The sequence below is a fragment of the Rhodococcus sp. NCIMB 12038 genome (assembly GCF_002165735.1).
Classification (GTDB): Bacteria; Actinomycetota; Actinomycetes; order Mycobacteriales; family Mycobacteriaceae; genus Rhodococcus_F.
The window spans coordinates 1-57,671 of the sequence record NZ_NHML01000001.1; the positions used below are offsets into that span (position 1 = coordinate 1).

The 57,671-nt window shown below is 68.1% G+C and carries 32 protein-coding genes (1 of these 32 running past the window's edge); 17 read left to right on the forward strand and 15 right to left on the reverse strand.

All coding sequences use genetic code 11. The annotated features are described in order from the left end of the window. The coding region (locus CA951_RS00005) for a non-ribosomal peptide synthase/polyketide synthase (protein ID WP_143542955.1) at positions 1-21,588 on the forward strand (21,588 nt) is incomplete at its 5' end. Positions 21,589-21,620: 32 nt separating this feature from the next. On the opposite strand, the gene CA951_RS00010 is transcribed toward CA951_RS00005, so the two are convergent. Then, positions 21,621-22,298 (reverse strand): FadR/GntR family transcriptional regulator, encoded by a 678-nt coding sequence (locus tag CA951_RS00010; protein ID WP_087554901.1) that lies wholly within the window; start codon positions 22,296-22,298, stop codon positions 21,621-21,623. A gap of 68 nt (positions 22,299-22,366) precedes the next feature. On the opposite strand from CA951_RS00010, the gene CA951_RS00015 reads away from it, so the two are divergent. Both CA951_RS00015 and CA951_RS00020 read left to right on the forward strand, forming a co-directional pair. Further along, positions 22,367-23,689, forward strand: a complete 1,323-nt coding sequence (locus CA951_RS00015; RefSeq protein WP_087554902.1) for an MFS transporter — start codon at positions 22,367-22,369, stop codon at positions 23,687-23,689. 15 nt (positions 23,690-23,704) lie between these two features. After that, complete coding sequence (locus CA951_RS00020) at positions 23,705-24,481, forward strand: Mut7-C RNAse domain-containing protein (protein ID WP_087554903.1); 777 nt, start codon at positions 23,705-23,707, stop codon at positions 24,479-24,481. Here CA951_RS00020 and CA951_RS00025 read toward each other — a convergent pair. From CA951_RS00025 to CA951_RS00035, 3 genes are all read right to left on the reverse strand, one after another. Beyond that, on the reverse strand, positions 24,469-24,645 hold the full coding sequence (locus CA951_RS00025) for a hypothetical protein (protein ID WP_179220060.1): 177 nt from the start codon (positions 24,643-24,645) through the stop codon (positions 24,469-24,471). The genes CA951_RS00020 and CA951_RS00025 overlap by 13 nt on opposite strands. 88 nt (positions 24,646-24,733) lie before the next feature. Further along, the gene (locus CA951_RS00030) at positions 24,734-25,339 is read right to left on the reverse strand and encodes a YqgE/AlgH family protein (RefSeq protein WP_087554905.1); all 606 of its coding nucleotides are present in this window, start codon (positions 25,337-25,339) and stop codon (positions 24,734-24,736) included. Between the two features lie 67 nt (positions 25,340-25,406). Beyond that, positions 25,407-26,102: a TetR/AcrR family transcriptional regulator gene (locus CA951_RS00035; RefSeq protein ID WP_087554906.1), complete on the reverse strand. Its 696-nt coding sequence runs from the start codon at positions 26,100-26,102 to the stop codon at positions 25,407-25,409. A gap of 145 nt (positions 26,103-26,247) precedes the next feature. Between CA951_RS00035 and CA951_RS00040 the strand changes: the two genes are divergently transcribed. Then, positions 26,248-27,189, forward strand: a complete 942-nt coding sequence (locus tag CA951_RS00040; protein WP_087554907.1) for an NAD-dependent epimerase/dehydratase family protein — start codon at positions 26,248-26,250, stop codon at positions 27,187-27,189. 10 nt (positions 27,190-27,199) lie between these two features. After that, positions 27,200-28,498 (forward strand): MFS transporter, encoded by a 1,299-nt coding sequence (locus CA951_RS00045; RefSeq protein WP_087554908.1) that lies wholly within the window; start codon positions 27,200-27,202, stop codon positions 28,496-28,498. 7 nt (positions 28,499-28,505) lie between these two features. Here CA951_RS00045 and CA951_RS00050 read toward each other — a convergent pair whose 3' ends face one another. Then, entirely contained in the window at positions 28,506-28,916 is a 411-nt protein-coding gene (locus CA951_RS00050; protein WP_087554909.1) for a PaaI family thioesterase, read from the reverse strand. Continuing rightward, positions 28,913-29,428 carry a hypothetical protein gene (locus CA951_RS00055; protein WP_256973150.1) on the reverse strand — a complete coding sequence of 172 codons (516 nt, stop codon included), beginning with the start codon at positions 29,426-29,428 and terminating at the stop codon, positions 28,913-28,915. Before CA951_RS00055 ends, CA951_RS00050 begins: the two co-directional genes overlap by 4 nt. A 224-nt stretch (positions 29,429-29,652) precedes the next feature. Between CA951_RS00055 and CA951_RS00060 the strand changes: the two genes are divergently transcribed. After that, a complete protein-coding gene (locus CA951_RS00060; RefSeq protein WP_087555307.1) occupies positions 29,653-31,185 on the forward strand; it encodes a DUF4185 domain-containing protein in 1,533 nt (510 codons plus the stop codon). Between the two features lie 21 nt (positions 31,186-31,206). Here the strand turns inward: CA951_RS00060 and CA951_RS00065 are convergent, their stop codons facing one another. The 4 genes from CA951_RS00065 to CA951_RS00080 are packed head-to-tail and all read right to left on the reverse strand — an operon-like array spanning position 31,207 to position 34,302. Beyond that, entirely contained in the window at positions 31,207-32,286 is a 1,080-nt protein-coding gene (locus tag CA951_RS00065; RefSeq protein WP_087554910.1) for a sulfate/molybdate ABC transporter ATP-binding protein, read from the reverse strand. Further along, positions 32,283-33,089, reverse strand: a complete 807-nt coding sequence (locus CA951_RS00070) for an ABC transporter permease (RefSeq protein WP_087554911.1) — start codon at positions 33,087-33,089, stop codon at positions 32,283-32,285. Before CA951_RS00070 ends, CA951_RS00065 begins: the two co-directional genes overlap by 4 nt. Then, a complete protein-coding gene (modA, locus tag CA951_RS00075; RefSeq protein WP_087554912.1) occupies positions 33,086-33,901 on the reverse strand; it encodes a molybdate ABC transporter substrate-binding protein in 816 nt (271 codons plus the stop codon). The genes CA951_RS00070 and modA overlap by 4 nt, the downstream gene beginning before the upstream one ends. Then, entirely contained in the window at positions 33,898-34,302 is a 405-nt protein-coding gene (locus tag CA951_RS00080; RefSeq protein ID WP_072942706.1) for a molybdopterin-binding protein, read from the reverse strand. Before CA951_RS00080 ends, modA begins: the two co-directional genes overlap by 4 nt. Before the next feature lie 238 nt (positions 34,303-34,540). Here CA951_RS00080 and CA951_RS00085 point away from each other — a divergent pair, with 238 nt between their 5' ends. Further along, entirely contained in the window at positions 34,541-35,683 is a 1,143-nt protein-coding gene (locus CA951_RS00085) for a DUF3089 domain-containing protein (RefSeq protein ID WP_256973151.1), read from the forward strand. A gap of 18 nt (positions 35,684-35,701) precedes the next feature. On the opposite strand, the gene CA951_RS00090 is transcribed toward CA951_RS00085, so the two are convergent. After that, entirely contained in the window at positions 35,702-39,838 is a 4,137-nt protein-coding gene (locus CA951_RS00090; protein WP_087554914.1) for a bifunctional nitrate reductase/sulfite reductase flavoprotein subunit alpha, read from the reverse strand. A 234-nt stretch (positions 39,839-40,072) separates the two neighbouring features. Continuing rightward, positions 40,073-41,524 (reverse strand): CCA tRNA nucleotidyltransferase, encoded by a 1,452-nt coding sequence (locus tag CA951_RS00095; protein ID WP_087554915.1) that lies wholly within the window; start codon positions 41,522-41,524, stop codon positions 40,073-40,075. Between the two features lie 149 nt (positions 41,525-41,673). Here CA951_RS00095 and CA951_RS00100 point away from each other — a divergent pair, with 149 nt between their 5' ends. From CA951_RS00100 to CA951_RS00120, 5 genes are all read left to right on the forward strand, one after another. Further along, a complete protein-coding gene (locus tag CA951_RS00100; protein WP_143542956.1) occupies positions 41,674-42,249 on the forward strand; it encodes an NUDIX hydrolase in 576 nt (191 codons plus the stop codon). 2 nt (positions 42,250-42,251) lie between these two features. Then, positions 42,252-44,648, forward strand: coding sequence for a DUF6049 family protein (locus CA951_RS00105; RefSeq protein WP_087554917.1), 2,397 nt, complete (start codon positions 42,252-42,254; stop codon positions 44,646-44,648). Between the two features lie 113 nt (positions 44,649-44,761). Next, complete coding sequence (murJ, locus tag CA951_RS00110; RefSeq protein ID WP_087554918.1) at positions 44,762-48,673, forward strand: murein biosynthesis integral membrane protein MurJ; 3,912 nt, start codon at positions 44,762-44,764, stop codon at positions 48,671-48,673. A 47-nt stretch (positions 48,674-48,720) separates the two neighbouring features. After that, entirely contained in the window at positions 48,721-49,302 is a 582-nt protein-coding gene (sigM, locus tag CA951_RS00115; protein WP_005263510.1) for an RNA polymerase sigma factor SigM, read from the forward strand. A gap of 90 nt (positions 49,303-49,392) precedes the next feature. Further along, complete coding sequence (locus tag CA951_RS00120) at positions 49,393-50,142, forward strand: hypothetical protein (protein WP_087554919.1); 750 nt, start codon at positions 49,393-49,395, stop codon at positions 50,140-50,142. Positions 50,143-50,145: 3 nt separating this feature from the next. On the opposite strand, the gene CA951_RS00125 is transcribed toward CA951_RS00120, so the two are convergent. Next, on the reverse strand, positions 50,146-50,715 hold the full coding sequence (locus tag CA951_RS00125) for a TetR/AcrR family transcriptional regulator (RefSeq protein WP_087554920.1): 570 nt from the start codon (positions 50,713-50,715) through the stop codon (positions 50,146-50,148). Between the two features lie 89 nt (positions 50,716-50,804). Here CA951_RS00125 and CA951_RS00130 point away from each other — a divergent pair, with 89 nt between their 5' ends. The 5 genes from CA951_RS00130 to CA951_RS00150 all read left to right on the forward strand — a co-directional run bounded on the left by CA951_RS00130 (position 50,805) and on the right by CA951_RS00150 (position 55,819). After that, a complete protein-coding gene (locus CA951_RS00130) occupies positions 50,805-51,776 on the forward strand; it encodes an NAD-dependent epimerase/dehydratase family protein (RefSeq protein ID WP_087554921.1) in 972 nt (323 codons plus the stop codon). A 29-nt stretch (positions 51,777-51,805) separates the two neighbouring features. Then, positions 51,806-52,993 (forward strand): 4,4'-dithiodibutanoate disulfide reductase, encoded by a 1,188-nt coding sequence (nox, locus tag CA951_RS00135; RefSeq protein ID WP_087554922.1) that lies wholly within the window; start codon positions 51,806-51,808, stop codon positions 52,991-52,993. Positions 52,994-53,104: 111 nt separating this feature from the next. Continuing rightward, positions 53,105-54,088 (forward strand): thioredoxin-disulfide reductase, encoded by a 984-nt coding sequence (gene trxB / locus CA951_RS00140; RefSeq protein ID WP_087554923.1) that lies wholly within the window; start codon positions 53,105-53,107, stop codon positions 54,086-54,088. 44 nt (positions 54,089-54,132) lie between these two features. After that, a complete protein-coding gene (gene trxA, locus CA951_RS00145) occupies positions 54,133-54,456 on the forward strand; it encodes a thioredoxin (protein WP_087554924.1) in 324 nt (107 codons plus the stop codon). A gap of 163 nt (positions 54,457-54,619) precedes the next feature. Next, positions 54,620-55,819, forward strand: a complete 1,200-nt coding sequence (locus CA951_RS00150) for an N-acetylmuramoyl-L-alanine amidase (RefSeq protein WP_087554925.1) — start codon at positions 54,620-54,622, stop codon at positions 55,817-55,819. 16 nt (positions 55,820-55,835) lie between these two features. Here CA951_RS00150 and CA951_RS00155 read toward each other — a convergent pair whose 3' ends face one another. Together CA951_RS00155 and CA951_RS00160 are read right to left on the reverse strand one after the other, a co-directional pair. Then, entirely contained in the window at positions 55,836-56,534 is a 699-nt protein-coding gene (locus CA951_RS00155; RefSeq protein ID WP_087554926.1) for a hypothetical protein, read from the reverse strand. 156 nt (positions 56,535-56,690) lie between these two features. Next, positions 56,691-57,671: the 3' portion of a ParB/RepB/Spo0J family partition protein gene (locus CA951_RS00160; protein WP_087554927.1), read on the reverse strand. The gene runs 114 nt beyond the window's last position; only the last 981 of its 1,095 coding nucleotides appear in the window; the start codon falls outside the window, past its right edge — the gene reads right to left on this strand; its stop codon occupies positions 56,691-56,693.

Sequence of the window (57,671 nt, forward strand, 5' to 3'; positions counted from 1 at the left end):
ACCCACACCTTCACCGACCTCCTCCACCACGTCCGCGACACCGACATCGCCGCCTTCGCCCACGCCGACCTCCCCTTCGAACGACTCGTCGAACTCCTCAACCCACCCCGCTCCACAGCCCACGCACCCCTCACCCAGGTGATGCTCGCGTTTCAGAACACCGGACCCGCCGCTCTCGAACTGCCCTCCCTCACGACCGAACGCGTCGACGCGGGACTGGAACAGGCCAAGTTCGACCTGACGCTGATGCTGGACGAGTCGGGAGACGCGGGCATCGCCGGCCACCTCGTCTACGCGACCGATCTCTTCGACGAACCGACTGCGCGCGCCTTCGCCTGCCGATACCGACGCCTGCTCGACGCCGTCGTGCGTGAACCGTCGGTGGCCGTGGGGGAGATCGATGTTCTCGACGGTGCGGATCGGGCACTGGTTCCCGGCCGGGGTCCGCAGGGGGAGCCGCCGGAGCTGCTTCCGGACCTCCTGACCACGGCAGCGGGCATCGATCCGTCGGCTCCGGCCCTGTCCTGCGACAACAAGGACATGTCGTACCGGGAACTCGACGAACACTCGAACCGGCTGGCCCGGCACCTGATCGGGCTCGGTGCGGGTCCCGAGTCGCGGGTCGTCCTCACACTCGGCCGCTCGATCGACCTGTGGGTCGCAGTGTGGGCGGTAGCGAAATCCGGCGCCGCCTTCGTTCCCCTCGACCCCGGCACACCCCCGGACCGCATGAGCTACCTGCTCGGCGATTCTCACGCATCCGTGGGAATCACCGTGTCGGAACACCACACGACGCTGCCGAACGATGTGCCGTGGATCATCCTCGACGACAACGACTTCACCCACACACTTCGACGCCGCTCGGCCACGCCGGTCGGACAGTCCGATCGGACCGCCCCGCTGAGGGTCGACAACCCCGCGTACATGATCTACACATCCGGGTCGACGGGCACCCCGAAAGGTGTCGTCGTCACGCACAGAGGTCTGGGGAACTTCGCTGCCGAACAACGGGACCGATACACACTGACCGCCGATTCCCGGGTTCTCCAGGTGGCAAAGCCCAGCTTCGACGCCATGGTCCTCGAACTTCTGATGGTGGCCGCGGCCGGCGGTCTGCTGATCGTGTCGCCTCCGGACGTGTTCGCCGGGGACGAACTCGCCTCGCTCGTCACCGACCGAAACGTGACCCACGCCTTTCTCACACCGGGTGTGCTGTCCACACTGTCCCCGCACCGCCTCGGATCGCTCAAGGTTCTCGTCGCCGGGGGCGAAGCGGTCCCCGCCGAAGTGGTCGGCCGTTGGGCACCGGGCCGGCGGCTCTACAACGGATACGGTCCCACCGAAACCGCGATCATGGCCGCGATCAGCACCCCGATGAGCCCCGGGAATCGTGTGACGATCGGGGGTCCGATCCGGGGCATGGACGCCGTCATACTCGACACCCGACTCCACCCCGTCCCCATCGGCGTCGAAGGCGAACTCTACCTCGCCGGAATACAACTCGCCCGCGGATACCACAACCGCACCCCACTGACCGCCACCCGATTCATCGCCAACCCCTACAGCACCACCGGACAACGCCTCTACCGCACCGGCGACCTCGCCCGCTGGACCCCCACCGGCGAACTCGAATTCCTCGGCCGCACCGACTACCAAATCAAAATCCGCGGACTCCGCATCGAACTCGGCGAAATCGAAACCGTCCTNNCCACCCACCCCACCGTCCACACCGCCATCGCCACCACCGTCACCGGACCCACCGGCACCCCCCACATCGCCGCCTACCTCACCCCCGCCACCACCGAACCAATCGACACCACCACCATCACCACCCACGCCGCCCGCCACCTCCCCCACTACATGGTCCCCACCACCATCACCCTCCTCGACGAACTACCCCTCACCCCCAACGGCAAAATCGACCGAAACGCCCTCCCCACACCCACCCTCCCCACCACCGACTACCACCCACCCACCACACCCACCGAACACACCATCACCGAAATCTTCACCCACACACTCGGAATCGACCACATCAGCACCACCGACAACTTCTTCGACCTCGGCGGCAACTCCCTCACCGCCACCCAGCTGGCCGCGCGGGTCGGGGCGGCGCTGGGCGTGGACGTCGGAGTTCGCGACGTATTCTCGGCGCCCTCGGCGGGTGAACTCGGCATTCTGCTCGACGGGCGGGACGGCCACGGCCGAATCCCACTGGTTCCCAGGCGGGGCTCGCAGCCGGTGCCGTTGTCGCTCGCTCAGCAGCGGATGTGGTTCATCAACCAGTACGACACCACCTCACCCGCCTACAACATCCCACTCGCCGTCCGCCTCCGCGGCCCCCTCGACGTCACCGCACTCACCGACGCCCTCACCGACGTCGTCACCCGGCACGAAACTCTGCGCACCCACTACCCCGACTCCGACGACGGCCCACACCAGGTCGTGCACGAACCGTCCCCCCTCGAACTGGCCGCCACCGTCGTCGACGAGAACGAATTGCTGCACCGTCTCCACGATGTGGTCTCGCGCGGGTTCGACGTCGCGACCGAGGTCCCGGTCGACACCGCACTGTTCCGGATCTCGCCGTCCGAACACGTGCTTGCGCTGGTGTTACACCACATCTGCGCCGACGGATCCTCGCTGATGCCGCTCGCACACGACCTGATGACCGCCTACGAGGCCCGGTTGTCGGGCAGGGCTCCCACCTGGACACCGCTTCCGGTGCAATACGGCGACTACACCCTCTGGCAACGACACACACTCGGCACCGAAGACGACCCCGACTCCACCATCTCCCAACAAATCCGCTACTGGACCCACACCCTCACCAACCTCCCCGAAATCCTCGAACTCCCCACCGACCACCCCCGACCCCCACAACAAACCCTCCACGGCGCCGCCATCGACTTCACCATCGACACCCACACCCACCACGCACTCACCCAACTCGCACACCACCAACACACCACCGTCTTCATGGTCTGCCACACCGCCCTGACCATCCTCCTCGCCCGACTCACCAACACCACCGACATCACCATCGGCACCCCCATCGCCGGACGCACCCACCCCCACCTCGACAACCTCATCGGCATGTTCGTCGGCACCCTCGTCCTCCGCACCACCGTCACCCCCACCCACACCTTCACCGACCTCCTCCACCACGTCCGCGACACCGACATCGCCGCCTTCGCCCACGCCGACCTCCCCTTCGAACGACTCGTCGAACTCCTCAACCCACCCCGCTCCACAGCCCACGCACCCCTCACCCAGGTGGGATTCTCCTTCCAGAACATCGCGCTGCCGGACTTTCGGTTGCCCGGAATATCCGTCACCGCCGAAGATCTGACGCCGAAGACAGCGAAGTACGATCTCCATCTGAGCCTGATCGACCACTACGACGACAACGGTGATCCCGCCGGCCTCACCGCCGAGTTGGCCTATTCGACAGACCTGTTCGAGGAATCGACCGTGAAAGAGTTCGCGGATCGCTTCCTGATGATCCTCGACGCCGTCACCCGGAATCCGGCGGTGGTGGCCGGGGGCATCGACCTACTGCCCGCCTCGGAACGCGAACTCCTGGTGACGCGTCGAAATGCGACCGGCACGCAGTGGCCGGACGCGACTCTTCCCGACTTGTTCTCCGCGCAGGCCGCTTCCACGCCGCACGCCGTCGCCATCGTCAGCGGTGACGACCGACTGACCTACCGCGAGTTCTCCGAGCGGGTCAATCGCCTGGGACGTCACCTCATCACTCTCGGTGTCGGGCCGGAATCGGTGGTGGCATTGTCATCGAAGCGCTCCACCGACCTGATGGTCGGCATCTATGCGGTGCTGGCCGCCGGTGGCGCGTACCTTCCGGTGGACCCGGACCATCCGATGGAACGCACGAGGTCGGTGCTCGCGAGCGCGCGGCCGGTGGCGCTCCTGAGTTTCGACAAAGTCGCCCTGCCGGGAGCGGAGCACCTGCCGGTGTGGTCGATCGAGTCGTTCGATCCGACCGGCTACGACCCGAGACCGATCACGGACTCGGATCGTGTGGCACCCCTGCGGTCTTCGCATCTCGCGTACCTCATCTACACATCCGGGTCGACCGGTACACCCAAGGGGGTCGCCGTACCCCACGCAGCGGTGGTCAACCAGATGCGGTGGAAACAAGCCCGCTACGGCCTCGACACCGAAGATGCGATGCTGCAGAAGACACCGGCGACGTTCGACCTGTCCGTGTGGGAACTGTTCTGGCCCTTGACGGTGGGCGCGCGTCTGGTCCTGGCCGCCCCGGGTGGGCACCGCGACCCGCAGTACCTCGCGCGCGTGATGCGCGAGGAGCGGATCACGACGGCCGATTTCGTGCCGTCCCTGCTCGCCGCCTTCCTCGACACGGCGCAATCGGCGGATCTGGGTTCCCTTCGGCAGGTGATGTGCATCGGCGAGCCGTTCCCGGCCCACACGGCAGCACGTCTGCGCCGGGTCAGCGACGCCGCAATACACAACCTCTACGGGCCCACTGAGGCCGCGGTCAGTGTGACCTCGTATTCGTGGTCCGGACTCGACGACGGCACCGTCCCGATCGGGACACCGGAGTCGAATATGGCGTGTTACGTATGTGATTCGAGGCTGAACCCGGTCCCTGCCGGCGTCGCCGGCGAACTGTATCTGTCCGGTGTGCAGCTCGCCCGCGGTTACCACGGCAGAGCCACTCTGACCGCGGAGAGGTTCGTTGCGGATCCGTTCGGCGATCCGGGACGGAGAATGTACCGAACCGGCGACGTGGTGCGGTGGGCGACCGGCAACGGCAGCAGCGGGAACCTCGAGTTCCTCGGCCGCGCGGACGATCAGCTCAAGGTGCGCGGCCTGCGGATCGAACCCGGCGAGATCGAGGCCGTCCTGCTGTCGCATCCCTCGGTGCAGCGTGCCGTCGTACTCCTGCAGGATCGCTCGGGCACCTCGGAGACGGCAGGACACGTCGACGCCGCCCTGGTGGCGTATGTGGTCCTCGAGCCCGCGATTGCCGACCACGCCGGGGCTCCGGACTTCACGGATCTCCGCGCGGATATTCGACGTTTCGTCGCGGGCCGGGTGCCGGAGTACATGGTGCCGGTCGCGGTTCTCGTCGTCGAACGATTCCCGTTGACCGCCAACGGAAAGCTGGACGGCGGTCGGCTGCCGATCCCGGACCTGTCGGGAGCGCACCCGTACCGCTCCCCGAGAACGGCCGGCGAACGAGCACTCGTGGAGTTGTTCACGGAGGTACTCGGCGTCGACGGCATCGGAATCGATGACGGGTTCTTCGAACTCGGCGGCCATTCGCTGCTCGCCACCCGGCTGGTGAACCGGATCCGATCGACGCTCGCAGTCGAGGTACCGATCCGCGCGATCTTCGAGTTCCCGGCGATCGTGGATCTCGCTACCCAACTCTCCGGCGCTGAACCGGTCCGGCCGCCCCTGGTCCCACAGAATCGCGCGGATCGGGTGCCGCTGTCGTACGCGCAGCGCCGACTGTGGTTCCTGCACCGCTTCGAGGGCCCGTCGGCAACGTACAACATCGCACTGGCGGTGCGCCTGTCCGGTGCGATCGATTGCGAGGCTCTCGTCGCGGCGTTGCACGACGTCGTGATCCGTCACGAGAGTCTGCGGACGATCTTCGCCCAGGTCGATGGCGTTCCTGTCCAGCACGTGCTCGGCGTCGACGAGTACGAACTCGGCGTCGATATCGTGAGTGCCGGTGCGGACGAAATAACACGGGGTCTCGCCGACGTGTCCGGTCGCCGATTCGATCTCACACACGAGATTCCGGTGCACGCCAGGATATTCCAGCGCGCCGGTGACGAATACGTTCTGGCGCTGGTCATCCATCACATCGCCGGCGACGGTGGATCCCTGGCGCCGCTGGCCCGCGACGTGTTGCAGGCGTACTCGGCACGCCGGGACGGCCGCGCACCCGAATGGGAACCCCTGCCGGTTCAGTACGCCGACTACACGCTCTGGCAACGGACTCTGCTCGGCGACGAGAACGACGCCGACAGCCTGATGGGCCGCCAGTTCCGCTATTGGCGCGAGGCGCTGTCCGGACTGCCGGAGTGCCTCGAGTTGCCGACGGACCGTCCGCGTCCCCCGGTGGCCAGTTATCGGGGCGACACGGTGCCGTTCACCATCGAAGCGCCTCTGCGGCGCAGCGTCGAGCAACTGGCGCGCAGCCGGGGTGCAACCGTCTCGATGGTGCTCCAGGCTGCGCTGGCGGTGCTGCTACGCAAACTCGGCTGCGGCACGGATATTCCGCTCGGATCGCCGATCGCGGGTCGTACCGATGAAGCGCTCGCCGACCTCGTCGGGTACCTGGCCAACACGTGGGTCCTGCGGGTCGACCTCTCCGGAAACCTCACTGTCACCGGCCTGATCGATGCTGTGCGTGAGAGAGCATTGGCCGCGTACGCAAATCAGGACGCGCCGTTCGAGCAGCTGGTCGAGATGATGAACCCGGCCCGGTCGACGGGGTACCACCCGCTGTTCCAGGTCTGCATCGCCCTTCAGAACAACGCGCTGCCGACGGTCGACATCCCCGGTGTGACGGTCACTCCGGAACCCGCTCCCACCGGAACGGCGAAGTTCGACCTGTTCGTCAACCTGTCCGACCTGCCCGGGGAGGCACCGCACGACAGCGGGTTCAGCGGCTTCATCGAGTACGCCACGGACTTGTTCGACGCGTCCACCGTCGAGACGATCGCCGCCCGATTCGTCCGGGTGCTGCAGTTGTTCGTTGCCGATCCACACCACCGGATCGACCTGTTCGACCTCCTCGGTCCGGACGAGCGTCGACAGGTTCTGGAGACATGGAACGACACCGCGGAGCCGACGCCGGACTCGACGATCCCCGAATTGTTCCGGCGGCAGGCGCGGCGGACGCCGGATGCGGTCGCAGTCGTCTTCGAGAACCACCAGCTGACCTACCGGGAGCTCGAACTTCGAGCGCAGCACCTGACGCGACGGCTGGCGGAGCGTGCAGTGGGTCCCGAGTCGGTGGTCGCCGTCGCTCTGCCGCGCTCCGCCGATCTGGTCATTGCACTGTTGGCCGTCCTCGGCTCCGGAGCCGCGTATCTCCCGATCGACCCCAACTATTCGAGTGAGCGCACCGGGCGAATCCTCGCCGAAGCCAGCCCCTGCTTGGCTCTGACGGAGCCGGGCGTCGAGGAGGTGCTGCACAGCGCGCTCCCACGGCTGTATGTGAACGCGGACGAGAGCGCGGGCGACGGGTGCGCCGTCTCCGGACCGCGGCCGGACAACCTGGCCTACCTCGTCTACACGTCCGGGTCGACCGGTGTCCCGAAGGGCGTCGCGGTCAGCCACCGCAACGTCACCCGGTGCGTTCTGCAGATGGCGTCCCGGCTCGGCGTGCGAGCGGGGTCCCGCGTCGTGGCGAGTACGTCGGCCGGTTTCGACGTGTCGGTGTTCGAGATCTTCGCACCGCTGTGCAGCGGTGGTTCGATCGAGGTGGTTCGTGACGCGCTGGTCCTCGGGGAGGGGAACGGCCGGGCCGCGGATGTGATCAGTGCGGCACCGTCCGCGCTCACCGAGGTCGTGGATCGGCTGGCGGAGACGACACCACCGGACACCATCGTCTTCGCCGGTGAGGCACTGCCCCGGTGGTTGGTCGACAGGGTGGGGACGTTGATGCCGGACGTTCGGATCCTCAACGCGTACGGGCCCACCGAGGCCGCGGTGTACGCGACCAGTACCGAAGTGGGACCGGGAGTAGGCGCCGTGCCCATCGGGTCACCGATCGCGAACGCGAAGGCATACGTCCTCGATGCGGGTCTGATGCCGGTACCGGTGGGTGTGGTGGGTGAACTGTGGATAGCCGGTGAGGGAGTGGTACGCGGCTACTACCGTCGGCAGGCATTGACGGCGGAACGCTTCGTTGCGGACCCGTTCGGGAAGCAGGGCACCCGGATGTACCGGTCGGGTGACCTGGTGCGGTGGAACGGTTCGGGTGTGCTCGAGTTCGTGGGCCGCGCCGACGAGCAGATCAAGATTCGCGGGTTCCGCGTCGAGCCGGCCGAGATCGAGGCGGCGTTTCTGTCTCATCCTGCGGTGGCACAGGCGGCCGTGATCGCGCGCGACAACGGACGCGGCGGCTCGGGCGGTGACCTGAGCAGTGTCCAGTTGTCGAGTTATGTCGTGCTCGAGCGAGTATCTCGGACGCGCGACGAGGCGATCGACGCCGAACTCGTCGGGCAGTGGCAGCAGGTGTACGACGATCTGTATTCCGAAGGCGAGTCGCCCTCCGACGACGGCGAATTACCCGATTTCGGCGAAGAGTTCGGCATCTGGCAGAGCCGGTTCACCGGTCAGTCGATACCGATCGAGCAAATGCGTGAATGGCGCGACGCGACGGTCGAGCGGATACGGGCGCTGCGCCCGCGCCGGATCCTCGAGATCGGTGTCGGATCCGGACTGCTGCTGTCCCGGCTGGCACCGGACGCCGTCGAATACTGGGCCACCGACCTGTCGCCGGTGACGATCGAATCACTGCGCAGGCGACTGTCACAGCTGGATGCGTCGTGGACCGAGCGAGTACACCTGCTCGCCCAGCCCGCCGACGTCGTGGACGGACTGCCCCGGGACGGGTTCGACACGATCGTCGTCAATTCCGTGGTGCAGTACTTTCCCGATGCGGCCTACCTGATCGACGTGATCGAACAGGCACTGGAATTGCTGGAACCCGGCGGCTCGATCTTCGTCGGCGACGTTCGAAACCTCGCACTGCAACCGGCATTTGCGGTCGGTGTCCAACTATCCCGCCCGGACGGTGAATCCGATCTCGCGGTCGTGCGCGAAAAGGTGCGGCGCGAGATGACCACCGAATCGGAACTACTGCTGCGGCCGGAATTCTTTACCGCCCTGCCGGCGGAATGTCCTGGCATCGGCGGCGTCGACATCCAGCTCGAGCGTGGGCGGTTCGACAACGAACTGACCCGGTACCGGTACGACGTCGTCCTGCGCAAGTCGCCGGTGTCCGCGCGGTCGCTCGCGGGGGTGCCGTGCCTGCACTGGTCGACGATCGGCGATCTCGCCACCCTGAAGGAGCTTCTCTCTCAGTCCTGGCCCGAACATGTTCGTGTGGTGGACATCCCGCAATACGGGGTAGCAACCGACGCTGCCCTCGCACGCGCACTTCGAGGCACCGCTGCTTTCGGCGAGTTCGGCGCCGAGCCGCGTGGTGTGGCCGCCGAGGAGTTGCATTCATTGGGTGCGCAACTCGGACTCGACGTCGCCGTCACGTGGGGCGCGGAAACCGGACACCTCGACGCGGTCTTCATCGGTGACGGCGACTCGCGGGTCCCGGTGATCGACGTCTTCACCGCACCGCCCGTGTTGCGTTCCGCGGTGGAGTACGCCAACGATCCGCGCACCCAGGCACGCCTTGCCGATATACGGGAATTCGTGTCCGAACGGCTGCCGGGGTACATGGTGCCCGCGTCGATGACTGCTCTCGACAGTCTGCCACTGACCGTCAACGGCAAACTCGACAAGCGGGCGCTGCCCGACGACGTCCTCGGCTCCACGAAAGACTTCGTCACGCCGAAGACACAGGTGGAGAGGATGATTGCGACAGCATTCGGCGACGTGCTGGGAGTCGACAGCGTCGGCGTCGATGACGACTTCTTCGAGTTGGGCGGAAACTCGCTGATCGCCGCCCGGTTGGTCGCACGCCTCGGTCCGGTGCTGGGTGTGAGCGTCGGCGTCCGCGAACTGTTCGAGGCGCCGACGGTCGCGGAACTGGCAACCCGACTTGCCGGCGCGGAATCCCGCCACCACATTCCGCTCGGGCCGCGGGAACGACCCGAGCGCATTCCGCTGTCGTCGGCACAACGCCGGATGTGGTTCATCAATCAGTTCGACCCCGACTCGGGGGCATACAACATTCCGTTCGCCGCCCGGCTCACGGGCACGTTGGACGTGGCTGCGCTGCAGGCGGCGATCGGCGACGTACTCGAACGGCACGAATCGCTGCGCACGCGATTCCCCGACGGTGACCGGGGCCCGGCCCAGCTGATCGTCGGGGCAGCGGACGTCCTGGGCGGCCTGGACCTCACCCCGGTGACCGTCGAGGGGAGCAGCGAACTGCGCGCTCGAATCGTTTCGTCGATCGGCGCCGGATTCGACGTCGCGGAGGACGTTCCGATACGCATTCGACTTTTCCGGATCAGCGATCACGAGCACGTGCTGACCGTGGTGGTGCACCACATTTCGGCTGACGGCGCGTCCATGGCACCCCTGGCCCGCGATGTCATGACGGCGTACGGGGCCCGCGCACACGGCGTGACACCGTCGTGGTCGCCGCTCCCGGTGCAATATGCCGACTACACACTCTGGCAGCGAGAGGTACTCGGCAGCGAGGAGGACCCGGACTCGGTGATCGGGCGACAACTCGACTTCTGGGTGCGGACCCTGACCGGGCTCCCGGATGTGATCGACCTGCCCGTCGATCGTCCTCGCCGCCCGCTGTCGTCCCTGCGCGCCGACACCGTGGACTTCACCCTCGACGGCCGGCTGCATCGACGGATCACGGCACTCGCGCACCGCCACCACACGACGGTGTTCATGGTGATGCACGCGGCGCTCGCCGCCCTCCTCACACGGCTGGGTGGGAACCGTGACATCGCAGTCGGCACGCCGGTAGCGGGCCGCGGCGAACGGGCGTTGGACGACCTCGTCGGGATGCTGGTCAATACACTGGTGCTCCGCTCCCGGGTCGAGCCGTCCGAGAGCTTCGCCGATCTACTCGCGCGGACCCGAGAAGGGGATCTGGCTGCCTTCGAGAACGCGGACGTGCCGTTCGAACGACTGGTCGAGGTACTCGCGCCCGAGCGGGAGATGTCGCATTCACCGCTGTTCCAGGTCATGCTGACGGTCCAGAACATGGAACGGCCCCGCCTCGAGCTCCCGAACCTCACGCTCGAGGTTCTGGACACTCCTCTGACCGGAGCGAAGGTCGATCTCACGGTGACCCTCACCGAAAACGCCGAGCCCGGAATGTCCGGTGAATTCAGCTACGCCACCGACTACTTCGATCGCTCGACCATCCGTGAGATGGCCGCCCAGTACGTCCGGGTGCTCGAGTCCGTGAGCACCGACCCCGCGACGCCGATCGGTGACGTCGACCTGCTCGGCGAAACCGACACGGCGCTGCTCGTCCCAGTGTTCGCCGAGACCGACGCCGTGCCTCGCCTGCTTCCCGACCTGCTCCTCGACCAGGATCCCGCGGCACCTGCGCTCGTCTTCGAGGGCTCCACGCTGTCCTACGGCGAACTCGACGCGAGGTCGAATCAGCTTGCGCGGCGCTTGATCCGTACAGGAGCAGCACCCGAGTCCGTGGTCGCGATCGCGCTGGGCCGATCCGTCGACCTCTGGCCGGCCGTGTGGGCCGTGACCAAGACCGGTGCCGCATTCCTGCCCGTCGATCCCGGACTGCCAACGGCCCGGATAGAGCACATGCTGTCCGATTCCGGCGCCACGCTGGGCATCACGGCCGGCGCGGACCGACGCCGGCTCCCCGCCTCGGCAGACTGGCTGGCCATTGACGATCCGGACATCGACGTGGCGCTCTCCCGTGAGTCTGCGGCACCGATCAGCAACCGGGAGCGCGTCGCGCCGCTATACCTCGACAACACCGCGTACGTGATCTACACGTCCGGATCGACCGGCACCCCGAAGGGTGTGACGGTGACGCATCGTGGACTCGCCCAGCTCGCCGCCGAGGAGTGCAGGCGATTCGCGGTCACACCGTCGGCGCGTGTCCTGCAGGCGGCGTCACCGAGTTTCGACGGCTCGATACTCGAGTTGCTGATGGCGGTGGGAGCCGGTGCAGCCCTCGTGGTGGCACCCCCGACCGTATTCGGCGGTGCCGAACTGGCCACGCTGGTCACCGACGAACACGTCACCCACGCCTTCCTGACCACTGCCGTGGTATCGGCAATGGATCCGTCGTCACTGCCGGACCTGGGCGTCCTCGTCTTCGGCGGTGAGCGCTGCACCCCGGAACTGATCGAACGGTGGGCGCCCGGCCGGACGCTGATCAACCTGTACGGCCCCACCGAGGCGACGGTCCTGGCAACGGGAAGCGGACCGTTGGAACCCGGCGCCCCGATCACGATCGGAGATCCGTTCCGCGGCATGGGCGCGGTGGTCCTCGACTCGAGGCTGCATCCCGTCCCGATCGGGGTTCCCGGCGAGTTGTACCTGTCCGGGCTGCAATTGGCCCGGGCATACAACGCACGCCCGGGACTGACGTCCCAGCGATTCGTCGCGGATCCGTGCGGTGGCGCGGGGGAGCGCATGTATCGAACCGGCGACACCGTCCGGTGGACTCGCGGTTCCGGCGGCGTGAGTTTGGAGTTTCTGGGACGGAACGACTTCCAGGTCAAGTTGCGCGGGCTCCGAGTCGAGCTGGGCGAGATCGAATCCGCACTGACTGCGCATCCGCTGATCGAGCAGGCGGTCACCGTCGGCGCGAAGGGTGCGGCCGGTAACACCGTCCTGGCGTCCTATGTGGTACCGGCAGCGGGGGCCACCCCGGACATCGGCGAACTCAGCCGATTCCTCGGTCGATCCCTTCCCGGATACATGGTTCCGACCGTTATCACGGTCCTGGCGGCCATGCCGCTCACGTCTACCGGCAAGGTGGATCGCACCGCTCTGTCCGGATACGAAATCGCGCCTGCACCTTCAGAGTTCATTGCGCCACGTAACCCCACGGAAGCAACGATCGCGGCGTTGTTCGCGGAAACGCTGGGTCTCGAACACGTCGGAGTCCGGGAGTCGTTCTTCGCGCTGGGCGGCGACAGCATCCTGTCGATCCAGCTCGTCTCCCGGCTCAGGTCCGCGGGCATCACCGTGAGTGCCCGGGACATCTTCGAATGCAAGACCGTGGAGTTGCTGACCGATGTCGCCGAACTCGACCGGCCCCGGGGGGAGACGCTCGCGGAACTCGACGGTGGTGGTGTCGGAGACGTGGTGGCGACACCGATAGTCCGGTGGTTCCTCGGGCTCCCCGGCGCTCACTCCCGGTTCGCGCAGTCGATGCTCCTGACCCTGCCTGCCGACGCCACCTCGGCCGGCGTCGAGCGGACAGTCCAGATCGTCCTCGACCACCACGACATGCTGCGCGCCCGATTCACACTCGACGGCAACGGTGGAGCCTGCGAGGTCCTCCCTCCCGGATCGATCGCGGCCGCGGACGCCGTGACCGGTGTCGAGTTCGACGACGCCCACAGCCCCGGGACGACCGGTTTCACCGACCTGGTCGAAGAAGCTCTGGCCGCAGCCACCCGCCGGCTGGATCCCTCGTCCGGTCGGATGATCCAGGTCGTCTGGTTGCATCCCGCCTCCGGTGCGGCCGGTGACGGGCGCGTCCTCGTCGTCATCCACCACCTCGTCGTCGACGCGGTCTCCTGGCGAGTTCTGGTCCCCGACTTCATGTCCGCGTGGGCGCAGGCCGTGGCAGGCGGGTCCGTGTCACTGACACCCGTGGGCACCTCGATGCGACGGTGGGCGGCGGCGCTACCCGATCTGGCGCGGACGCGCAGCGACGAGGTCGGGTTCTGGGAAGCGGCGCTGTCCATGCCCGATCCTCCGCTGGGCGCCCCGACCGACACGCCACGGACCGTCGACCGGATCACCGTGGCTCTGCCGCCCCACGTCACCGAAGCCCTGCTGACAACACTGCCCCACGCCATTCGGGGGAGGGCGGGTGATGGTCTCCTGACCGCGCTGGCGCTGGCCGTGCGGAGTTGGCGTGCACAACGCGGCGTCGACGTTCCCGGCACACTCGTCCAGCTCGAGGGTCACGGACGGGAAGAAGAACTGGTTCCGGGCGCCGACCTGTCCCGCACGGTCGGATGGTTCACCTCCGCGTTCCCCGTTCACCTCGACCTCGACGGGCTCGACGGCGCCTCCGCTCTCGGCGGCGGCCCCGCCGCAGTCCTGGCCGTCAAGCGGGTCAAGGAGTGCCTCCGCCGGGTGCCCGGCAACGGGATCGGGTACGGGTTACTGCGCTACCTGGGCGGCGAGGAGAGGCGCCGGCTCGAACGCTTCGACGAACCACAGATCAGTTTCAACTATCTCGGGCGAGACGGCCGCGGCGACATACCCGAGGACCTCGACTGGGTCGGCTGGACCCCCGCTGCCGAAGAGTTCGATCCGGGTGCCGCCGGGGATCAGGACGTCGCGGTCACGGGGGCGCTGGCGATCACTGCGTACACCGCCACGACACGCTTCGGTGGGTGCCTGACAGCAGACATCCGTTTCGCGTCGAATGTGCTGTCCCGCGGCGAGGTGTCGGATCTGGCGGAGTTGTGGGCCTGCGCACTGGGGGCGATCGCCGAGACCGTGCTGTCGGGCATCGAGTGGGGGCTCACACCGTCCGATGTCCCGTTGGTGCGAATTGCCCAGGACGAGTTGGACGCACTGGTCGAGCGGTACCCGGGCACGGTCGATATGTGGCCGCTGGCGCCGCTGCAGACCGGGCTCCTCTTCCACGCCGACCTGGCACACCACGATCTGGATGTCTACACGGCGCAGGCAGTTCTCGGACTGACCGGCGAAGTCGACCGCGACCGATTGTCGCGTGCCGCGACCGCGTTGCTCGACCGGCACCCGAATCTGCGCACCGCGTTCCTCCGCCGGGACGACGGAATACCGATCCAGGTTGTCGTGGGCAGGACCACACCGGCATTGTCCACAGCGGACCTCACGCACCTGGATGCACCGGCGGCGAGCGCAGAGGCCGATCGGCTGGCGGCGGCCGCACGCTTCGACCGGTTCGACATGACCGAGCCGCCCTTGCTGCGCCTGCTCCTCGTCACCACGGCGCCCGGGCAGCACCGGTTGGTGGTGACGGCGCATCACATACTCGTGGACGGATGGTCACTTCCGATCATGCTGCGCGAGTTGATCACTCTGTACGTGATCGACGGAGGTGCGGCGGCGTTGCCACCCGCACGCCCGTTCAGTGACTATCTGACTTGGCTCGCCGCACGTGACCGGGACGCCGGTCTCGACGTTTGGCGGCAGGCACTCGCCGACGTCACCGAGCCCAGCCTCTTCGCGCCTTCTCGAGGCTCGACGACAGCGGTACCGGACGAGGTGCACGTCGACATGGACGCGGAGACCACGGCACGCCTGGTGTCCTTCTCGCGAACGAGCGACGTCACCGCGAGCACCGTCGTGCAATTCGCCTGGGCAGTGGTGCTGGGCAATCTTCTCGGCCGCGACCACGTCGTGTTCGGGGAGACGGTCTCCGGTCGGCCGCCCGGCATGCCCGGAATCGAGTCCATGGTGGGGCTGTTCATCAACACCGTTCCGGTGAGTGTGCACCTCGAACCGCGTCGGACGATCGCCGATACGCTGGCGACGCTGCAGAGCCGTAAAACAGAACTCCTCGAACATCATTGGGTCGGGCTTCCCGACATCGCCGAAGCCGTCGGTCTGGGAACTCTGTTCGACACTCTCACCGTCTTCGAGTCGTATCCGGTCGACACCGCGGGAATGGATTCGGAGACCGACCTCGCGGGACTCCGTGTCGTCTCGGCGACGGGATCGGATTCCGCACACTATCCGCTCACCATTCAGGCCCACCAGGACGATCGGCTCCACGTCCGGGTCCGCTACCTGCCGGACAGCGTCGACGCAGCAACCGCTCGGTCCATCGCGAGTCGGCTGGACAGCATCCTGCGCGCGGTGGTGGAGCGGCCCGGCACCACCCTCGCCGCGATCGGTCTGCTCGACGAGAGCGACCGAGCGCTGACGTCTGCAACCGAAGGACCGGCCGAGAAACCCGGCACGCTGCCGGACATTCTGACCTCGACGGCGGCGCGGAAACCCCGGGCCGTGGCGTTGGAGTCCGATGGGGAAACGCTGTCGTACGGTGACCTGGACCGTCGGTCCAATCAACTGGCACGCATTCTCATTGCCATGGGCGCAGGACCGGAGACGATGGTCGCCGTCGCCCTTCCCCGGTCGGCGGCGTTCAGCGTGGCGATGTGGGCGACCGCGAAAACCGGTGCAGCGTTCACGCCGATGGATCCGAACCTGCCCCGTGATCGCATCGAGCGGATGCTCGCGGACGGACCGTCGGTCGTCGGCGTCACGACGTCGGAACATCGCGCCGCTGTGCCGGACCCGGTGCCCTGGCTCGTCCTCGACGATCCCGAGACGAATGCCGCCGTTGCAGCGCAGCCTCTCCGGGCGATCGCCGAGGGCGACCGAATTCGACCGTTGAGGATCGACCAGCCTGCCTACGTCATCTACACGTCGGGGTCGACGGGGCTACCCAAGGGTGTTGTCGTCACCCACCGCGGTTTGGCGAACTTTGCAGAGGAACAGCGTGACCGTTACTCGGTGACGTCCTCCTCCAGGGTGCTGCAGGTCGCCTCACCGAGTTTCGACGCCACGATGCTCGAGATGTTGATGGCGTACGGAACCGGCGCGACCCTGGTGGTCTCGCCCCCGGACATCTTCGCCGGTGTCGAACTGCAGCAGCTGATCTCGCGCACGCGGGTGTCCCATGCGTTCATCACGCCGAGCGTGCTGGCCACGATGCACCCCGCCGGCCTCGAGGGCCTCGAGGTCCTCGTCGCCGGTGGCGAAAACGTGCCGACGGATCTGGTCGAGAAGTGGGCTCCGCATCGCCGCCTGTACAACGGGTACGGTCCCACCGAGACCGTCATCATGGTGGCGATCAGCGACGCGCTCGGCGGCGGCTCGCCCGTCACGATCGGTGGCCCGATCCGGGGCGTCACCGCCGCGGTGCTCGACCACTGGCTGCGCCCGGTGCCGATCGGCGTCGCCGGCGAACTGTACGTCTCCGGCGTGCAACTCGCGCGGGGATACCTCGACCGGCCCGCGCTCACCGCACAGCGGTTCGTCGCCAACCCGTTCGGGCCGGCGGGCAGTCGGCTCTACCGCACCGGGGACATCGTGCGCCGGAACGCCGACGGCGCCCTGGAGTACCTCGGCCGGTCCGACTTTCAGATCAAGATGCGGGGGCTACGCATCGAACTCGGCGAGATCGACGCAGTCCTGTCCGGATGCCCGGGTGTGGAGGTGTGTGTGACGGTCGGAACGCAGAATCCGGCGGGAACCACCGCGCTCGTCTCCTACATCGTTCCCGCCGCCGGCGCGGCCACGGATCCGGCGGCACTCGCCGACCACGCCCGCGGAGCGTTGCCGGGTTACATGGTCCCCACCTCCATCGTCGTTCTCGATTCCCTACCGCTCACCGCGACCGGAAAATTGGACCGTGAGGCATTACCCGCGCCCCTTCCGGCATCGAACCGATCGTTCGTCGCCCCGCGGACCCCGACCGAAGACGTCGTGGCGGACACCTATGCGCGAGTACTCGGTGTGGAACGGGTCGGCGCCCACGACGATTTCTTCCAGCTGGGTGGGAATTCGCTGTCCGCCGTGCGGGTGACCGCCCGGCTCGGTGACGTACTGGGCGTGACGATCGGGGTGCGGGATCTCTTCGAGGCACCTGCCGTCGCGGAGTTGGCGGCCCGCGTCGCGACCCTGGACGCCGGCTCGCGTGTGCCACTGGAACCACAGGAGCGACCCGACCGCATCCCGTTGTCGTTGGCGCAGCGACGGATGTGGTTCCTCAACCAGTTCGACACCTCCTCGCCCGCCTACAACATCCCGATGATCGTGCGGTTGCGCGGAGAACTCGACCTCGACGCACTCCGGTCGGCCGTCGCCGATCTCGTCGCTCGCCACGAGGTGCTGCGCACCGTGTATCCGGTGACGGACGGCGAACCGGAGCAGGAGGTCCTTGCCACGGACCGGGTGGTTCCCGAGATCGCACCCAGCCGGATCGAGGAGGCCGCCCTCCAGGCCCGGATCGTCGAATCGACGTCAGCGGGTTTCGACGTCAGCCGATCGGTGCCGATTCGGGTGGCGGTACTCGAGGTTGGTCCGGCCGATCACGTCGTCGTCCTGACCGTGCATCACATCAGCGCGGACGGCTCGTCGATGGCTCCGTTGATCCGGGACCTGATGACGGCGTACTCCGCCCGGATCGCGCGACGCGCACCCACCTGGGACCCGCTCCCCGTCCAGTACGCCGACTACACGCTGTGGCAGCGACGCACGCTCGGGTCGCACACCGACCCGGAATCGGTGATGTCCGGGCAGATCCGATACTGGAGCCGGGAATTGGCGGACCTTCCCGACGTGATCGCACTGCCCACGGACCGGCCGCGGCCGGCGGTCGCGTCGATGCGCGGCGACAGCGTCGAGTTCACGGTGCCGCCCGACCTGCAGAACCGGATCGGCGAGCTTGCGCGGGAGCACCGGACCAGCGTCTTCATGGTCGCCCACGCCGCACTGTCCGTGCTGCTGGCACGACTGTGCGGCAGCGCCGACATCGCCGTCGGAACGCCGGTGGCCGGCCGCAACGACCGTGCCCTCGACGGTCTCGCCGGGATGTTCGTCAACACTCTCGTCCTCCGCACCCGGGTCGAACTCGGCCGGCCTTACACGGACCTGCTCGCCGCCACACGTGAGCGGGACCTCACGGCGTTCGCGCACGCAGACGTACCGTTCGAACAGCTGGTGGAAGTGCTCAATCCCTCACGTACGACCGCTCACTCGCCGCTCTTCCAGGTGTTCCTCGCGTTCCAGAACATCGAGCAGGCGACGCTGGAGTTGCCCGGACTGAGCGTCGAACCCCTGGTGCCCGGCACCCGGCCCGCGATGTTCGACCTGAGCCTGGTCCTCGTCGAACGCTTCTCCCCGGACGGTGTGCCTGCGGGTATCGAAGGCCAGTTCTCCTACGCCACCGACCTGTTCGATTCGGCGACGGTGACCTCGTTCGCGGATCGATTCACCCGGATCCTCGACGCCGTGACGGCGGATCCGGCAACCGCCGTGGGAGACGTCGAGATTCTCTACTCCTCCGAGAGATCGTTGGTGCTCGACGGCTGGAATCAGACCCCGCAACCCCTGGACGTGGACGCGGGTGCGTCGATGGTGTCGTTGGTCGATGCGCAGGTCGCACGGACACCCGATCGGATTGCACTTTCGTCCGGGAGCCAGTCGCTGACGTTCCGGCAGTTCGACGCCAGGGTGAATCGTCTGGCACGCAAGCTCATCGGTACGGGTGCGGGGCCGGAGTCGACGGTGGGCATCGGAATCCGCCGCAGCGTGGATCTCGTCGTCGCGGTGTATGCCGTGATGAAGGCGGGCGGGGCGTACGTGCCGCTCGATCCGGATCAACCCGCCGAACGCAATGCGTACGTTCTCGACACAGCGGCACCGGTGTGTGTACTGACGACCGAACGTGATGATTTCCATATTCCGGGACACCATTCCGTCGTGTGCGTCGACACGGTGGATCTGTCCGAGTTCGACGAGTCTCCGGTGTCGGAGACCGATCGGTTGTCCTCGGTGCGTCCGGACACTGCGGCGTACGTCGTCTTCACGTCGGGTTCGACCGGGCGCCCGAAGGGGGTGGCCGTGTCGCAAGCCTCGCTGGTCAATCAGGTGCTGTGGCTGACGGGCAGGTTCGCGTTGTCCCGCGACGACGTGGTGCTCCTGAAGACACCGCTCACATTCGACGTGTCGGTGTGGGAGTTGTTCTGCCCCTTCATCACAGGTGCACGTGTGGTGGTCGCCGACGCGGACGGCCATCGGGATCCGGAATACCTGGCCCGCGTGATCGACGAGCAGGGTGTGTCGTTGGTGTCGTTCGTGCCCTCGATGCTGTCGGTGTTCGTCGACGTTCTCGAGGCCGGAAGTTGCCGTTCGCTGCGGGCCGTCCTCGTCGCGGGTGAGGAGTTGCCGGTGCGCACGGTGGAACGGGTGCGCATCGGGTTGCCGGGCGTCGCGGTGCACAACCTGTACGGTCCGACCGAGTTCACGGTCCACGCGACCGAGTGCGCGGTCGACGGCGCAGTCGGTTCTGCGGTGCCCATCGGCAGGCCGGTGTGGAACGCGGCGGCATACGTGCTCGATTCGCGGCTGCATCCGGTGCCGGTGGGTGTTCCGGGCGAGTTGTTTCTGGCGGGTGTCCAGACCGCACGGGGGTATGTCAGGCGTCCGGAGTTGACCGCGGACCGGTTCGTGGCCAACCCCTTCGGCGCGGAGGGTGACCGGATGTATCGCACGGGTGACCTCGTCGCCTGGCGTGACGACGGCCGGTTGGTGTACGTCGGGCGCACGGATTTCCAGGTGAAACTCCGCGGGCAGCGAATCGAGTTGGGTGAGATCGAGTCGGCGTTGTCGTCCGACGTATCGGTGGCCCGGGCCGTCGTGGTCGTCCACGGCGACGAGCACGCCGGCGATCGACTGGTGGCGTATGTGATGCCGGTCGCGGGTGCGGTGATCGACGTCGACACCCTCAGGGACGCAGTGGCGCGAGACGTGCCGAGCTACATGGTGCCGTCCGCCTTCGTCGTGCTCGACGAGTTGCCGGTGACAACGAACGGCAAGTTGGACCGGAAGGCGTTGCCTGCACCGGTGTTCGGGACGCGGGAGTTCCGGGAACCGTCGACCGCGCTGGAGGAGATCGTCGCGAACGGGTTCGCGACGGTACTCGGTGTGGACCGGGTCGGCGCGACGGACAGCTTCTTCGAGTTGGGGGGAACGTCACTGCTGGCGACCCGTGCGGTGTCGGAACTGAACAGCCACTGCGGTCTGGAAGTGCCGTTGCAGTGGATGTTCGCCGATCCGACCCCTGCCGCCCTCGCGCGCCGGGTCGAAGCCCGGGCTGCCGGTGAAACGACGTCCGGCTTCGAGATCGTCACACCACTGCGCGCCGCGGGATCCGAACCACCGCTCTTCGGTATTCATCCGGCCGGGGGATTGGCCTGGTTCTACGGCGGCCTCGTCTCCAGCCTGGACGCGGATCGTCCCCTCTACGGACTGCAGGACCCGCATGTGGTCGCCGGAGAGCCCAGCGCGGAGTCGGTGGAAGAACTCGCGGCACGGTACGTCGTCGAGATCCGCCGGATTCAACCGCACGGCCCGTATCACCTGCTCGGATGGTCGCTCGGCGGCGACATCGCCCATGCGGTCGCGGTTCGATTGCAGGATGCCGGAGACGAAGTCGGGCTCCTCGCGCTCCTCGACAGCGCCATCGGGTCGGCCGAAGACCTGGAGGCGCTCATCCCTCGCGAGGCGGACACCGGGCATCCGGCGGCCGATCTGCTCGGCGGGTGGCGCGAGTTGCTCGACCTCGGAGCCGATGCGAAGGCGACCACTCGCGAGGACGTCACCGCGTCGATCCGCACTCAGCTGATCGCCTCCGGGCTGGTCACCGCCGAACGTGTCGACGGGATCATGGACAGCTTCACCGCCTCGGAGCGGCTCGCCTACGCGTACCGCCCCCGCGTGTTCCGCGGCGACATCGCCTTCTTCACGGCGGGCAGGGGACGCGTCGACAAGGACGCAGCGGCGAGGACGTGGGAGCCGTACGCGTCGGGCGCCGTGACCAACACCGTCGTCGACGTCGGCCACCTCGAGATGACGCACCCGGAAGCCCTCGCCGTGATCGGTCCTGCCCTCGAGCTGCGGCTCCGCCGCCCGTGAGTGCGTAACGAGTGCAGGGACTCGCTAACCACTCACGGGCGGGAGGCCTGGTGCACCGCTTCGAGCACGCGGTCGAGGTAGCCGAGGGCGGCCCGGACGGCGGCGTCCTCGTCGCGGGCGGCGATCGCGTCGACGACGGCACGGTGGTCGTCGGTGGTCAGCGACGGCGGGTGGATGCCCACGGTGAAGTCGTACGTAGCGCGGGTGGGTTCGAGGATCCCCGCGAACAGGTCGGACAGCACCGGATTGTGCGCGGCCTCGACGACCCTGAGGTGGAACGCGAGGTCGGCGTCCGCGAATCGGGACGCCTCGTCGGCGGTGCGCTGCCGTTCCTCGAGTAGCGCGGACAGCGACCGCAGGTCGTCGTCGGTGCGCCGCCCGCACGCCAGCCGGACGGCCTCCGTCTCGAGGGCCCGCCGGACCTCGAAGACGTTCAGCATCTCGGCGACCGCGACCTGCCGCCCGAGCAGCCCGCCGATATCGGTGCGTGCCCGCACGAACGTCCCCGATCCCCGCCGGATCTCGAGGATGCCCGTGGACGTCAGGGTCTTGATGGCCTCGCGCACGGTGTTGCGCCCGACTCCGAGCAGCGTCATCAGCTCGGGTTCGGTGGGGATGCGCTCGCCCACCGTCCAGTCGCCCTCGGCGATCCTGCCGCGCATCCAGTCCAGGGACTGCTGATACGCGGACTCGCGCCGAACCACCGTCATGTACTCATCCTCACACCTCGTCGGCTCGCTCGTCCCGACCGGCCCGTCTAAACTACGTAGGACGTCCCATGTATTTGGACAGCTCCACGCATTCGGACAGCCCCACGTATTCGGACAGCCCGAGGAGGCGACCCCCCACGTCCACGTCAACCGCTCCCGCCGACGCCCTCCCGACCGCCGCCGCCCGCACCACCGGCCGCCACTTCCACGGCCTGAACTATCTCCTCGTGGTCCTGCTCCTCGGCTCCAACATGCCTACGGCGCTGTACTCGCTCTACCGCCACGAATTCGGCTTCACCCCGCTGGTCCAGACGCTGATCTTCGCCGTCTACGTCGCCGGTCTGCTTCCCTCGCTGCTGTTCTTCGGTCCGCTGTCGGACGCGCTGGGACGCCGCTTCGTGTTGCTGGCCGCGATCTTCTTCAGCCTCCTGGGCGCCGTCCTCCTCGCCTTCGCCGACTCGACCATCTGGCTGTTCCTCGGCCGGATCTCCCAGGGCATCGCCGTCGGCGCCTGCTCGGCCGCCGGGTCCGCCGCCCTGATCGAGCACGAACCCGCCCGGAACCTCCGCCGCGCCGGTCTCGCCGCCACGCTCACCACCGCCCTCGGCGCGGCACTCGGCCCGCTCTTCGGCGGCGCCGTCGCGCAGTACCTTCCGCACGCCCTCGTCCTGCCGTACGTGCTGTTCGCGCTGGCGCTCCTGCCCGCGCTGATCATGGTGCTGCTGCTCCCCGCACCCACCGGCGGTACGTCACGCCCCACCCAGTTGTTCCAGGTGCCGCACGTCCCCGCACCCCTGCGCCGGGTGTTCTGGCTGTCCTCCCTCGGAGTCGCACTGGCGTGGGGAGCCGTCGGCCTGTTCCAGTCGGTGGTTCCGACGTGGATCATCGACCTGCTCGACGTGAGCAACCTGGTGGTCGCCGGCGGTGCCGCCGCACTGGTCATGGTGTGCTCGGTGTCCGCGCAACTCGTCGCCAACCGACTCGGAACCGTGCTCTGCCGAACCCTGGGCATCGGCGCCGTCGGCGTCGGCATGGTCGGTCTGCTCGTCGTCGACTTCGCGCCGTCCCTCGCCCTGCTGTGCACCGTGACGGTCGTCGTCGGTGTGGGACACGGACTCTCGTTCGCCGGTGCGATGCGCGCGGTGGGCGCCGCTGCCGCCGAGCACGCCCCCGACGCCCAGGGCGGGACGCTCGCCGCGTTCTTCACCGTCGGCTACGTCGGTCTCGCGGTGCCGTCCATCTGCGCGGGCATCGCCATCACTGTCCAGGGCATGCACGTGGCCGTCCTCGAACTCGCGATCATCGGAGCCGTCCTGTGCGGCGTCGTCGCCGTGCTCGGCATCCGCACGAGGGGTGGGAACCCGGCAGAGGAGGCCAGTACTGTGGCCTGAGGACGTGAAACGCCGATGCCCGAACCGCTTCGCCACTGCGAGTTCCGCTTCTACGAGGAGCTGAACGACTTTCTGCCGCCGGTGCAGCGCAAGCGCACCTTCGAGCACCGATTCGACGGCACCCCGTCGGTGAAGGACCGCATCGAGGCGCTGGGCGTCCCGCACACCGAGGTGGATCTGATCCTCGTCGACGAGGTGTCGGTCGATTTCGGGCATCTCCTGCGTGGCGGCGAACGCGTCGCGGTCTACCCCGTGTTCGAGCGTTTCGACCTGACCGGGGTGACGAAACTGCGTCCCCGACCGCTGCGGGACCCGAAATTCGTGCTCGACGTGCACCTCGGCCGCCTCGCTCGCTACCTCCGCCTGCTCGGCTTCGACACCCGCTACCGCAACGACTTCGACGACACGGAACTGGTGGACATCTCCCTCGCCGAGCATCGCATCGTCCTGACCCGGGACACGGGACTGCTCAAACGGTCGGCGGTCACCCACGGCGGTTTCCTGCACGAAACGGACCCACGCCGGCAGCTGCGGGAAGTGTTGGACCGCTTTGACCTTCGGTCGCGGATCACGCCGTTCACGCGGTGCGCACGGTGCAACGGGCTACTCGCGCCGATTGCCCGCGACGACGCGCTCGCCGAGGCGCCGCCGGGGGTCGCGCGGAACGAACAGCAGTTCAGCCGGTGCCGGGACTGTGCGCAGCTGTACTGGCCGGGCAGCCATCTCCCGAAGCTGAGCCGGCGACTGTCGGAGGTCGGAGTCTCGCTCGAGGTGGATTCTCAGGAGGCGTGACGCAACTGCTCGGCGAACTCCGCCGAACACGCGCAGTCACCGAATTCGTCGCAGTCGATGATCAGTGCGTGCCGGACCTCGGACAACTCGACGCACGACTCGTCGGTGCATTCGGCTCCGTAGAGCGTGTGCACGATCAATGTTCCGTGACAGGTGTCGATCACGTGTGCTGTCCTCCTCACTTCTCGTTCCCCACCTCTGTTGATACCACCCGTCCCCGACAGCCCAGGGACGTGCGCGGGGTGTGTCGGCTCAGTTGCGCTCGACGTCGATCGGGTGGGTGGCGAGCAGGGCGAGGGGGAGCGGCTGCCTGCGCAGCACCTGCGCCCACACGTCGACACGGGCCGGGGCGACGACGTCCGATGCGAGCGCCGAGATGACGATCCAGTCGTCGCGCTGGAGTTCGGAGTCGAGCTGACCGTACGTCCATCCCGAGTAGCCGGCAAAGATCCGGATGCCCTCCACCAGCGGGGCGACGACCTCGGGGTCGGAGTCGAGATCGACCATCACGACGCGGCCGTGGACCCGGCGCAGACCGGGGACGCCGTCGGCCTGCGCGCCGGTGCGCAGCGTCGCCAGGCACAGTGCGGCGTCACGTTTGACGGGACCGCCGACGTACAGCGCGGACGGGCGCGCGGTGAGCGGCGCCCACTGTGGCAGCACGTCGTGGACGGCGGTTTCGCTGGGACGGTTGATGACCACACCGAGGCTTCCGGCCTCGTTGTGCTCGATCACATAGATCACGGTGCGACGGAAAGCGGGTTCGACGAGATCTGTGGACGAGACCAACAGGCTGCCGGGCCGGACCACCGGTTCCGTCGACGCCGTTCGATCTTCGGGTTCTTCTGCGTGCGCCACCTGAACATCATCCCACCGCGGCGAACGCGATGTGACGGAGGACGCGACCTGCGTCCGGTTCGCCGCTTTACGCCGCGGCCAGCCCCGCCGTCTCGGCCAGGACGGCGAGGTGGTGCTCGAACAGTGCACCCGGTGCGGTGAACGTGTCGGCGCCGTATTGCCCGAACACCTCGAAGTTCACGGCCCCGAACAGTGCCGACCACACCAGCACACCGCGGGCGAGCAGGTGGTCGGGTGTGGTGAGGCCGAGTTCGGCACGGACGCGGTCGAGGTCGGCGGCGAGGCGGTCGTCGATGGGCGCCGCCGCGTCCGCCTCGAGCTTGCCCGCCCGGAACGCGTTGTCGAAGATCCCGACGAGGGCGTTGATCACCCGCGTTCCCGGAGTCGTGGTCTGCTCCCCGGGCGCGTGGTAGCCGGGAACCGGGCTGCCGAACAGCAGTCCGTAGCGGGCGGGCTCGCGCAGCGCCCACTCGCGGACGGCACGTCCGAGCGCCAGGAACTGGTCCCGCGGTTCGGCTGCGGACGCCACGGCCGCCTCCGCGGCGTCGCCGAGTTCGTTGTATCCGTCGACGACGAGCAGCGTCAGCAGTTCGTCGCGGCTGCTGACATACCGGTAGACGGCGGACGACACCACGCCGAGGTCCCGCGCGACGGCCCGCAGCGACAGGGCCGCACCCCCGACCGCGGCCAGTTGTTCGCGACCGATCCTCGTGATGTCCTGCAACGTCTGCTCGCGGGCGCGCTCCCGTGGTGTGACTGCCATGCGGTCCAGCGTCGCAATTTCAGAGAGCACTGTCAACAAAAGAGAGCACTGCTCTTGACATCACCGGCCGGAGCGAGCATTCTCGAATGACACAGAGAGCAGTGCTCTCGAATCACCGAAATCGACTCACTCAGCGGGAGCAGAAATGTCGAATCTCGAGATCGTCACCGGAGCAGGGCCCGTCGGCTGGACCGTCGCCCGGCAGCTCGCCGAACAGGGCCGGCGGGTGCGGGTCCTCACCCGCTCGGGCAGCGGCCCGGAGCATGCCCTGATCGAGCGGCGGAAGGTCGACGTCTCCGACGCCGCGGCGCTGCGTGAGGCCTTCGACGGAGCAACCGCCGTCTACCACTGCATCCACGCCGCCTACAACGCCGGCGCTTGGGAGCGCGAACTCCCGGCCGCCGAGCAGACCGTCCTCGCGGCCGCCGGACACGTCGGCGCGGTCGTCGTGTTCCCCGAGAGCCTCTACTCCTACGACGCCTCCCGGCAGCCGATGACCGAGCACACGCCGCGGTCGGCCGACTCCGGCAAGCGCGGCATCCGGACCCGGTTGCTGAAGGCCCGCGCCGAATCCTCGACGCCCACCGTGAGCGTCGTCGCGTCCGATTTCTTCGGACCGCAGGTGCTGAACGCGCACGCCGGCGAGCGCATGGTTCCCGTCGTCCTCGCGGGCAAGACGATGCGTGTCCTCGGTTCCGCGGACCTGCCCCACTCGTTCACGTACATCGGCGACTTCGCGGCCGCGATGATCGCCGCCGCCCACGACCCGACGCTGTGGAACTCGGTGCTGCACGCACCGACCGCGCCTGCCGTCACCCAGCGGCAGATGGTCGAGGCCTATGCGAAGGCCGCCCGGGTTCCCGTCCCGAAGGTGGGCACCCTGCCCGGCTGGGTGATCCGCGGCGCCGGGCTCGTCCACCAGGGGAGTCGCGAACTCGCGGAGATGCTCTACCAGTTCGAGGAGCCGTTCGTGATGGACTCGTCCGAGAGCGAGGCCCGGCTCGGACTGGCCCCGACCCCACTCGACCGGGCCGCCGACGAGACCGTCCGGTGGTGGCAGGACAGGTCGGTCGCGGCCGCCGGATAGGGTCCTGTGAATGGCGAAACAGCTCGGGGACCGGCGCGAGGCGTGGCGCAGAACGGCGTACACCCTCCGGCGGTCGCCCGGGCTGGCCCGTCTCGCCACCGTGCGATTCGCCAGCCAGTTCGGCGACGGCATGTTCCAGGCCGCACTCGGCGGCGCGATCCTGTTCAACCCCGAGCGGGAGACGGATCCCATCGCGATCGCCGCCGGTTTCGCGGTGCTGCTGCTCCCGTACTCGGTGATCGGACCGTACGCGGGCGCACTCCTGGATCGCTGGGACCGCCGCGGCGTGCTGCTGTGGGCGAATGTGCTGCGCGGACTGCTGATTCTGGTGACCGCCGCGCTGCTGGAGACCGGAACCGGGGAGTCCGCACTCCTCGTGCTCGCCCTCGCAGCCATCGGGGTGAGCCGGTTCGTTCTCGCGGGAGTCTCGGCGGCGCTGCCGCGCGTGGTGCACCGGTCGTGGCTCGTAGCCACCAATTCGGTGCTCGCCACCACCGGTTCCGTCGTCGCCGCACTCGGGGCCGCGACGTCCGTCGCCATCATCTCGTTCGTCGGCGCCGGTGACCGCGGCTCCGGAATCGCCGTGGCGGCCGCGGCCTGCGGTTCCGCGGTGGCCGCGTTCGCGGCGTCACGCTTCCACCATCGGCTTCTCGGTCCGCACGCCGACGAGAAACCCGAATACGGGGCGGTCCGCGCCGTCGCCGCCGGCCTGCGCAACGGCGCGCTCGCCGTGTGGCATTCGCCGGGCGTCACGACCGCGATGATCGGGATCGGCACACACCGGATCGTGTTCGGCATCAACACGTTGATCATGGTTCTGGTGTTGCGTGACACCGCCACCGTCAGCGCCCTGCCGGGCGGCCTCGCCGGTTTCGGTGTCGCCCTCGGCGCCACCGCCGCGGGCATGCTGCTGGCCGCGATCTCGACGCCGTTCCTCATTCCGCGCATCGGGCGGTCCCGCACCATCGTCGGCGGCCTGATCCTCGCCCTCGTCGTGCAGTGCACGCTCGTCGCGACCCTGACGCAGGTGTCGCTGCTGTGCGGTGCCCTGCTGCTCGGATTCGCCGGGCAGTCCATCAAACTCAGCGGCGACGCAGCGATGCAGATCGAGATCGAGGACGACCGCAGGGGACAGGTGTTCGCGCTTCAGGACACGGTGTTCAACGTGGCGTTCATCGGGTCGATCGCCGCCGCGTCCCTCGTGATCGCCCCCGACGGCCGATCACTCGCACTGGTGCTGGCGGGCGGGGCGATCTACGGACTCGGACTCGTCGGCGTCCTGCTCAATACCCGCCGCGAACCCGCCTGAGAACCCGCTATTCCGACCCCGGCATCGGCACGTTCTGCAGGCGGACCTGACCGCGCGCCACCTCCTTACCGGTGTCGGCTGCCGTGATCACCACCGACCACAACTGCTGCACGCGGCCCTGCTGGATGGGCACCGCGACCACGTCGACCCGGCCCTCGGTGCGGGCCCGCAGGAAGTCGGTGCCGTTGTGCACGCCCACCGCGAACTGACCGCGGTCGGCGACGGCCGTGCTCGCGCCGATGCTGGCGGCCGATTCGACCGCCGTCGTGTAGACGCCGCCGTGCACGACTCCCCACGGTGTGTGGTGGTCGGCGGACAGGTCGATGTGGCCGACCACCTTCGTCCCCGACACCTCGTCGAGTTCCAGTCCGGCAGCGGCGACGAAGGCGCTCGCCGCCTCGCGGGTCAGATCGGTCATCGTGTGTTCTCCTCGTCGAATGCTCGGTAAGTTTGATTTCCCAACCCACCTTGCCCGGCTTCGGTGCCTGCGTCAATGGTCCCTGCGGTGCCGCCCACCGGATCCGGGCGCCACGTGTGCACCGCCGCGATCACCGGTGGCTCGCGCGGAATCTCGACGCTCACCGCGCGCAGTTCGAAATGCGGAGGCCCGAACGCCCCGGGTACCGGGTGCGGGTGGTGGGCCGGGTCCACGTGCTCGCTCGGCCCCGCTACCTCGGCATTCCACGTCCCATCACCGGAAGGATCGATGAAGTAGCGGGCCTCGTCCTCTGCGTCGTAGTCGAGCACCGAACGATCGGCCACCCCGTCGCCGTCCGAGTCCCACATCGCGTCGTCGAGGAGCCCTTCGCCGTCGAAGTCCAGGCGCACCGCATCGATGCCACCGGACGGTCCGAGGTCGAGATCGGCGGGCGACGTCCACGTCACCGGGGCGTCGGCACCGGTTCCGAACGAATACTCGAGAGGATCCATATGAAGGTTGGACGCAGCGCGACCGCATCCGGTTCCATCGAATGACAGCGAATTGCGCTGCAACCGTGAGACCGCACTGTGACCGGACTGCGACCGGACAGGCCGGGCGCGTGCGTCGGGGATGCCGTCCCCCGGTGTTATCTTCGACCCCGCGCGTGCAGGTCGGTCCACCATCACTCCGACCACCGATGTGGAGGGGTCCCGTGGTCGACAAGTCCTGGTCTGTGTCCGGAGTGCCCCTGTGCGTTGCCGCCGTCGTGGCCGCGACGATCGGCTTCACCGCCGCCCCGGCGGCAGCCGAGACCCTGCCGTGGCTCCCGGTGAACGCCTGCGGCGAGACCGGATTCAACCCGGCGAAGGAGCCGCCGAGCCCGGGCGGGCCACTGCTGCCCCCGGTCCCGCCGACCGTGAGCATCCCGATCCCGTACCCCGACTTCGTGCCCGTCCCCGTTCCCGGACCGCGCGTCGACCAGACCCGCGTCGCCCAGGACCTTCCCGCCGACCCGTGCGCGGACCCGTGCCCCGACCTCACCGACGAAACCGGAAAACCGGAAACCGACCCGGGTTCTTCGGGTTCGGCGGGGTCGTCGGGCTCGTCGGGCTCGTCCGGCTCGTCCGGCTCGAGTGCGCTGACCATCCCGAAGATCTCGATCGATCCGCGGCCCGAGACCATTCCCATTCCCGTTCCCGGCGGTCCGGGGCCCGACCCGCAGCCCGCCCCGCCGGTCGAGATCAACCCGGCCGAACGTGGTTCTCTCACCGCGGCGATGGCGAAGCCGGGTGTCGGCGACGTAAGCCTGGTGTCGCAGCTGACGGGACAGGGTTCCGAGAACCGGACCGACAAACGCTGGCAGGTGGACGGCACCGACCTCGGGATCACGTGGGAGACGAAGCCCGGCGAGGTGGCGGTCGCGTTCGGTGACACGTTCGGCAAGGACTGGGCCCCGCCGGGTGCGTTCGGCGAGGACTGGCGCAGCAACGTTCTCGGGCACAGCACCGACACCGACCTGTCCGACGGCATGACCATCGACAGCATGGTCCAGGACAGCCGATGCCACGCCGCCGAGATCATCGACAGCAGGCACATCAACAACTTCGAGACGACCACCATCCCCACGTCGGGATTCGCGATCGGTGACCGCCAGTACCTCAGCTACATGTCCGTGAAGCGCTGGAGCATGGTCCCCGGCATGTGGTACACGAACTACGGTGGCATCGCGTACTCCGACGACAACGGGCAGACCTGGACCAAGGATCAGCACGCCAAGTGGGACAACATCTTCGGCGCCCGGTTCCAGGTGTCCGCGATGGTGCCGCACGGCGACTACGTGTACATGTTCGGCACCCCCAACGGGCGGATCGGCACCATCGGCCTGGCCCGGGTACCGGTCGACCAGGTACTCAACACCACGTCGTACCAGTACTGGTCGGACGGCACGTGGACCCCCGTATCCCGGGACCTCGCGACCCCCATCGTCGGCGGGGTCGCCAGCGAGTTGTCGGTCCGCTACGACGCGGCCGCGGACAAGTGGCAGATGAGTTACCTCGAACCCGTCGGCGGTTCGATCATCCTCCGGCAGTCGTCGAGCCCGCAGGGTGTGTGGTCGGACGCGGCGACGCTCGTCGACACAGCCGACTACCCGAAGGCGTACGGCGGCTTCATCCACCCGTGGTCGACGGACGAGGACCTGTATTTCACGATCTCGGAGTGGGACAGCTACAACGTCTACCTGATGCACGCGACCCTGCACCCGTGAGTACTTATTAACCGCCGGACGTTAACAAGTACGCACGGTGTGAAGCGCAACTTCGGTGGCCTTGACGACGAAATACACGTCCAGGCCCGGCACCAGATCGAGTTCCGCAACGGACGCCGCGGTCACGTCGGCGCTCAGTTCCAGCCGGCCCCCGGCTTCGGCGGCGCGCACCCGGACCGTCGGCCCGCGCACCTCGATCTCCGAGATGGTCACCTGGAAGACGTTGCGCGGACTGCCTTCCGGAGACCGCCGGTGCACGGCCACCGAGTGCGGTGCGAACACCGCGACGGCCGGCGCGCCCCCGACGAAATCGGCGTCGAGCAGGCCGTGCATCCGGACACCGGTCTCGGTCTCGAACCCGTCCTGCGCCGCGAACACGGGAACGAGGTTGAGTCCGGCGATCCGCGCGGCGAACGCACTGCGCGGGCGCGTCAACACGTCACGCACCGAACCGGATTCGACGACCTGTCCGCCCTCGACGACGATCACCCGGTCCGCCAGCGCCAGCGCATCGAGGACGTCGTGGGTGACCACGACCGCTGTCCGGTCGCCCTCCCGCAGCACCCGCCGGAGCAGCACCCGCAGGGCGGGGGCCGCAGCGACGTCGAGGGCGGACATGGGTTCGTCGAGCAGCAGTGCCTGCGGTTCCGCGGCGAGCGCGCGGGCGACCGCGACCCGCTGCGCCTGCCCGCCGGACAACTCGTGCGGGCGGCGGTCGGCGAACTGGCTCGCATCGACCGCATCCAGCCACTTCTCGGCGACCGCCCGCGACTCCCGGCGTCCGCGACCCGAACTGCGCGGCGCGAACGCCACATTCGCGGCCACCGTCAGATGCGGAAACAACAGTGCCTGCTGCGCGAGCAGCGCGATACCGCGCCGGTGCGGCGGCACCGCGATGCCGCGCTCGGTGTCGGTGAGCACCCGGCCGTTCAGTTCGACCCGTCCCGCGTCGGGGCGGACGAGGCCCGCGACCACCGACAGCGCCGTCGACTTGCCTGCGCCGTTCGGTCCGAGGACGGCCAGCACCTCACCCTCGGCGAGGTCGAATCCCACCTCGACACCGCGTGCGGCGACCCGAGCCTCGACGCTCAGGCCGGTCACAGTGCCGCCCTCGACGCCCAGCCCCGCGAACCCACCACGATGACGACCGCGACGATCACCAGCACCAGCGACAACGCCACGGCCGCATCCGCGTCCGTCTCACGCTGCAGGTAGATCTCGAGCGGCAGGGTCCGGGTGACGCCCTGCAGACTGCCCGCGAACGTCAACGTCGCCCCGAATTCGCCGAGCGCCCGCGCGAACGCCAGCACCGAACCGGACACGAGTCCGGGCAGCACCAGGGGGAGCGTCACCCGCCGGAAGACGGTGGTGGGACTCGCACCGAGCGTGGCGGCGGCGTGCTCGTACCGCCTGCCCGCGGTCCGCAGCGACCCTTCGAGGCTGACCACCAGGAACGGCAGCGCGACGAAGGTCTGTGCGAGCACCACGGCCGTGGTGGTGAACGCGATGTGGATGCCCGCGACCTCGAGGTGCTGCCCGATCAGACCTTTCCGGCCGAACGTGTAGAGCAGGGCGATACCCCCGACCACCGGTGGAAGCACCAGGGGCAGCAGCACCAGCGACCGCAGCACCTCGAGACCGCGAAAGCTGCTGCGGGACAGCACCGCCGCCATCGGGACACCCAGCACGATGCACAGCGCAGTACTCGCGGCGGCGGTGCGCAGACTCAGTTCCAGCGCCGCGAGTGACGATTCCGACGTGACCAGTTCGAAGAATCGCGTCCAGTCGACACTCGCCAGCATCGCGGACAGCGGCAGGACGACGAACAGGCCGCCCACCGCTGCGGGCACGAAGATCCAGCCCGGAAGCCCGGACGGAACCTTCACCCTCGGCGCTCGGATCACGGCTGGGCGAATCCGGCCTTCGCCAGCACCGCCTGGCCCTCGGGTCCGGTGACGAGGTCGATGAAGCCCTGCGCCGCCTCCGGCTGCTTCGAAGCGGACAGCGCGGCAATCGGATAGGTGTTCACGGCCTGCGCGGCCTCCGGGAAGGCCACGGCGGTCACCTTGTCGCCCGCGCCTGCCGCGTCGGTGACGTACACGAGTCCGGCGTCCGCCTGACCGGCCGTCACCTTGTTCAGCACGTCGGTGACCGACGACTCCTCACTGACGGGGGTGAGGTCGACACCCGAAGCCGTCTCGACCTTCTGCGTCGCGGAACCGCACGGAACCTGCGGGGCGCACGTGACCACGAGCGTGCCCTCACGGTTCAGATCCGCGAAGGACGTGATGCCCTTGGGGTTTCCCGGCGCCGTCACGATGGTCAGCGTGTTGGTCGCGAAGTTGACCGGGGTGCCCGCGACGAGTCCGGCGTCGACGACCTTCGTCATGTTGTTCGTGTCGGCGGACGCGAACACGTCGGCGCCGGCGCCCTGGTCGAGTTGCGCGGCGAGGTCGGAGGAACCCGCGAAGCTGAACTCCACGTGGGACCCGGGGTTCGCGGTCTCGAACATCTCGCCGAGTTCGGTGAACGTGCCCTTCAGCGACGCCGCGGCGAACACCGTGATGTCGCCGCCCGATGCGGCCGCGGACGTCGACTCGGCCGAACCCGAGGCGCCGGCGCCGCTGTCGTCGTTCGAACCGCAACCGGTGAGAAGGCCCAGACCGAGTGCGGCCGCAGCAGCCCCCGTCGTGACCCGGCGCCAGGACATCTTCATGAAATTCCTCCAGGAGTTTCGACGATCACCGTGGTCGACTTGACGACGGCTACCGCGACCTTGCCGGGCTCGAGCCCGAGGTCGCGGACAGCTTCACTGCTCATCAGGGAAACGACACGGAAAGGCCCGCACTGCATCTCGACCTGGGCCATCACCTTGTCCATCACGACCGCGGTGACGATGCCGGTGAATCGGTTACGCGCCGAGGATTCCGATCCGAGCAGGTCGGGCGATTTCGACGCGTTGGCGCGCGCGAACTCGGCGAGGGCGGGACCGTCGATCACCTTGCGGCCCGACTCGTCCTTGTCCGCCGCGAGGCTGCCGTTGTCGATCCACCGCCGAACCGTGTCGTCGCTGACGCCGAGGAGTTCCGCGGCCTGCCGTATCCGAATACCCGTCATTCGGAGATCGTCCGCGCATGCGTCATAAAGGACATGCTATGTCGGCATATGCGGATCCACCAAGCGGAAACTTCCGAGAATGCGGCTTCCTCGCGGAAGGTAGCGCGGATGACGGGGAGTAGGCCGGGGGTCTTCAAATAGACGTTACCGGCTGGTATACATAATCGGCCCTGTCGAAGTGTTACCTGGATCACGTGAGGCGGTACCCGTGTCGGTATGGAGAAGGCTGTCGTGCGCGGTGAGTGCGACGTTGCTGGTCGGTGTCGGCGCGGTGGGTCTCGCGGCACCGTCGACTGCGCAACCCGTCCTGTCGCCACCACCGGTGCAGTGGTTGTGCAGCCCGCACATCGGTGCCGATCCGTGCGACCTCCCCTCGGACACCACCGACCTGGGCACCGGGGAGGTCACGGGTTCCCCCGAACCGGCCGACGAGGCGGAGAAGCCGGTCGACTGCTTCTACGTCTACCCGACCGTCAGTGACCAGCTCGCCCTCAACGCCGACCTGACGGCGCAGCCCGAGGTGCAGTCGATCGCCAGCTATCAGGCCGCGAGATTCGCCGGCGGGTGCCGTGTCTTCGCCCCGATCTACCGGCAGATGACGCTCGTTCCGGGGATCGCGGCCGGGCTGGCAGGCGCACCCCTGGCCCAGACCGGCTACGGCGACGTCCTCGCCGCCTGGAACGACTACCTCGCCCACGACAACAACGGGCGCGGCGTCATCCTCATCGGCCACTCGCAGGGCACGATGATGCTGCGCAAACTCATCCACGACCAGATCGACCCGAACCCCGCTCTCCGCCGGCAGCTCGTGGGGGCATTCCTGATGGGCGGCAACGTCCTCACCGCCCGTGGCAGCACGGTCGGCGGCGATTTCCAGAACATCCCCGTGTGCACCCGGCAGGGTGAATCGGGGTGTGTCGTCGCGTATTCCACCGCGGTGGCGGATCCCACCGTGTCGTTGTTCGGCAACAGTTCCGTCGACGCCCTCTCGCCGGCGTTGGGTTTGCCCAGCGGGCCCGGCTATCAGGTCGCCTGCACCGACCCCGCCGTGCTGAGCGGAAACCCCGACCCCGTGGGCATCACCATCCCCAGCGCCCCGTACGCGTTCGGGATCATCTCGGTGCTGCTGGGATACACCTCGTTCCCGCAGGGTGCACCGACGTCGGCATCGACATGGACCACCAGCGCCGAACGCGCCGTCGGCCGGTGCATCGAGGTGAACGGTTACCACGACTACCAGTTCCGCCTCACCGACCCCTCGGCCCAGCACGTGAACGAATTGCCCTTGTTCAACAGCCATCTCGTCGACATCAACCTCGGATACGACCGGCTCGTCTCCATCGCCGAGCAGCAGACCGACAGCTGGCTCGCGTCCACGTAGCCTTCCGGGGGCGAGCGATCAGTACACGTCCCGCACGTAGCGCTTGTCGGTGGACAGCTGCTTCATGTACAGCTCGGTGTCCTCCTCGTCGAGGCGACCGTGGGTGCGGACGACTTCGCGGACCGTCTCGTCGACGTCCTTCGCCATCCGGCTGGCGTCGCCGCACACGTACAGCGAGGCTCCCTCCTGCATCCAGCCCCACAGCTTGGCGCCGTGCTCGCGAATGCGGTCCTGCACGTAGATCTTCTGCCGCTGGTCCCGGGAGAACGCCGCATCGAGGTGGGTGAGAAATCCGTCGCGGTGCATAGCTTCCATCTCCTCGCGGTAGTAGAAGTCGGTAGCCTCGTGCTGCTCACCGAAGAACATCCAGTTCTTGCCCGTGTGACCCAATTCCCTGCGTTCGTGCAGAAATCCGCGGAACGGTGCGATCCCGGTACCGGGGCCGACCATGATCATCGGCGCGTCGGCGGCCGACGGGGGACGGAAGTGCGCCGACTTCTGCACGAAGATCGGCACGTCCGCGTCGTCGCAGTGATCGGCGAGGAACGTCGAGCACACCCCGGAGCGGTTCTTGCCCTCGTGGTTGTAGCGCACCGCGGAGACGGTCAGCTGCACCTCGTCCGGGTCCACCTTGGGGCTCGACGAGATCGAGTACAGCCGCGGCTGGAGGCGCTTGAGCACGCCCAGCCACTCCTCGGCGTCCGCGTCGACCTCGTACTGCGCCAGCACGTCCATCGACTGCCGTCCCCACAACCACTGCTGCAGCGCGATCTTGTTGTGCGGGCGCAGCAGTCGCGCCAGTTCGGTGTCCTGTGTGCGGCTCTGCACGAACCGCAGTAGTTCGGGGGTCACCTTGGTGATCTCGAGTTTCGTGCGCAGCGCCTCCCTCAGGGTCATCTCCGGCAGGTCCGGCAGCGTGACGGGGGTGTCCGGGATCGACCGGGTGACCTTCAGCCACTCGTCGACGACGCCGTCGCTGTTGGTGGGCCACACACCGAGCGCATCGCCCGCCTCGTAGGAGAATTCCGGATCGCTCACGTCGAAGCCGAACTGCCGCACGTCCTTCGACGAACCGGCCGCGCTGAGCGGGATGTTCCTCGTCAAGCGCGTGACCAGGGGAGACTTCCGGGTGAACGTGGCCGCCTTCTTCGCTGCGGGCCTGGTAGGCGCCGGGGCGGCCGGGGCGCCGCCGACGGCCGCGCGCTCGCGGACCAGGTTCTGCACCTGGGTCAGCCACTGGTTCGCCTGATCCTCGTAGTCGGGTTCGCAGTCGACGCGCTCGGTCAGCCGCTTCGCCTCGAGTTGCTCCAACCGGGCGTCGATTCGCTTGCCGTGCCCGCAGAAGTCGTCATAGTTCGAGTCGCCGAAGGCCAGTACGGCGTAACGGGTCTGCGCCAGCCTCGGCGCCTCGTCGCTGCTGAGTGCGGACCAGAAGCTGCTGCCGTTGTCGGGGGCGTCGCCGTCCCCGAACGTGCTGGTGATGATCAGGAGATCGCGGACGTCGGCGAGGCCCGCGACGTCGTAGTCGTCCATGCTGGTGAGGTGGGTGCCGTGGCCGGCCTCCTCGAGTTGGCGGGCGCATTCGGCGGCGAACTCCTCCGCGTTGCCGGTCTGCGACGCCCACACCACGACCACGGGATGCTGGACCGATTCAGCGTTCGCGGGACTCGCGTCCGGCGCCGCGGAGCCGTCCGGCACGGCGGAGCGGGAGAACAACCCCGCCATCAGACCGTCCAGCCACACCCTCTTCGACCCGGAGATCGGCGCGGTGCGCGGAAGGACCGGAACGCCCTGCAGTTCGGTGGACTGCAGACCCGCCAGCAGTCCTGCAAGGTACGTGCGCTCGTGTTCGTCGAAGCTGGGGGAAGCCGAATCATCCAGTCCGAGAATGCGGCTCATCTCGGCGGCGGGCGAGCCGCTGGCGAGGGTGAGCGCCCCGGTCGGTTCCGGAACCGCGGGCTCGGACACCGGGGCCACCCGGGTCAGGGAGACGGCACACACCTTGAACTCCGGCTGGAAGGACGTGGGGTCGACGGCGTCGTTGGTGACGGCGTTGATGCTGAGGTATTCACCGAACGAGTCGTTCCAGTGGAACGGGGCGAAACAGCCTCCGGGCAGCACGCGGTCGCTGACGACGGCGGGCAGTACCGCGCGGCCGCGCCGGGACGCGACCTCCACCTTGTCGCCTTCGGAGATCGACAGCTTCTGCGCATCAATCGGATTGATCTCGACGAACGGGCCGGAGTTCAACTTGTTGAGCTTGGCGACCTTGCCGGTCTTCGTCATGGTGTGCCACTGGTGCTGCAGTCGCCCGGTGTTGAGGACCATCGGGTAGTCGTCGTCGGGCATCTCCGCGGGCAGCATGTGCGGGCGCGGGAAGAAGGCGGCCTTGCCGCTCGCGGTGGCGAACGCGAGGCGGGGGAGTGAACCGTCGGGAGCGGACAGCAGGTTCTGGCTGACGCCGTCGTTGACGTAGCGGATCGGGTTGCGGTCGGTGCGGTTGCCGGGCGGGCTCGGCCACTGCACCGGCGTCTCCCGCAGGCGGTCGTAGCTGACGCCGCGAAGGTCGTAGCCGGTCTTGGGATTCCAGGTGCGCTTGATCTCCTCGAACACGTCCTCCGAGGATTCGTAGGTGAACGCGTCCGCATACCCCATCTCGCAGGCGACGCGGGCGATGATCTGCCAGTCGGGCAGCGCCTGGCCGACCGGGTCGACGGCCTGCTGCAGCAGGGTGAGGTTGCGCTCGGAGTTGATCATCACCGAATCCGACTCGGCCCACAGTGCGCCGGGAAGCAGGATGTCGGCGTACCCGTTGGTCTCCGTGTCGAGGAAGACGTCCTGGGTGATCACGAGATCGGCGGCCTCGAGGCCCTCGATCACGGTCCGCCGGTTGGCCACGGTGGCAACGGGATTGGTGCAGATGATCCAGCAGGCCTTGATGTCGCCCGCCACCATGCGCTCGAACATGTCGACGGTGCCGGTGCCGACCTCGGTGCGGATGCTGCCTTCGGGCAACTCCCACAGGTCCTCGATGAACGCCCGATCGTCGGCGGCGAGCACCGACCGCTGGCCCGGCAGACCGGGACCCATGTACCCCATCTCGCGGCCGCCCATGGCGTTCGGCTGACCGGTGAGGGAGAACGGGCCGCTGCCCGGACGGCAGATCGCCCCGGTCGCCAGGTGCAGGTTGCAGATCGCGTTGGTGTTCCACGTGCCGTGGGTGCTCTGGTTGAGGCCCATCGTCCAGCAGCTCATCCAGTTCTCGGCCTCACCGATCCACTGGGCGGCCTGCCGGATGTCGGATTCGGGGATGCCGGTGATCTCCGCGACCTTCTCGGGGGTGTACTCCTCGAGGAATTCCGGCATCACCTCCCAGCCCTCGGTGAACTCGGCGATGAACTCGGGATCGGTGTGCCCGTTGCGCACGAGCAGGTGCAGCAGGCCGTTGAGCAGTGCGAGGTCGGTGCCGGGCGCGATCTGCATGAACAGGCCGGCCTTGTCGGCGGTCGCGTTGCGTCGGGGGTCGACGACGATCAGTTTGGCGCCGGCCTTGATCCGGTCCATCATCCGCAGGAACAGGATGGGGTGACAGTCGGCCATGTTGGCGCCGATCACGAAGAACACGTCGGCCTTGTCGAAATCCTGGTAGGAGCCGGGCGGGCCGTCGGCGCCGAGGGACTGCTTGTAGCCGGTGCCGGCACTGGCCATGCACAGCCGCGAGTTCGACTCGATCTGGTTGGTCCCGACGAAACCCTTCGCCAGTTTGGTGATCAGGTACTGCGCCTCGATGGACATCTGACCGGACACATAGAAGGACAGGGCGTCGGGACCGTGCTCGTCGAGTTGTTCCTTCAGCCGGCGGGCGGTCTCGCTGATGGCGGCGCCGACGTCCACCGCGGCGGGCGCCTCCCCGCGCTCGTCCCGCACGTACCCGGTTTCCATGCGGCCACCGGCCACGAGCATCTCCGCGCTCGTCGCACCCTTGGTGCAGAGCCGCCCGAAGTTGGTGGGATGGTCCTTGTCGCCGGACGCCTTGAGCACCCGGCGGGCATTCGTCTCGGGATCGATCCCGATCTCGAGAACCATGCCGCAGCCGACACCGCAGTACGAGCACGCGGTCTTCACTGTGGAAGTCCCGGCTTTCTGCTGCTGCATCGACTCGCTCCTCACCTGCACGGTCGCCGCGTGTCCACCTGGCTCACGACCTGTATCAATGGTGCCGACCGGCGTGTTTCGTCGGGATTAACCCCGGTGAGCGTTCGATGACGTCTCTCGCACCCGGCCGCGGGCGCGGTGGTGATGTCGGCAGCGCGGCAACGACGAGTCCTGTGACTGTCGTCACTCGATTCAGGCGTGCAGGGAGGAGCGCTCGAGCGACCGGCGGAGCGGTCAGGCCTGCTGTTCGGCCCACCACGACAGGAGTTCGGCCTCCGCCTCGTCCCGGCTGAGCGGACCCCGGTCGAGCCGGAGTTCCTTGAGGTACTTCCAGGCCTTCCCGACCTCCGGTCCCGCGGGAATGCCGAGCAGTTCCATGATCGCATTGCCGTCGAGGTCGGGGCGCACCCGGGCAAGGTCTTCCTGCTCGGCGATCCGGGCGATCCGCTCCTCGATGTCGTCGTACGTCGCCTGCAGCGCGGCCGCCCGCCGCTTGTTGCGGGTGGTGCAATCGGCGCGGACCAGCTTGTGGAGGCGCGGCAGCAGCGGCCCGGCGTCCGTCACGTACCGGCGCACCGCGGAATCGGTCCACTGCCCCTTGCCGTAGCCGTGGAACCGCAGGTGGAGGAACACGAGCTGCGAGACGTCGTCGATCATCTGCTTCGAGTACTTCAGGGCCCGCATCCGCTTGCGGACCATCTTCGCGCCGACCACCTCGTGGTGGTGGAAGCTCACGCCGCCACCGGGCTCGTTGCGCTTCGTGTCCGGTTTCCCGATGTCGTGCAGCAGCGCCGCCCACCGCAGCACCAGATCGGGGTCGCCGTCCTCGAGGTCGACGGCCTGCTTCAGCACCGTCAGCGAATGCCAGTACACGTCCTTGTGCTGGTGGTGCTCGTCGATCTCGAGCTTCATCTGCGGCACCTCGGGCAGCACGAAATCGGCCAGACCCGTCTCGCACATCACGTTCATGCCGTCGATGGGGAACTCGCCGAGGATCAGCTTGTCCAGTTCGGCCCGCACGCGTTCGGCGGTGATCCGCTCGATCTGCGGGGCCATGTCGGCGATGGCCCGGTGCACGCGCTCGTGCAGGGTGAACCCGAGCTGGGACACGAAGCGGGCGGCCCGCAGCATCCGCAACGGGTCGTCGTTGAACGAGTTCTCCGGCGCCGACGGCGTGTCGATCACCCCGGCCAGCAGCGCGTTCATGCCGTTCAGCGGGTCGACGAAGTCCTGCGAGCCGTCCGCACCGATCCGGACGGCCATCGCGTTGACCGTGAAATCGCGTCGTACCAGGTCGTCCTCGAGTTTCGTCCCGAACTGGACGACGGGATTGCGCGACACCCGGTCGTAGGCGTCGGCCCGGTACGTCGTGATCTCGATCTGCTGACCCGCCTTGGCGGCGCTGATCGTCCCGAACTCGATGCCCGTGTCCCACTGGTTGTCGACCCAGCCGGACAGCAGTTTCTGCACCTGCTCCGGGCGGGCGTCGGTGGTGAAGTCGAGGTCGGTGCCGAGGCGACCCAGGATGGCGTCCCGGACACTGCCCCCCACCAGGTACAACTCGTGACCGGCGGAAGCGAACTTCTCACCGAGCGGCGTCAGGACTTCGGACAGCTCGCGCAGCGTCACCGCGGCGCCGGCAAGCAGTCGCGTACGGCGCTCGTCGTCGAGAGAAGGGGCAGTCACGTCCAGGAAGCTTACCGAGGTGCGCAAATAGCGGGATACGCATACACGCTGTCACCTCGCAGTTCGGTTCGCCACAGGTGTGTCACGAAGCGTCTCGGTTCGGGTGCGGCGTTCCGGTGGAAACGGCAAAGCCAACTACTATCGATGGGGTGTCTGCTGCCGAACGTGCGAACAGGAGTCGCCGCAACTCGCGGCGGCGCGGCGCCGTCGGCAAACCCGCGAAACCCCACATGAGGACGGTGCGGGAAACTTCGGCGGGTGGGCTCGTCGTCAACGGTCTCGGCGGACCGCGGGAGAATCTGTGCGCCGCGCTGATCGGGCGCACCGACCGTCGTGGGCGGCTGCTGTGGTCGCTGCCCAAGGGGCATATCGAGCAGGGCGAGACCGCCGAACAGACCGCGATGCGTGAGGTCGAGGAAGAGACCGGCATCCAGGGCACCGTGCTCGCGTCGCTCGGCAGCATCGACTACTGGTTCGTCACCGAGGGCCGCCGGGTCCACAAGACCGTCCACCACTATCTGCTGCGATGCCTCGGCGGGGAACTGTCGGACGAAGACGTGGAAGTCACCGAGGTAGCGTGGGTGCCGCTCGCCGAGCTGGGATCACGCCTGGCCTACGCAGACGAACGGAAACTCGCAGAAATCGCCGGTGACTTGATCTCCAAGATGACTACCACTCCGCCCACTTCCGACCTGAAGCTCCAGAAGGGGCCAGACGCCGGATGAGGATGGCTTTGCGTCGGGTCGGTGCCGTGACGTTGACCGCACTCGCGGTCGTTCTGGCTCCCACCAGCACCGTGGTGGCGTGGGCCCAGGAACCCGTGCCGCCGGAGAGCGCCGGGACTCAGCTCGTCGACGAGGACCCCGAGTTCCTCGAACTGCACATCGACAACGTCACCCCGTCCACGGTCACCACCACCAGCGACCCCATCGTCACCGTCACGGGCTCGGTGAAGAACATCGGCGACCGCACGGTCCGTGACGTCGGCGTGCGGCTGCAACGCGCTCCCGCCGTCGCGAGCAGCGAGGGTCTCCGCACGTCCCTCACCCTCGACCAGTCACGCTACGACACGGTCGGCATGTTCGACACGGTCGCGGGCCGCCTCGACGAGGGCCAGAGCAAGCAGTTCACGCTGTCGCTGCCGCTGCGTTCCGACACCGACCTCTCCCTCGACATCACCGAACCCGGCGTGTACCCGCTGATGGTGAACGTGAACGGCACCCCCGAGTACGGCGGCGCCGCGCGCCTCGACGACGCCCGGTTCCTGCTGCCCGTGTTCGGGGTCCCGGGTACTCCGGCGGTGCCTCCGGACATCTCCAGTCCCGTCGCCGTCACCATGATGTGGCCCCTCGCCGACCGGCCCCGGCTGGCGGCGGGCGTCGCCGGCTCCGTCACCGAACCGGTGCGTCTCGTCGACGACGACCTCGCGACCTCCCTGGACGACGGCGGCCGGCTCGACGAACTGCTCGGGGCGGCGGAGTTCGCCACCCGGGAGAGCGTCGACCGGGACCACACGCTGCGGGACAGTCTGTGCCTGGCAGTGGACCCGGACCTGCTGATCACCGTCGAGAACATGACGCGCGGCTATCTGGTGGTGGACGACCCGTCCGACCCCACCGGTTCCGCGCACCAGGGTGCGGGCAAGGACGCCGCGTCGGCGTGGCTCGAACGCGCCCGGACGCTGGCCGCGACCATGTGCACCACGTCGGTGCCGTTCGCGCAGGCCGACCTGTCCGCGATCAGCGAGGTCGGGAATGCCGACCTCACCGCGACCGCCGTCGACGCCCCCGCTGACATCGTCGACAACGTGCTCGGTGTCACGTCGCTGCGCAACTTCGTGTGGAGCGACGCCGGGGTGCTCGACGACGCGACGGCGCAGATGCTCCGCGGAGACGACGCGACGACTGCACTCGTGGCCGCGAACTCCGTCGACACGACCGCGCCCCGGGACAGCGCCCACGTCATCGAGGCGACACCGCCGCCCGCAGCCCCCGTCCCGGCGAACGGGGAGACCACCACCCCGGCGGCCACCGAGACACCGACGGCCACCGGAAGCGTCGACGCGCTGCTGTTCGATCCGTCCGTCGGCACCGCGCTCGCCGCGATGGGGACGACTCCGCAGACTCCCTCCTATACCCCCCAGCGCGCCCGGTACGACCTCTCGGACGATTCCCAGACCGCCCGGCTGCAGGACGCGCTCGGGGCGGTGTCGTGGTCCGCCCTCGAACCGGAGGCCGCCCGGGCCGCCGGTGTCCCCCGATCGCTGATGGTGGTGCCGCCGCAACTGTGGACCGCCGGCGCCGACGACGCGAAGACGCTGCTGTCGACGGTGTCGTCGCTGATGCGCTCCGGGCTGGCGACACCCCGGCCGTTGCCCGCGGTGCTGGGCCGTCAGCCCGGATCACCCGAGGTCGCGAGCCTGGACTACCCGGATCAGGCCGCCGAGGACGGCGTCCCCGCCCACATCCGCGACGCCGCCGCCACGCAGATGCCCCGGATCGAGGCGCTGAACGCGGCGCTGGTCGAAGACCCGCAGGCCCCACTCACGCCGGAACGGTTCACCGCGCCGCTCCGCGAGGACCTGGTGCGGTCGATGAGCCTCGCGCATCGCCGCGACGACGAACGCCGGTCCGCGGAAGAAGCGTCCGACACGCGCGCCGACGAGGTGGCCGAAACCATGGACGACATGTTCGGGGCCGTCACCGTCGTGTCGCCGGGCGGCGTCTACACGCTGGCGTCGGAACAGAGCCCGCTGCTGCTGGTCGCCAGAAACGACCTCCCGGTCGGGATCACGGTCCGTCTGCAGGTCGACGCGCCGTCCGGGATGACCATCACCGACATCGGCCCCACCACGCTGCCGCCGCGGGGCAGTCGCACGCTCACCGTTCCCACCGAGGCCAACGACTCCCGCAAGCTCGTCGTCAAATTCTCTCTGACCACGGCCGATGGACAGCAACTGGGAGAGCCGACCAGCGTGACGGTACGGTCCAACGCGTACGGGCAGGCGTTGGCGATACTGACAGCATGCGCGGGTGCTCTGCTGCTGTTCCTCGCCGGCCGCCGGCTGTGGCATCGATTCCGCGGCCAGCCGGATCCAGCTGACGAAGGGTACGAACGTTCATGACCGGGAACTTGCCCAGTAGGGGCCAGAGGCTTCCCGATCGCTCCCATCCCCGGGTCGCGCCGTGGGAGCGGGACCACTGGGCTCGGGAGATCCGGCCGGACGAGGCACCGACGGTGCAGTTCGCGGCCATCCGGGTCGACCCTCCGCCGCCGCCTCCGGTCCGGGACTCCGGGCCGTCGACGGCGCCGCAGAAGCAGAGCAACTCCCGACTGCTGGCGTCCACCGGTTCGATCGCGGTGGCGACGCTCGTCAGCCGCATCACCGGGTTCGCCAAGCAACTGCTCGTCCTGACGCTGCTGGGTGGGTCGGTGGCCAGCTCGTTCACCGTCGCCAGCCAGATCCCGAACATGATCTCCGAGCTGGTGCTGGGCGCGGTGCTCACCGCGATCGTGGTGCCCGTCCTGGTGCGCGCCGAACGCGAGGACCCGGACCAGGGTGCCGCGTTCGTGCGGCGCCTGTTCACCGCCACGTGTGTGCTGCTCGGAACGGCGGCGCTGCTGGCGACCGCCGCGGCACCCGTGCTCACCACGCACGTGTTCCTGTCGGCCGACGGCAAGGTGAACACGGCCCTCACCACAGCCCTGTCCTATCTGCTGCTGCCCGCGATCCTGTTCTACGGACTGTCGGCGCTGCTCACGGCCATCCTCAACACCCGGCAGGTGTTCAAACCCGGTGCCTGGGCTCCGGTGCTGAACAACGTCGTGATGCTGACGGTGCTGGTGATCTACTACGCCACCCCGGGGGAGATCACCCTCGACCCGGTCCGGATGAGCGACCCGAAACTGCTGGTCCTCGGTGTCGGCGTCACGCTCGGTGTCGTGGTGCAGGCGATGAGTCTGGTGCCGGCGATCCGGCGCGAGGGCATCTCGCTGAAACCGCTGTGGGGCCTCGACGACCGGCTCAAGCAGTTCGGCGGCATGGCCGTCGCCATCATCCTGTACGTGCTGATCAGCCAGGCGGGCATGATCGTCGCCACCCGCATCTCGTCCCACGCGGACGCGTCGGGTCCCGCGATCTACAACAACGCGTGGCTGCTGCTGCAGTTGCCGTACGGCGTGCTCGGCGTGACGGTGCTGACGGCGATCATGCCGCGGCTCAGCCGCAACGCCGCCGCCGACGACACCCCCGCCGTGGTCGACGACCTGTCGGTCGCCACCCGGCTGACCATGATCTCCCTGATCCCGATCATCACGTTCCTCACGTTCGCCGGACCGGAGATCGGTCAGGCGCTGTACGGGTACGGCAACTTCGGGTCCGGCGACGCCGAACGTCTCGGCGAGGCCGTCAGCTGGTCCGCGTTCACGCTCATTCCGTACTCGCTCGTCCTGATCCAGCTCCGCGTCTTCTACGCCCGCGAGCAGGCGTGGACTCCCACGTGGATCGTCCTCGGCATCACCGCGGTGAAGATCGCGCTGTCCGCGCTCACCCCGATGATCGCCTCCAGCGACGACCAAGTGGTCATCCTGCTCGGCGTGGCCAACGGCCTCGGCTACATCACCGGTGCCCTCGTCGGCGGGTACCTGCTGCACCGCAGCCTCGGCAATCTCCAGATGGCGAACGTCGGCAAGACCGTGTGGGTGGTGGTCCTCGCGTCCCTCGCAGGCGCCCTCGCGATGCTCGGCGCCGACCGGCTGCTGCAACTCGACCGGCTCACCGAACTGTTCGGCGGACCGGGTTCCATGGTCCGCGTCGCCATCAGCGGCGTGCTGATGCTCGTCGTCACGTTCGCGATCCTCTGGTTCGCGAAGATCCCCGAAATCGTGTCCATCACCGTCGCCGTCACCCGTAAGGTCCGCGCCCTGCGCGGTCGCGGCGCCGCACCGGAACCGGAAGTCGACCCGCTCGCAGACGCCGAAACAGAACTGATTCCCGTGGTCCGTGCCACACCGCGCGACGTCGGAGGACAGCCGCGTGGTATCGAACGACCCGGTGGACTCCCGTACCCTGGACACGAGCGGGTCGGATCGCCGCCCGGTAACGGTCGGAGTTGGGCATTCGAAAATGAAGGAGTGAGGGTGAGCGACGACGACGTGGCCGGCAGCAAGAGAGCCGGAGGTTCTACGGTGCAAGCGTCCGAACGCGATTCGGCCGCCGCACCCAACGGCGTCGACGCCCCGACGACCCGGATCTCGTCCGAGTCGGCCTCCACCGGCTCCGCGAAGTCCGACAAGAAGGCCGGCGCCGACGCACCGCAGAGGAAAGACGCGGACACCTCGCCGAAGAAGCCCGCCGACGCGTCCGCGGGCCCTGCCGACACTCCGAAACCTGCGCAGAGCAAGGAGACCGGGACGGACGCCGAGAAAAAGGCTCCGCCGAAGACCCCCGCCGAGGACTCGGGCGAGTCGCCCGCGGACGAGCGTCGAGACACACGTCACATGGGCTCCGCACCCGCACGGGATCTCAGCTACGACACCGGCGTGATCCCGATCACACCCGCACCCGGTCGTGAGCCCGGAGCAGGCCCGCGTCGTACTCCCCGTGGCCCCAAGCTCATTCCCGGCGCCTCCGTCGCCGGTGGTCGCTACCGCCTGCTGACCCCGCACGGCGGTTCGCGGGGACTGCAGTTCTGGCAGGCACTGGACGTCAAGCTCGACCGCGAGGTCGCCCTGACGTTCGTCGATGCCGAACAGCGCTCCACCTCGGCCGGTCCCGAAGGCCCGCAGGCAATCCTGTCGCGCACCCTGCGACTGGGCCGGATCAATTCGCCCGGTCTCGCCCGCGTCCTCGACGTGGTCCGCGGAAGCTCCGGCGGCATCGTCGTCGCCGAGTGGACTCCGGGCCGTTCGCTGCGGGAGATGGCCGACACCAAGCCGTCTCCGATCGGCGCCGCCAGCGCCATCCGCGCGCTCGCCGCGGCCGCCGAGACCGCGCACCGGGCCGGCGGGGCACTGTCCATCGACCATCCCGACCGCGTCCGGATCAGCATCAACGGCGATGCCGTGCTGGCGTTCCCGGCCACGCTCGCCGACTCCGACTCGAGTTCCGACGTGCGCGGACTGGGCGCCATGCTCTACGCCCTCATCACCGCCCGCTGGCCGCTCGGCGACCCGTCCGCTCCCGCGGGTGATCCGTCGGGTTCGCAGCGCCCGGGCAGCGTCGGCGGTATGCGCCTCGCCGACCGCGACTCCAGCGGGCAGCCCATCGGACCGCGGGTGGTCCGGCCGGAGGTGCCGTTCGAGATCTCCGCGGTGGCCCTGCGCTCGCTCGAGCCGAACGGTGGAATCCGCACGGCGGCCACCGTGCAGCACATCCTCGATCAGGCGTCCGTGGTCAACGAAAAGACCGAGTTCATCCCCGTACTGCGGCTCGGGCAGCGGGCCCCCGGCCCGTCCGGTCACGCTCTCGCCGACCCGGAAGCGCTGGAGGCGGAGAAGAAGAAGTCCAACCGGATGATCGCGGCGCTCGTCGGCCTCGCGGTCGTCACGATCATCGTGCTGGCGCTGCTGGGCTTCTGGCTCGCCACATTCCTCACGGGCAGCAGTTCCGACGCGCCGCTCACCGAACAGGACTTCGGACTCACCACCTCGGCCGAGGCCCCACCGAACCCGGAGTCGCCCGCCGCCGCGCCCGCCCCGGCGGCGAACGTCGCACCGATCAAGCCTTCGGGCGCGACGGTGTTCTCGCCGCAGGGCACACCCGACTCCGCCGCCAACGCCCGGCTGGCCATCGACGGCAACACGTCCACCGTGTGGAGCACCGACTCGTACTTCCAGCCGTTCCCCGCGCTGAAGAACGGTGTGGGCCTGATGGTCACGCTGGACGAACCGGCGACCCTGTCGAGTGTGTGGATCAACTCGCCGACCCCGGGCACCAACGTCGAGATCCGCAGCGCCCCGTCCGAGAACCCGACCCTCGACCAGACGCAGGTGCTCGGTTCGAAGGTCCTCGGCAACGGCGTCACCGAGATCCCGGTCAAGTCGGAGGGACCCACCAAGAACGTCCTGGTGTGGATCACCGGCCTGAGCAATTCCCGCGGCACCAACCAATCGTCCATCGCCGACATCGGTTTCAACGCCTCCACGTAGTCGGCACCAGATGCTCGCGGACCGGCGAACTGAGCTAACATCCGCCGGTGCGAATCTTCCGGGGGGATTCCGAGGGTGAGCCCTCGGACGTCGACCTGTTGGCTGCGCACGTCGCCGGCGATCGGCACGCCTTCGAGACCCTGCTCGGACGGCACTACGACCACCTGTGGCACGTCGCCAAACGCACCAGCTACACCACCGAGGACGCGGCGGACGCCCTGCAGGAGGCGCTGCTGTCGGCGCATCGCAACGCGGGCTCGTTCCGCCGGGACGCCGCGGTCCGGAGCTGGCTGCACACGATCGTCGTCAACGCCTGCCTCGACCGCATCCGCCGCAACAAGGCCCGTCCGGCGGTGTCCCTGTCCGCCGACGAGGACGACGAACCGCGCGACACCCGCGACTACGTCTCCGAGGTGGAACTCAGCCTGGTGGTCGAGCGCGCTCTGGCGCAGCTCCCGCCGGATCAGCGGACCGCGATCGTGGCCGTGGACCTCGAGGGCCGGTCGACCAGCGAGGCCGCGGCGCTTCTCGGGGTCCCGGAGGGCACCGTGAAGAGCCGCTGCGCCCGCGGCCGGAAGAAACTGGCCGCCTCTCTCGAATATTTTCGGGTGGAGGGGAACCGATCATGACTCCGCGGCGTCAAACCCTGATAGGAGCGGGGAAGTGTCCTGACGTCCCGGACCATGTTCCGGACCACGATGACTCGGTGAGGAGGTGCCATGGCCGACCGTGAATCCGATCCGTCCGATGCCGCGCTGCCCGAACCTCCCTACTCCGAGGACCTACTCGCGGATCTGCACGCCGGGGTGCTGCCCGAGTCGGTGAGCGATCGTCTGTGGCCGCTCGTCCGCAACGACCCGGAGGCGATGGCCGTCATCGACGCCCTCGACCGGGTCACCGATCAGCTCGGTGCGCTCGGCCGCGACCATTCCGTGTCGACCCCGATTCCCGCCGACATCGCCGACCGCATCAACCGCGCGCTCGCCGCGGAACGGGACACCCCCGCCGAGGCCACCGTCGTGCCGCTCGCCCGGCGCCGGAGGTGGGCTGCCGCGGCTGCGGGAACGTTCGCGGCGGCGGCAGCGGTCGTGGTGGCCGTCGCGGTCGTCATACCGGACGGCCGGGAATCCGAGCCGCCGCCCGTTGCCCTGCCCGGTTCCGAGACCTCGCAGGCACCGGCGGTCCTCGACCTGGGCTCGGACCTCGACTCCGGACGCCTCCTCACCGTGATCGGTTCGCGGCAGCTCGGACCGCTCGAGGATCCTGATCGTCTGGCAGATTGCCTGCGCGCCAACGGTATCGATCCGGGTCGTGCCCTTCTCGGCTCCGGTGAGGTCCGCGTCGACGGTGTTCCCGGGGTACTGCTGCTGGTGGCGGCGCCGCGTCCGCCTCAGATCACCGCGCTGGTGGTGGGCCGCGGGTGCCGTGCGGGCGATCCGGCAACCATAGCGGTCACCGACATCGGTTGACCCTCAGTCTTTTTCGGGTTCCGAGCGGGCGACCGGCATGAGCAACTCGAGGATCTTCGCCCGCAGTTCCGGAGTGTCGTCCTCCACCGCGATCAGGCTCGTGAACAGGGCCGCGCCTGCGGCGAGCACCAGCACGGCCGTCGCGGTGCTCGACTCCCCGGAGTCCGCGCCCCCGAACAGTTGAGTACTCGGCCCGCTGAATCCCCGCCAGAGCGCGGTCCGGAGATCGTCGTGGTCCCGTATCGCGGCCAGTAGTCCCGGCGTGGCCGCCCGCACCTCCGGTCGTGAGAACAGTTCGGCGCTGCCGGTCACCACCCAGCGGATCCAGCCCTCGCGATCGGTGCCCTCGAACGGCGTCAGGTCGGGTGTCGCGCCGAGGATGGCGTCGAGAACCAGGTGCGCCTTCGACGGCCACCGCCTGGTGATGGACGCCCTGCTCACGCCGGACCGCGTCGCGATGGCGCGCATGCTCAGTTGTTCCCAGCCCGACTCCACGAGCATCGCGCGGGTGACCGCGAGGACGTCGGTATCGATCCGCGGGTCGCGGGGGCGGCCGGTTCCGGTTGCATTCATTGGTTCGAATTGTGGGACAGAAGAGCCGTCCGCGCTATATCGTACTAATTACGAGTCCAGTGGCACCGTAATTCGAACGAGGCGGATACATGAAGATCGCGGTCACCGGCGGCACCGGCTACGTCGGCGCCCACACCACGCTGGCACTGCTCGCCGACGGGCACACGGTCCGGCTGCTGGTCCTCCCCACCGAATCTCCCGACGCCCTGCTCGCCGCGGCCGGCGCCGACGCCGCACGGATCGAACCGGTGGTCGGCGACATCCGCGACGCCGAGACGGTGGCGCGCCTGCTCGACGGCTGCGACGCACTCCTCCACGCCGCCGGGGTGGTGGGCACCGACGACCGCCGCGAACAGTTGATGTGGGAGATCAACACGCAGGCCACCGCCGCGATCCTCACCCGCGCGGCCTTCCTCGGACTCGATCCGATCGTCCACGTCGCGAGTTTCAGCGCCCTGTTTCCGTCGCCCGACGCCGTCATCGGCCCGGACAGCCCCACGGCGTCGGGCCGCAGCGCCTACGGCCGCACCAAGTCCGCCGCCGACCGCATCGCCCGCGCGCTCCAGGACGCGGGCGCCCCCGTGGTCATCACCTACCCGACCAGCGTCGTCGGCCCCGGCCTCGGAACCACGAAGGGAGTCACCGAACAAGGTTGGGGCGCGATCGTCGGCGGCGGGGTGGCGCCTCGACTCGACGGTGGCATGCAGATGATCGACGTGCGGGACGTGGCGGCCGTCCACGCCGCCGCGATGCACCCGGGCCGCGGTCCACGCCGGTACGTCTGCGGCGGCGAACTCGTCGAGTTCAATCAGCTCATCGACGTCCTCGAACACTCGTCGGGTCGTCGTATCCGACGCATCCCGCTGTCGGGCAGCGCCTTTCGCACCATAGCGCGGATCGCCGACGTGATCGGCAGGCTCACACCCCTCAGCCCCGGGCTCGGTTACGAGGCGGCCTGGCTCCTCACCTCGGCCACCCCGACGGACGACTCGAGAACCCGCGAAGAACTCGGACTCACCTGGCGACCGGCCCGCGCGGCGCTGGCCGCGACATTCGCCTGAACACCCATCACCCCCGAAGGCAGACCACCATGACCGTTCCACCACCAAACCCCGGCATCTGGGAGCCGGCCCGCCTGGGCCCCCTGACGCTGCGCAACCGCATCCTGAAGGCGGCCACGTTCGAAGGCGTCATGCCGCGCGGCCGGGTCACCGACCGGCTCGTCGACTTCCACGCCGAGGTCGCCCGCGGCGGCGCCGCACTGACGACCGTCGCGTACTGCGCCGTCTCACCCGGCGGACGCGTCCACGCGAACACCCTGGTGCTCGACCGCGCCCGCGTCCCCGACCTGCGCCGGCTCACCGACGCCGTCCACGCCGAAGCGGGATTGGCCGCAGCCCAGATCGGTCATGCCGGTCTGGTCGCGAACACGCTGTCCAACCGCACCAAGACCCTCGCGCCGTCCACTCGCCTCAGCCCGCCCGCGATGGGCCTCGTGAAGGGTGCCACCCGGGACGAACTCGACGACGTCACCCGCGACTTCCAGAACACGGCACGCAACGCCGTCGACGCCGGATTCGACGCGATCGAGGTCCACCTCGGCCACAACTATCTGCTCAGCTCGTTCATGAGCCCCAACCTCAACCGGCGCAAAGACGAGTACGGGGGAAGCCTGGAGCGACGGGCGGCGTTCCCGCGCCGGGTGCTCGAGCAAGTGCGCCACGCCGTCGGCGACTCGGTGGCCGTCACAGCCAAATTCAACATGACGGACGGTGTCCCGAAAGGGCTGTGGCTCGACGACAGTCTCCGCATCGCCCAGCTCCTCGAAGCCGACGGGCACCTCGACGCGATGCAGCTCACCGGCGGCAGCTCGCTGCTCAACGGGATGTACTTCTTCCGCGGCGAAGTTCCGATGGCGGAATTCGTTGCCTCACAGCCGAAACTGGTGGGCTGGGGACTGAAGGTGTACGGGCCGCGCATCTTTCCGACCTACCCGTTCGAGGAGGCTTTCTTCCTGCCGATGGCCCGGCAGTTCCGCGACGCCCTGTCGATGCCACTCATCCTCCTCGGCGGAATCAATCGGCTCGACACCATCGAGAACGCGCTAGGCGAAGGATTCGAGTTCGTCGCGATGGCCCGCGCCCTGCTGCGCGACCCGGACCTCGTGAACAAGTTCCGCGACCGGCACGTCGCCGAGGGACTGTGCATCCACTGCAACAAGTGCATGCCCACGATCTACTCGGGCACGCGCTGCGTGATCCGGGAGACTCTGCGCTGATCACGTGGCCTGCGAGGGGAGCGACCGGTATCACCTGCAGTCCGGGAACAACACCCTTTAGTCTTGTGTTGATCCATACGACTGAGCACCCCTCACTACTGGAAGGCCCGCATGACCACTCCATCGACGGTTCATGAACTCATCATCGTTGGTTCGGGACCTGCCGGATACACCGCTGCCGTCTACGCGGCGCGCGCGGAACTCGAGCCGCTGCAGTTCGAGGGGACCCAGTTCGGTGGCGCCCTCATGACCACCACCGAGGTCGAGAACTTCCCCGGATTCCGCGAGGGAATCATGGGACCCGACCTGATGGACCAGATGCGCGAGCAGGCCAAGCGCTTCGGCACCGACATCCGCACCGAGGACGTCGAGGAACTCGACCTCACCGGCCCGATCAAGAAGGTCGTCGTGAACGGCGAGACCTACCAGGCCCACGCGGTCGTGCTGGCGATGGGTGCCGCAGCCCGCTACCTGGGGATTCCCGGGGAAGAGAAGTTGCTCGGCCGCGGCGTCAGCGCCTGTGCCACGTGCGACGGATTCTTCTTCAAGGATCAGGACATCGTCGTGGTCGGCGGCGGCGACTCCGCCATGGAGGAGGCCACCTTCCTCACCCGCTTCGCGCGCAGCGTCACCGTCGTGCACCGCCGCGAGGAGTTCCGCGCGTCCCGCATCATGCTCGAGCGCGCCAAGGCGAACGCGAAGATCCGGTTCGTGACCAACGCCGCGCCCGTCGAGGTGCTGGGGGAGAACAGCGTCACCGGCCTCGTGATCCGCGACACCGTCACCGGTGAGACGTCCACGTTGGACGTCACCGGCATGTTCGTCGCCATCGGTCACGATCCGCGCAGCGAACTGGTCAAGGGTCAGGTCGACCTCGACGAGGCCGGCTACGTGATTGTCCAGAACCCGACCACCGCCACCTCCGTGGACGGCGTCTTCGCCGCAGGCGACCTCGTCGATCACATCTACCAGCAGGCGATCACCGCTGCCGGCACCGGATGTTCCGCGGCGATGGATGCCGAGCGCTGGCTGGCCGAGCGCGGCGACATCACCGCCAACACCGTCGCCGCCGCCGGCTCACCGGTCGACGCCTGAGCCGGTCACCCACACACCTACCCACCTCGAGTAAGGGAATCCCCGTGTCGAATACCGTCACCATCACCGATGATTCGTTCCAGCAGGACGTCATTTCCAGCGACAAACCCGTCCTCGTCGACTTCTGGGCCACCTGGTGCGGCCCCTGCAAGATGATCGCCCCCGTCCTGGAGGAGATCGCCGGTGAGCACAGCGACAAGCTGACCATCGCGAAGCTCGACATCGACGCCAACCCGGGCGCTGCCCGCGACTTCCAGGTCATGTCGATCCCCACGCTGATCCTGTTCAAGAACGGCAAGCCGATCAACACGATCGTCGGCACCAAGGGCAAGGCTGCGCTGCTGAAAGAGCTCGCCGACGTTCTCTGATCGACACCCGAACACCCAGCGCGATTCCCGATTTTGTGGGAATCTCTGAGACAATCGATCGATGTGCTCCAGTCGCATCAGCTAGACCGACCGGGCACATCGATCGTTTTGTTTGTACCGAGATTCGTATTTCTCGTTGATTCGGACTGAGAGGCCCTGAAACATGCACCGACTCCGTCACGGCGACCATGGTCCGGCCGTCGCTGAGATTCGGGGCACTCTGGCCGGTCTCGGTTTCCTGCACAACGGTGTGCCCGGCACCCGGCGTGAGGGCATCAACGGATCTCACTGGATCGCCCCCGACGCCGTGTTCGATCATCACCTGGACAGCGCCGTACGGGCCTTCCAGCAGCAGCGTGGGCTCCTCGTCGACGGAATCGTGGGTCCTGCCACCTACCGGTCCATGAAAGAGGCGTCGTACCGCCTGGGCGCGCGCACGCTGATCTACCAGCTGTCCGCACCGCTCTACGGCGACGACGTCGCCACCCTGCAGACCCGCCTGCAGGACCTCGGGTTCTACGTCGGCCGCGTCGACGGCTTCTTCGGCCCGCAGACCCACGACTCCCTGTCCTCGTTCCAGAGGGAGATCGGGATCGTCGCCGACGGCATCTGTGGTCCCGCCACCCTGCGGTCGCTCGAATTGCTCGGCACCCGCGTCACCGGTGGGTCGCCGCATGCGATGAGCGAAGAGGAAATGGTCCGTAGCTCCGGACCGCAGCTGAGCGGCAAGCGGATCGTCATCGATCCGGGCCTCGGCGGCAACACCTACGGCACCATCGTCCGTTCCCCGTACGGCACGATCTCGGAATCCGACATCCTGTGGGATCTGGCCAGCCGACTCGAAGGTCGCATGGCCGCCACGGGGATGGAGACGTTCCTGTCCCGCCCGCACCACGAGAACCCGACTGACGTCGAACGCGCATCCACGTCGAACGCCTTCGATGCCGACCTGATGATCTCGCTGCGCTGCGACAGCAACAGCAGCCCGTCCGCGAACGGTGTCGCCAGTTTCCACTTCGGCAACTCGCACGGTTCGACGTCGATGATCGGTCAGGTTCTCACCGGGTTCATCCAGCGGGAGATCGTGGCGCGGACGCCGTTGCAGGACTGCCGCACCCACGGCCGCACCTGGGATCTGCTGCGTCTGACCAACATGCCGACCGTGCAGATCGACCTCGGGTACCTCACCAACGAATTGGACGCCACGGTTCTCTCCAACCCGCGGGCGCGCGACGCCATCGCCGAGGCGATCCTGATTTCGGTGAAGCGTCTGTACCTGCTCGGTCAGGACGATCAGCCGACCGGAACGTTCACGTTCGCGGAGTTGCTCGCCGAAGAGCTGTCTTCCTCCGAACGCTTCTAATCTCCCGCCCGAGCGCTCAGTGCGCTCCGACGGGTGTCCGCTCACCGATGTCGACCAGGCTCACAGATGCGGTGTGGATGAGACGCTCCAGCGCAGCCTCCACGTCTTCCTTCCATCCGTGGTCTCGGTTCAGTTCGAGTCGCAGCCGCGGGAACCGGTGATGAGGCGCGACGATTTCGAAACCGTTGTCCTCGAGGAAGTCCGCCGGGATCATGCACTCCTCGGGGGAGCACTCGCGGGCCGCGGTGGCGGAGGCCAGTCCCGTTGTGTCGACCGGCCCGGTTCCCTCGGTATTGCGGATCCCGAACGCCTCGAGCGCGCGAACACCGCGGCGCACCAGATCGGCCACGACGGCCTGGATCAACGTGGTTCCGAGGTTCTGTTCTTCGCCGGCCGGTTCGAGCCGGAGACTCGTGAGGAGGACGGCGTCGGCACCGACCGGAGCGGTCGGGAGTAGCTGCGCGCGGGGCACGGTCCGCGGGGGAGCGTAGAGGGCGCTGCCGACCGGCTTCCCGTCCATGACGGCAACCTGACCGCACGATCCCCATTCGAGCATGACCATCGACAGCCATGCTTCCTTCTCGAATTCCTGGTCGCAGAATCCGCGCGAACTGTGGATCGCCGCCGGATCCATCTCCCAGAAGACACAGCGACGGGCATGGGCGGAGAGTTTGTCCAAGCCGTCGAGAGTGAGCGATGTGACGTGAGTCGACACTGGCTAGCTCAGCCTCCATATGTCACTACCGCAGATCATTCGACATCCTCTGGTATTCAATGTGTTTCGCCCCCGATAGTTCTGCCGGATTGGTCCGCCGGCGGCCGCTGTCACAGTGACGGATCATCCGCGGGTACTTCTGCCTCTCTCAGGCGCTCACGAATCGGCCTTCTGTGCCTCCATCATCCCAACGATCCTCTGAAGATCGTCCACCGAACCGAACTCGACCACAATCTTGCCCTTGCGCTTGCCGAGGCTGACCGTGACCCTCGTGTCGAACGAATCGGACAACCGCTCGGCGACGTCCTGCAGTCCCGGCATCTGGATCGGCTTGCGCCGCTGGGCGGGCTGCGCCTGGTCGTCGTTGCGGTTGGCGAGCGTCACCGCCTCCTCCGTCGCGCGAACCGACATGCCCTCCGCGACGATCCGCGCCGCCATCACTTCCTGCGCGTCGGCGCCCGCCTCCAGGGACAGCAGGGCGCGCGCGTGACCGGCGGACAGCACACCTGCCGCGACGCGTCGTTGCACGGGAATCGGCAACTTCAGTAGTCGGATCATGTTCGTGACGACGGGACGCGAGCGGCCGATCTTCGCCGCCAGTTCCTCGTGAGTCACCTCGAACTCTTCGAGCAACTGCTGGTACGCCGCAGCCTCTTCGAGGGGGTTCAGCTGGACGCGGTGGATGTTCTCCAGCAGTGCGTCGCGGAGCATGGCGTCGTCGCCGGTCTCACGGACGATGGCCGGGATCGTCTCCAACTCGGCTTCCTGGCTGGCACGCCACCGACGCTCGCCCATGACGAGTTGGAACTTGCCGTCCTCGAGCGGGCGCACCACGATCGGCTGCATCAGCCCGAACTCGCGGATCGAGTGGACGAGTTCGGCGAGAGCGTCGTCGTCGAACACCTGCCGCGGCTGCTTCGGGTTCCGCACGATCAGGTCGGGAGCGATTTCCCGGTACACCGCTCCGGTGGGGGAGGGGAGGGGTTGGGCACCGTTGCCGGATGCGCCGTCGGCCCTGTTGCTCCCTGCGTTGTTTCCCTTGGACTTGTTCCCCTTGGACGCGGGAGCGGTCTTCTCGTCGGTCGCAGAGTCCGACGAGTTCGGCGCTGGAGCGGTGAGGACGCTACGCCGGTCCGT

What these genes read in the sequence shown, in the direction of transcription:
- CA951_RS00010 (WP_087554901.1), bottom strand. Translation starts at nt 22,298, where the DNA reads ATGACGGTGGTTCGGCGCGAGTCCGCGTATCAGCAGTCCCTGGACTGG.
- CA951_RS00015 (WP_087554902.1), top strand. Translation starts at nt 22,367, where the DNA reads ATGTATTTGGACAGCTCCACGCATTCGGACAGCCCCACGTATTCGGAC.
- CA951_RS00020 (WP_087554903.1), top strand. Translation starts at nt 23,705, where the DNA reads ATGCCCGAACCGCTTCGCCACTGCGAGTTCCGCTTCTACGAGGAGCTG.
- CA951_RS00035 (WP_087554906.1), bottom strand. Translation starts at nt 26,102, where the DNA reads ATGGCAGTCACACCACGGGAGCGCGCCCGCGAGCAGACGTTGCAGGAC.
- CA951_RS00040 (WP_087554907.1), top strand. Translation starts at nt 26,248, where the DNA reads ATGTCGAATCTCGAGATCGTCACCGGAGCAGGGCCCGTCGGCTGGACC.
- CA951_RS00045 (WP_087554908.1), top strand. Translation starts at nt 27,200, where the DNA reads ATGGCGAAACAGCTCGGGGACCGGCGCGAGGCGTGGCGCAGAACGGCG.
- CA951_RS00050 (WP_087554909.1), bottom strand. Translation starts at nt 28,916, where the DNA reads ATGACCGATCTGACCCGCGAGGCGGCGAGCGCCTTCGTCGCCGCTGCC.
- CA951_RS00055 (WP_256973150.1), bottom strand. Translation starts at nt 29,428, where the DNA reads ATGGATCCTCTCGAGTATTCGTTCGGAACCGGTGCCGACGCCCCGGTG.
- modA (WP_087554912.1), bottom strand. Translation starts at nt 33,901, where the DNA reads ATGAAGATGTCCTGGCGCCGGGTCACGACGGGGGCTGCTGCGGCCGCA.
- CA951_RS00080 (WP_072942706.1), bottom strand. Translation starts at nt 34,302, where the DNA reads ATGACGGGTATTCGGATACGGCAGGCCGCGGAACTCCTCGGCGTCAGC.
- CA951_RS00090 (WP_087554914.1), bottom strand. Translation starts at nt 39,838, where the DNA reads ATGCAGCAGCAGAAAGCCGGGACTTCCACAGTGAAGACCGCGTGCTCG.
- CA951_RS00105 (WP_087554917.1), top strand. Translation starts at nt 42,252, where the DNA reads ATGGCTTTGCGTCGGGTCGGTGCCGTGACGTTGACCGCACTCGCGGTC.
- CA951_RS00120 (WP_087554919.1), top strand. Translation starts at nt 49,393, where the DNA reads ATGGCCGACCGTGAATCCGATCCGTCCGATGCCGCGCTGCCCGAACCT.
- CA951_RS00125 (WP_087554920.1), bottom strand. Translation starts at nt 50,715, where the DNA reads ATGAATGCAACCGGAACCGGCCGCCCCCGCGACCCGCGGATCGATACC.
- CA951_RS00130 (WP_087554921.1), top strand. Translation starts at nt 50,805, where the DNA reads ATGAAGATCGCGGTCACCGGCGGCACCGGCTACGTCGGCGCCCACACC.
- nox (WP_087554922.1), top strand. Translation starts at nt 51,806, where the DNA reads ATGACCGTTCCACCACCAAACCCCGGCATCTGGGAGCCGGCCCGCCTG.
- trxB (WP_087554923.1), top strand. Translation starts at nt 53,105, where the DNA reads ATGACCACTCCATCGACGGTTCATGAACTCATCATCGTTGGTTCGGGA.
- CA951_RS00150 (WP_087554925.1), top strand. Translation starts at nt 54,620, where the DNA reads ATGCACCGACTCCGTCACGGCGACCATGGTCCGGCCGTCGCTGAGATT.